Annotated in this window: 50 protein-coding genes (1 of these 50 cut by a window edge); 33 read left to right on the top strand and 17 right to left on the bottom strand. The window is 68.7% G+C overall.

Annotated elements, in window-relative coordinates:
- Positions 1–124: 124 nt before the first annotated feature.
- The gene (gene cobF, locus ACZ5IK_RS38635; RefSeq protein WP_465492193.1) at positions 125–895 is read right to left on the bottom strand and encodes a precorrin-6A synthase (deacetylating); all 771 of its coding nucleotides are present in this window, start codon (positions 893–895) and stop codon (positions 125–127) included.
- A 96-nt stretch (positions 896–991) separates the two neighbouring features.
- On the opposite strand from cobF, the gene ACZ5IK_RS38630 reads away from it, so the two are divergent.
- Genes ACZ5IK_RS38630 through ACZ5IK_RS38620 form a run of 3 tightly spaced genes read left to right on the top strand, consistent with a single transcriptional unit; the run spans position 992 to position 3,575 of the window.
- Positions 992–1,198, top strand: a complete 207-nt coding sequence (locus tag ACZ5IK_RS38630) for a heavy-metal-associated domain-containing protein (RefSeq protein WP_101605859.1) — start codon at positions 992–994, stop codon at positions 1,196–1,198.
- Complete coding sequence (locus ACZ5IK_RS38625) at positions 1,195–1,371, top strand: hypothetical protein (protein ID WP_168214238.1); 177 nt, start codon at positions 1,195–1,197, stop codon at positions 1,369–1,371. Before ACZ5IK_RS38630 ends, ACZ5IK_RS38625 begins: the two co-directional genes overlap by 4 nt.
- Positions 1,372–1,412: 41 nt before the next feature.
- Positions 1,413–3,575, top strand: a complete 2,163-nt coding sequence (locus ACZ5IK_RS38620) for a heavy metal translocating P-type ATPase (protein ID WP_465492203.1) — start codon at positions 1,413–1,415, stop codon at positions 3,573–3,575.
- Here the strand turns inward: ACZ5IK_RS38620 and ACZ5IK_RS38615 are convergent, their stop codons facing one another.
- Complete coding sequence (locus ACZ5IK_RS38615; protein WP_009081418.1) at positions 3,576–3,857, bottom strand: metal-sensitive transcriptional regulator; 282 nt, start codon at positions 3,855–3,857, stop codon at positions 3,576–3,578.
- A gap of 169 nt (positions 3,858–4,026) precedes the next feature.
- Between ACZ5IK_RS38615 and ACZ5IK_RS38610 the strand changes: the two genes are divergently transcribed.
- Positions 4,027–4,389 carry a YciI family protein gene (locus ACZ5IK_RS38610; RefSeq protein WP_410604071.1) on the top strand — a complete coding sequence of 121 codons (363 nt, stop codon included), beginning with the start codon at positions 4,027–4,029 and terminating at the stop codon, positions 4,387–4,389.
- On the opposite strand, the gene ACZ5IK_RS38605 is transcribed toward ACZ5IK_RS38610, so the two are convergent.
- Entirely contained in the window at positions 4,386–5,048 is a 663-nt protein-coding gene (locus tag ACZ5IK_RS38605) for a M protein (RefSeq protein ID WP_465492192.1), read from the bottom strand. The two genes, ACZ5IK_RS38610 and ACZ5IK_RS38605, sit on opposite strands and share 4 nt — an antisense overlap.
- Before the next feature lie 236 nt (positions 5,049–5,284).
- Here ACZ5IK_RS38605 and ACZ5IK_RS38600 point away from each other — a divergent pair, with 236 nt between their 5' ends.
- Positions 5,285–5,989 carry a maleylpyruvate isomerase family mycothiol-dependent enzyme gene (locus ACZ5IK_RS38600; RefSeq protein ID WP_465492191.1) on the top strand — a complete coding sequence of 235 codons (705 nt, stop codon included), beginning with the start codon at positions 5,285–5,287 and terminating at the stop codon, positions 5,987–5,989.
- Here ACZ5IK_RS38600 and ACZ5IK_RS38595 read toward each other — a convergent pair whose 3' ends face one another.
- The 4 genes from ACZ5IK_RS38595 to ACZ5IK_RS38580 form a co-directional block, all read right to left on the bottom strand.
- Positions 5,990–7,324: a copper resistance CopC/CopD family protein gene (locus ACZ5IK_RS38595; RefSeq protein ID WP_465492190.1), complete on the bottom strand. Its 1,335-nt coding sequence runs from the start codon at positions 7,322–7,324 to the stop codon at positions 5,990–5,992.
- Positions 7,321–7,899 (bottom strand): hypothetical protein, encoded by a 579-nt coding sequence (locus ACZ5IK_RS38590; protein WP_101605864.1) that lies wholly within the window; start codon positions 7,897–7,899, stop codon positions 7,321–7,323. The genes ACZ5IK_RS38595 and ACZ5IK_RS38590 overlap by 4 nt, the downstream gene beginning before the upstream one ends.
- A 180-nt stretch (positions 7,900–8,079) precedes the next feature.
- Positions 8,080–8,766 carry a winged helix-turn-helix transcriptional regulator gene (locus ACZ5IK_RS38585; RefSeq protein WP_465492189.1) on the bottom strand — a complete coding sequence of 229 codons (687 nt, stop codon included), beginning with the start codon at positions 8,764–8,766 and terminating at the stop codon, positions 8,080–8,082.
- A gap of 43 nt (positions 8,767–8,809) precedes the next feature.
- Positions 8,810–9,649: an AfsR/SARP family transcriptional regulator gene (locus tag ACZ5IK_RS38580; RefSeq protein ID WP_465492188.1), complete on the bottom strand. Its 840-nt coding sequence runs from the start codon at positions 9,647–9,649 to the stop codon at positions 8,810–8,812.
- A 220-nt stretch (positions 9,650–9,869) separates the two neighbouring features.
- Here ACZ5IK_RS38580 and ACZ5IK_RS38575 point away from each other — a divergent pair, with 220 nt between their 5' ends.
- From ACZ5IK_RS38575 to ACZ5IK_RS38500, 16 genes are all read left to right on the top strand, one after another.
- Complete coding sequence (locus ACZ5IK_RS38575) at positions 9,870–12,146, top strand: TOMM precursor leader peptide-binding protein (protein ID WP_465492187.1); 2,277 nt, start codon at positions 9,870–9,872, stop codon at positions 12,144–12,146.
- Between the two features lie 41 nt (positions 12,147–12,187).
- Positions 12,188–13,633: a SagB family peptide dehydrogenase gene (locus ACZ5IK_RS38570; protein ID WP_465492202.1), complete on the top strand. Its 1,446-nt coding sequence runs from the start codon at positions 12,188–12,190 to the stop codon at positions 13,631–13,633.
- A 122-nt stretch (positions 13,634–13,755) separates the two neighbouring features.
- Complete coding sequence (locus ACZ5IK_RS38565; RefSeq protein WP_465492186.1) at positions 13,756–14,658, top strand: helix-turn-helix domain-containing protein; 903 nt, start codon at positions 13,756–13,758, stop codon at positions 14,656–14,658.
- 165 nt (positions 14,659–14,823) lie between these two features.
- Positions 14,824–15,780, top strand: coding sequence for a DUF1702 family protein (locus ACZ5IK_RS38560; protein ID WP_465492201.1), 957 nt, complete (start codon positions 14,824–14,826; stop codon positions 15,778–15,780).
- On the top strand, positions 15,777–17,744 hold the full coding sequence (locus tag ACZ5IK_RS38555) for a CRTAC1 family protein (RefSeq protein WP_465492185.1): 1,968 nt from the start codon (positions 15,777–15,779) through the stop codon (positions 17,742–17,744). Before ACZ5IK_RS38560 ends, ACZ5IK_RS38555 begins: the two co-directional genes overlap by 4 nt.
- Positions 17,745–17,749: 5 nt before the next feature.
- Positions 17,750–18,739 (top strand): enediyne biosynthesis protein, encoded by a 990-nt coding sequence (locus tag ACZ5IK_RS38550; RefSeq protein WP_465492184.1) that lies wholly within the window; start codon positions 17,750–17,752, stop codon positions 18,737–18,739.
- Positions 18,736–20,088 carry a cytochrome P450 gene (locus ACZ5IK_RS38545; protein ID WP_465492183.1) on the top strand — a complete coding sequence of 451 codons (1,353 nt, stop codon included), beginning with the start codon at positions 18,736–18,738 and terminating at the stop codon, positions 20,086–20,088. The genes ACZ5IK_RS38550 and ACZ5IK_RS38545 overlap by 4 nt, the downstream gene beginning before the upstream one ends.
- Before the next feature lie 5 nt (positions 20,089–20,093).
- Positions 20,094–20,651 carry a DUF5987 family protein gene (locus ACZ5IK_RS38540; RefSeq protein ID WP_465492182.1) on the top strand — a complete coding sequence of 186 codons (558 nt, stop codon included), beginning with the start codon at positions 20,094–20,096 and terminating at the stop codon, positions 20,649–20,651.
- On the top strand, positions 20,648–22,300 hold the full coding sequence (locus tag ACZ5IK_RS38535) for a GMC family oxidoreductase N-terminal domain-containing protein (RefSeq protein ID WP_465492181.1): 1,653 nt from the start codon (positions 20,648–20,650) through the stop codon (positions 22,298–22,300). Before ACZ5IK_RS38540 ends, ACZ5IK_RS38535 begins: the two co-directional genes overlap by 4 nt.
- A gap of 2 nt (positions 22,301–22,302) precedes the next feature.
- Positions 22,303–23,256, top strand: a complete 954-nt coding sequence (locus ACZ5IK_RS38530; RefSeq protein WP_465492180.1) for a carboxymuconolactone decarboxylase family protein — start codon at positions 22,303–22,305, stop codon at positions 23,254–23,256.
- A gap of 383 nt (positions 23,257–23,639) precedes the next feature.
- Positions 23,640–29,477 (top strand): type I polyketide synthase, encoded by a 5,838-nt coding sequence (locus ACZ5IK_RS38525; protein ID WP_465492179.1) that lies wholly within the window; start codon positions 23,640–23,642, stop codon positions 29,475–29,477.
- Position 29,478: 1 nt separating this feature from the next.
- Positions 29,479–29,919 (top strand): acyl-CoA thioesterase, encoded by a 441-nt coding sequence (locus ACZ5IK_RS38520; protein WP_101605876.1) that lies wholly within the window; start codon positions 29,479–29,481, stop codon positions 29,917–29,919.
- A gap of 22 nt (positions 29,920–29,941) precedes the next feature.
- On the top strand, positions 29,942–30,511 hold the full coding sequence (locus tag ACZ5IK_RS38515) for a flavin reductase family protein (RefSeq protein WP_410665823.1): 570 nt from the start codon (positions 29,942–29,944) through the stop codon (positions 30,509–30,511).
- Positions 30,512–30,526: 15 nt separating this feature from the next.
- The gene (locus ACZ5IK_RS38510) at positions 30,527–30,703 is read left to right on the top strand and encodes a DUF6222 family protein (RefSeq protein ID WP_465492178.1); all 177 of its coding nucleotides are present in this window, start codon (positions 30,527–30,529) and stop codon (positions 30,701–30,703) included.
- 158 nt (positions 30,704–30,861) lie between these two features.
- The gene (locus ACZ5IK_RS38505) at positions 30,862–32,403 is read left to right on the top strand and encodes an acyl-CoA carboxylase subunit beta (RefSeq protein WP_410665902.1); all 1,542 of its coding nucleotides are present in this window, start codon (positions 30,862–30,864) and stop codon (positions 32,401–32,403) included.
- Between the two features lie 11 nt (positions 32,404–32,414).
- Positions 32,415–32,606: an acyl-CoA carboxylase subunit epsilon gene (locus tag ACZ5IK_RS38500; protein WP_465492177.1), complete on the top strand. Its 192-nt coding sequence runs from the start codon at positions 32,415–32,417 to the stop codon at positions 32,604–32,606.
- 405 nt (positions 32,607–33,011) lie between these two features.
- Here ACZ5IK_RS38500 and ACZ5IK_RS38495 read toward each other — a convergent pair whose 3' ends face one another.
- Positions 33,012–33,206 carry a hypothetical protein gene (locus tag ACZ5IK_RS38495; protein WP_465492176.1) on the bottom strand — a complete coding sequence of 65 codons (195 nt, stop codon included), beginning with the start codon at positions 33,204–33,206 and terminating at the stop codon, positions 33,012–33,014.
- Positions 33,207–33,497: 291 nt separating this feature from the next.
- Here ACZ5IK_RS38495 and ACZ5IK_RS38490 point away from each other — a divergent pair, with 291 nt between their 5' ends.
- From ACZ5IK_RS38490 to ACZ5IK_RS38455, 8 genes are all read left to right on the top strand, one after another.
- A complete protein-coding gene (locus ACZ5IK_RS38490; protein ID WP_168214240.1) occupies positions 33,498–33,647 on the top strand; it encodes a hypothetical protein in 150 nt (49 codons plus the stop codon).
- Positions 33,648–33,760: 113 nt separating this feature from the next.
- Positions 33,761–34,069: a DUF6235 family protein gene (locus ACZ5IK_RS38485; RefSeq protein ID WP_465492175.1), complete on the top strand. Its 309-nt coding sequence runs from the start codon at positions 33,761–33,763 to the stop codon at positions 34,067–34,069.
- Between the two features lie 274 nt (positions 34,070–34,343).
- Complete coding sequence (locus ACZ5IK_RS38480; RefSeq protein WP_465492200.1) at positions 34,344–34,829, top strand: DUF6423 family protein; 486 nt, start codon at positions 34,344–34,346, stop codon at positions 34,827–34,829.
- Between the two features lie 8 nt (positions 34,830–34,837).
- Complete coding sequence (locus tag ACZ5IK_RS38475; RefSeq protein WP_465492174.1) at positions 34,838–36,157, top strand: FAD-dependent oxidoreductase; 1,320 nt, start codon at positions 34,838–34,840, stop codon at positions 36,155–36,157.
- Complete coding sequence (locus tag ACZ5IK_RS38470; protein WP_465492173.1) at positions 36,150–36,626, top strand: DUF6187 family protein; 477 nt, start codon at positions 36,150–36,152, stop codon at positions 36,624–36,626. Before ACZ5IK_RS38475 ends, ACZ5IK_RS38470 begins: the two co-directional genes overlap by 8 nt.
- A complete protein-coding gene (locus tag ACZ5IK_RS38465; RefSeq protein ID WP_465492172.1) occupies positions 36,598–37,143 on the top strand; it encodes a carboxymuconolactone decarboxylase family protein in 546 nt (181 codons plus the stop codon). Before ACZ5IK_RS38470 ends, ACZ5IK_RS38465 begins: the two co-directional genes overlap by 29 nt.
- Positions 37,144–37,388: 245 nt before the next feature.
- Positions 37,389–37,580 carry a hypothetical protein gene (locus ACZ5IK_RS38460; RefSeq protein ID WP_465492171.1) on the top strand — a complete coding sequence of 64 codons (192 nt, stop codon included), beginning with the start codon at positions 37,389–37,391 and terminating at the stop codon, positions 37,578–37,580.
- A 239-nt stretch (positions 37,581–37,819) separates the two neighbouring features.
- The gene (locus tag ACZ5IK_RS38455; protein WP_410604095.1) at positions 37,820–38,428 is read left to right on the top strand and encodes a response regulator transcription factor; all 609 of its coding nucleotides are present in this window, start codon (positions 37,820–37,822) and stop codon (positions 38,426–38,428) included.
- Here the strand turns inward: ACZ5IK_RS38455 and ACZ5IK_RS38450 are convergent.
- Entirely contained in the window at positions 38,425–40,737 is a 2,313-nt protein-coding gene (locus ACZ5IK_RS38450) for a sensor histidine kinase (RefSeq protein WP_465492170.1), read from the bottom strand. The two genes, ACZ5IK_RS38455 and ACZ5IK_RS38450, sit on opposite strands and share 4 nt — an antisense overlap.
- Positions 40,738–41,022: 285 nt before the next feature.
- On the opposite strand from ACZ5IK_RS38450, the gene ACZ5IK_RS38445 reads away from it, so the two are divergent.
- A complete protein-coding gene (locus ACZ5IK_RS38445) occupies positions 41,023–41,643 on the top strand; it encodes an L-threonylcarbamoyladenylate synthase (RefSeq protein WP_101605888.1) in 621 nt (206 codons plus the stop codon).
- 62 nt (positions 41,644–41,705) lie between these two features.
- Here ACZ5IK_RS38445 and ACZ5IK_RS38440 read toward each other — a convergent pair whose 3' ends face one another.
- The 3 genes from ACZ5IK_RS38440 to ACZ5IK_RS38430 all read right to left on the bottom strand — a co-directional run bounded on the left by ACZ5IK_RS38440 (position 41,706) and on the right by ACZ5IK_RS38430 (position 44,048).
- A complete protein-coding gene (locus tag ACZ5IK_RS38440; protein WP_410604097.1) occupies positions 41,706–42,392 on the bottom strand; it encodes a winged helix-turn-helix transcriptional regulator in 687 nt (228 codons plus the stop codon).
- 63 nt (positions 42,393–42,455) lie between these two features.
- Positions 42,456–43,274, bottom strand: a complete 819-nt coding sequence (locus tag ACZ5IK_RS38435) for an AfsR/SARP family transcriptional regulator (RefSeq protein ID WP_465492169.1) — start codon at positions 43,272–43,274, stop codon at positions 42,456–42,458.
- 168 nt (positions 43,275–43,442) lie between these two features.
- A complete protein-coding gene (locus ACZ5IK_RS38430) occupies positions 43,443–44,048 on the bottom strand; it encodes a response regulator transcription factor (RefSeq protein ID WP_465492168.1) in 606 nt (201 codons plus the stop codon).
- A 447-nt stretch (positions 44,049–44,495) separates the two neighbouring features.
- Between ACZ5IK_RS38430 and ACZ5IK_RS38425 the strand changes: the two genes are divergently transcribed.
- Entirely contained in the window at positions 44,496–45,491 is a 996-nt protein-coding gene (locus ACZ5IK_RS38425) for a DUF1702 family protein (protein ID WP_465492167.1), read from the top strand.
- Between the two features lie 60 nt (positions 45,492–45,551).
- On the opposite strand, the gene ACZ5IK_RS38420 is transcribed toward ACZ5IK_RS38425, so the two are convergent.
- Positions 45,552–46,250: an AraC family transcriptional regulator gene (locus ACZ5IK_RS38420; RefSeq protein WP_465492166.1), complete on the bottom strand. Its 699-nt coding sequence runs from the start codon at positions 46,248–46,250 to the stop codon at positions 45,552–45,554.
- Positions 46,251–46,727: 477 nt separating this feature from the next.
- On the opposite strand from ACZ5IK_RS38420, the gene ACZ5IK_RS38415 reads away from it, so the two are divergent.
- Positions 46,728–47,333, top strand: a complete 606-nt coding sequence (locus ACZ5IK_RS38415; protein WP_465492199.1) for a response regulator transcription factor — start codon at positions 46,728–46,730, stop codon at positions 47,331–47,333.
- 12 nt (positions 47,334–47,345) lie between these two features.
- On the opposite strand, the gene ACZ5IK_RS38410 is transcribed toward ACZ5IK_RS38415, so the two are convergent.
- Positions 47,346–48,443, bottom strand: a complete 1,098-nt coding sequence (locus ACZ5IK_RS38410) for a carboxylate-amine ligase (RefSeq protein WP_465492165.1) — start codon at positions 48,441–48,443, stop codon at positions 47,346–47,348.
- 134 nt (positions 48,444–48,577) lie between these two features.
- Here ACZ5IK_RS38410 and pip point away from each other — a divergent pair, with 134 nt between their 5' ends.
- On the top strand, positions 48,578–49,522 hold the full coding sequence (pip, locus tag ACZ5IK_RS38405) for a prolyl aminopeptidase (protein WP_465492164.1): 945 nt from the start codon (positions 48,578–48,580) through the stop codon (positions 49,520–49,522).
- A gap of 262 nt (positions 49,523–49,784) precedes the next feature.
- Here the strand turns inward: pip and ACZ5IK_RS38400 are convergent, their stop codons facing one another.
- From ACZ5IK_RS38400 to ACZ5IK_RS38390, 3 genes are all read right to left on the bottom strand, one after another.
- Positions 49,785–50,297 (bottom strand): DUF222 domain-containing protein, encoded by a 513-nt coding sequence (locus tag ACZ5IK_RS38400; protein WP_465492198.1) that lies wholly within the window; start codon positions 50,295–50,297, stop codon positions 49,785–49,787.
- A complete protein-coding gene (locus ACZ5IK_RS38395) occupies positions 50,294–50,809 on the bottom strand; it encodes a DUF222 domain-containing protein (protein ID WP_465492163.1) in 516 nt (171 codons plus the stop codon). The genes ACZ5IK_RS38400 and ACZ5IK_RS38395 overlap by 4 nt, the downstream gene beginning before the upstream one ends.
- Positions 50,810–51,075: 266 nt before the next feature.
- Positions 51,076–51,361, bottom strand: partial view of a DUF4097 family beta strand repeat-containing protein gene (locus tag ACZ5IK_RS38390; RefSeq protein ID WP_465492162.1) — the 3' end only. It continues 536 nt past the right edge of the window; 286 of the gene's 822 nt are visible here — the last part of the coding sequence; its start codon lies off the right edge, out of view; the stop codon is at positions 51,076–51,078.

Genomic DNA, 51,361 nt, shown 5'->3' with positions numbered 1-51,361 from the left:
GACTAACATTAAGAAAGAAAAGGGTCCAGGCCCCGGTCGAGAACCACGAGTTCTCCCGGGGCCTGGACCCTTTTCTGCATACCCGATCAGGCCTCGTGAGTGGTAAGGACGGTTCTAACCGCCTTTACCGCTCACGAGGCGCGGGGCGGCGCAGGTGGTAGATGTCCATGATCCAGCCCTTCCGCGAGCGCGCCGAAGTGCGGACGGAGCGGATCTCCGCGGCGAGATCGGCGGTCAAAGGGCCCGAGAGCAGGAGCTCGTCGGGAGTCCCGAGGTACGCGCCCCAGTAGATCTCCAAGCCCGCATCCACGAACTTCGTGAACGTGCACCCCGCGTCCAGCATCACGAACACGTCGTCGACGTCCGCGGGCCAGCCCGGCTCGAGCCGGCGGCCGGTCGTGATCAGCACCGGCCGTCCGATCTGGTTCATCGTGGTCCGGTGCCGGGATGTCAGCGCGGCCACGCTGCTCACGCCGGGGACGACCTCGTACTCGAACTCGACGTTGCCCCGCTCCAGTACGGCGTCCAGCAAGGTCAGCGTCGAGTCGTACAGCGCCGGGTCACCCCAGACGAGGAACGCGCCCCGCTCGTCGGGGCCCAGGGAGCCGATCATGGTCTCGTAGACGTCGGTGCGGAGCCGGTGCCAGTCGGCGACGGCCTTCCGGTAGTCGTCCGGAGTACGGTCGCGTTCGGGGTCCGGTGCCCGCACGACGCGGTACCCGGGCCGCTCGACGAACCGGTCGAGGATCTCCTGGCGCAGCCCCACCAGGTCCTGCTTCTCTGAACCCTTGTCGAGGACAAAGAACACATCGGTCTCGTTCAGCAGCCGGACGGCCTGGACGGTCAGGTGTTCCGGGTCGCCGGCGCCGATGCCGATGGCGGAGATCTTCCTCATCGCCGCAGTGTGCCCGCCCCCTCGATGCACACCCCTACCCCCATGGGGTATAAAGGAAGTGATCGCTTCGTTTGTCCTGTAGAGGAGTTCGTACCGATGGCCGAAACCACCTACACCGTCAAGGGCATGTCCTGCGGGCACTGCGCCTCCTCCGTCACCGAGGAGGTCAGCGGAATCGCGGGCGTCAGCGCCGTGAACGTGGACGTGGCCAGTGGCAAAGTAACCGTCACCAGCGATACCGCGCTCGATGTCCACACTGTGGACGCGGCCGTCACCGAGGCCGGTTACCAGCTCGTCTCGTGAGTACCGCCGTCAAGGTGTCGGCGTTCGCCGCGGCTCTGGTCGCGGTGTTCGTCGTCGCCTGGGCGATCGGTTCGGCCGTCGGGCCGCTGGACGAGGCGCCCGCGCCGGTCCCGCCCGCGCCGACCAGCGTGCACGAGGGGCATCACGAGGGTCACACGGGAGGCACGCCGTGAGCGTCGAGACATCCCAGCGGGTCGAACTGGCCATCGGCGGGATGACCTGCGCTTCCTGTGCCGCCCGGGTCGAACGCAAGCTGAACAAGGTCGACGGCGTCTCCGCCACGGTCAATTACGCCACCGAGAAGGCGCAGGTCGACTTCCCGGCGGCGCTGTCGGTCGACGACCTCGTCGGTGTCGTCGAATCCGCGGGGTACACGGCCGAGCCGCCGAAACCCGAGCCGGGCGAAGACAGCACAGACAACACAGACGGTCTTCGCCGGCGGCTCTGGGTTTCCGCCGCGCTCGCCGTTCCGGTGATCGTGCTGGCGATGGTCCCGGCCTGGCAGTTCACCTACTGGCAGTGGGTCTCACTCGTTCTGGCCGCGCCCGTCGTCACCTGGGGCGCGTGGCCGTTCCACCGCCCCGCCTGGACGAATTTCCGCCACGGCGCCGCCACCATGGACACGCTGATCTCCCTCGGCGTCGTCGCCGCCACGCTCTGGTCGTTGTACGCGCTGCTCTTCGGCACCGCCGGGGTGCCCGGCATGCGCCACGGCTTCGAGCTGACGATGGAACGCGGGTCCGGCTCCGGCAACCTCTACCTCGAGGTCGCCGCCGGGGTCACCACCTTCCTGCTGGCAGGCCGCTACTTCGAGGCCCGGTCCAAGCGCCGCTCCGGCGCTGCCCTCCGCGCGCTGCTCGAACTCGGCGCGAAAGACGTCGCCGTCCTCAGAAGCGGGGTCGAGAGCCGCGTCCCGATCGGTGAGCTGAAGACCGGCGACGAGTTCGTCGTGCGGCCGGGGGAGAAGATCGCCACCGACGGCGTCGTGACCGACGGCGGTTCGGCGGTCGACCTGAGCATGCTGACGGGGGAAGCCGTCCCGGTCGAGGTGACCATCGGCGACGCCGTCGTCGGCGGGACGGTCAACGCGGGCGGCAAGCTCGTCGTCCGCGCGACAAGGATCGGCGCAGACACCCAGCTCGCGCAAATGGCGCGGCTGGTCGAGGACGCGCAGAACGGCAAGGCGCGGGTCCAGCGGCTCGCGGACCGCGTCTCCGCCGTGTTCGTCCCGGTGGTGATCGCGCTCGCGGTCGGCACGCTCGGCTTCTGGCTCGGGGCGGGTAGCGGCGCGGACGCCGCCTTCACCGCCGCCGTCGCGGTGCTGATCATCGCCTGCCCGTGCGCGCTCGGTCTGGCCACGCCGACGGCGCTGCTCGTCGGCACCGGCCGCGGCGCGCAACTGGGCATCCTCATCAAGGGCCCCGAGGTGCTCGAGTCCACTCGCGCTGTCGACACCATCGTCCTGGACAAGACCGGCACGGTGACCGCCGGGAAGATGAGCCTCACCGAACTGCATGGCACCGACGAGGTCCTCCGGCTCGCCGCCGCGGTCGAACACGCTTCCGAACATCCGATCGCCCGTGCGATCGTCGCGGCCGCCGAAGAGCGGCTGGGCGAGCTGCCGCCGGTCGAAGAGTTCCGCAACGTCGAGGGCCTGGGTGTTGTCGGCGAGGTCGGGGGCAAGACGGTCTTGGCAGGCCGCACGGCCCTCCTCGAACAGCACGGCATCACCGTCGGAGACGAGTTCGCGCAGGTCAAAGCCGCCGCTGAGGAGCGTGGAGCGACAGCCATCGTGATCGCCTGGGACGGCGAGGCGCAGGGTGTGCTCGTGGTCGCCGACACGATCAAGCCGACCTCTAAGCAGGCCGTGAAGGAACTCCGGGCGCTCGGGCTCCGGCCGATCCTGCTGACCGGCGACAACACCGGATCCGCGAACGCCGTCGCCGCCGAAGTGGGAATCGACGAAGTCGTCGCCGAGGTACTGCCCGCGGACAAGGTCGACGTCGTCAAGCGGCTCCAGGCCGAGGGCCGGGTGGTCGCCATGGTCGGTGACGGCGTCAACGACGCGGCCGCGCTCGCGCAGGCCGACCTCGGCCTGTCGATGGGCACCGGGACGGACGCCGCGATCGAAGCGGGCGACCTGACACTGGTACGTGGTGACCTGCGCTCGGCCGTGGACGCCATCCGCCTTTCGCGCCGGACGCTCGGCACGATCAAGGGCAACCTGTTCTGGGCGTTCGCCTACAACGTCGCCGCGCTGCCACTGGCCGCGCTCGGCCTGCTCAACCCCATGATCGCCGGGGCCGCGATGGCGTTCTCCTCGGTGTTCGTCGTCAGCAACAGCCTGCGGCTGCGAGGGTTCGCCGGCGTTGTGTGATCAGGAGCGGACCAGCCGGGCGATGGCGTCGGAGGCCTCCCGGACCTTGAGGTCGGCCTCTTCCCCGCCCGCGGCGGCGGCCTGGACCACGCAGGTGGCGAGGTGCTCGTCCAGCAGTTCGAGGGAGAACGACTGCAGCGCCTTGGTGGCCGCGGACACCTGCGTGAGGATGTCGATGCAGTACTTGTCCTCTTCGACCATCCGCTGCAAACCGCGGATCTGTCCCTCGATCCGGCGCAGGCGCTTGAGGTAGGCCTCCCGCTCGCTGCCGTAGCCCGTCATTCCGCACCCGTTCTCTCGTCGTTCCCCAGCCGTCGCCGAGTATACCCTCCCCACGTATCCGCCCCGGGCGGGCGAAATTCGTGGGTGCCAGGATGTCGAGGACGATCCGGCGGCTCCGACTCAAGCGTGAACGGCCGGGCACCCGGCCGGACGACCAGGAGGAACGCCGATGAAGTACATGATCATGATCACGATGAATCCCACCGCGTGGGACGCCCTGCCCGAGGCCGAACGCGACGAGGTGGTGGCCCGCATCGACCCTTTCATGAAGAAGCTGACCGAGAGCGGCGAGCTGCTCGGGACGCAGGCGCTGGGGGAGCCGAAGGAGAGCACGGTGGTCCGGGTGCGTGACGGCGTCCCGGTGGTCACCGACGGCCCGTTCGCGGAGTCGAAGGAGTACCTGGCCGGCTTCTACCTGGTCGAATGCGACAGCAAGGAGCGCGCGATCGAGATCGCGGGCCAGATCCCGGACGCGCACATCAACGCGATGGAGATCCGGCCGGTGGTCTACTCGTCGGGGGACAACGCTTAAGTGGCGGCCGCTTCGGTGCCGGCGCGGGCCTCTGACCTGCTCCGGCGCTGAACGGGCACTTCCGGTTTCGGGTCGACGGTGATCGCCAGGACCATATCGGCCTCGGTGAGCAGTTCGCGGCAGCCGATCAGCTGTTTCAGCACGTCAGCGCGCAGGCCGAGGGCCACATCGGCCTTCTGTCGCGCTTCGGAGACCAGGCGCTCGCCCTCTTCGGCGGCGTCTTCGAGCAGCTTTCGTGCTCTCGCTTGCGCGGCTTCGTCCTGCGCGGCGAGGGCACGCATCGCCTCCGCCCGGCGCAGCGTCATGGCACGTTCGAAGTCTTCGGTGATCCGCTTCCGCTCCGCCTCGGCCTCGGCGGCCTTCTCGGTGGCGCGCGCGGTGATGTCGTCGGCTTCTTCGCGGGTGAGTTCGAGCATCCGGCGCGATCGCTCCTGCAGCGCGTCCGGTGCGATCGGCACGCGGCTGATCCGGTCGACGCTGGCCTTCAGTTCACGGTTTTCCTCTTGCGCGGTGGCGAGTCTGGTGGCGAGAGCCTCCGCACGGCGAATCGCTTCGTCGCGCTCGGCGGCCGCGCGCCGTAGCTCGGTTTCCACCTCGCGAACGAATTCCCGGACCTGGGCGCGATTGAAACCACGCCACGCCAGATCGAAGCCGGGCATTTCCATTGGTCACCTCCACAGTGGGCGATCCGTCACCGGTGCGCGACAGTTGTCAGGACGACAGAGTCCTTGCGGCACGGGGGCTTTCCCCGACCAGTGTGCCTGAAGCCGCGTCGACACGCGTCACTGGTGGGTGATCTTTGCGCCGAGCGGTCCGCGCAAGCGGGAAGAAGGGTGATCCTGGAACCGGTGGGAGAATGGACGATCATCGCTAGACCCCTAGTGGAGGTGGCCGCGTGACGAGTAGCCGAATTCGGGTCCCTGGCTGGAATACGGCGACCGCGGCCGAAGGGTATCGGCAGGTCAGAGAGAACATCGCGATCTTGCTCACCGATCACGCGGGCGCGGGCGGCCGTGCCGTACCGGCCTGTCCACAGTGGACCGTGCGGGACCTGCTCGCGCACTTGACCGAAATCTGCGATCGGGTGATCACCCGGTTCGGGGGAGAACCGTGCCCGGTTCCGGAGCGGGCGTCGGCGGCCGAACTGCTCCGGCTCTGGCTCGAACGCGGACCCGAGGCCGACGCCCTCCTCGCCGCGGACGGTGAAGGGAAGAGCCGCGGCGACATCATGGTGATGGACGCCTTCACCCACGAACTCGATCTCCGGTACGCGCTCGGCGTTCCGCCGCCGGAGGCGCACGCGGCCTGGCTTCGTGGTTTCGAAGTGCTCGTCAGCGGCCTCGCCGGCTCGCTGGGGAGCCACGGGCTGCCCGGGATGCGGATCGAGATCGAGGGCGCGACCTGGATCGCCGGCACCGAACCGGTCGCCGCGGTGCTCTCGGGGCCGCCCGCGGACCTGTACCGGACGCTCGCCGGGCGCCGGAGCCCGGCCCAGATCGCCGCCTTGGACTGGCTGGGCGATCCGGAACCGTGGCTCCGGGCCTTCACCTGGGGGCCGTTCGTCCCGCCGGACGAGGCCGTCGAGCAGGTCGGACGCTGATCAGCCGGTCGGGGACATCGACGACAGCGCCGCGGCCAGCGCGAGCACCACGGCCACGATCAGCACCTCGACGCCGACGCTGACCCGCAGTTTCCGCAGGTCGGCGGTCACGACACCGGCGCCTCCGCGGCCGGCGATCCCGCGGCGCACCGCGTTGCGACTCAGGTTCGCCACCAGCAGCAACGCGGCGAATCCGGTCAGTTTCAGCAGGAAGACGATGCCGTAGGCCGACGTCCAGAGCGCTTCCACCGACGGGACGAGCCGGAAGCCCAGATAGGCGCCGCTGACCACCATGATCACGATCGACCAGGTGGCGATCGGGTGGAACCGCGCCAGCGCCGGTTCGGCCTCGTCCGCCGAGTACTTGCCTCGCAGGAGCACGGCCAGCTGGATCAGCCCGCCCACCCAGACGGCCATCGCGCCGAAGTGCGCGAGGTCGGCGCTGACCGAGAGGAACATGATCTTGTCGGCGACGGCGTGCCCGGTCGCGGAGAAACTCAGCATCACGATGAACCCGGCCGCCATGCCGAGGTTCTCGTAGCGCGATCGGAGACGTTCCGGCTGGTCGGCGGCCAGCAGCTTCCGCGCGATCACGGCGAGCGCGACGATCGCGGCCAGGCGCAGGAGCAGCAGCTTCCCGTACGCCACCCGCAGGGTCGCCTCGATCAGCGCGGGGTCGAAGACCGCACCGACGCCCCGGCCCGCGACGTACGGGCCCTGCAGCAGGAACCCGGCCACGGCCGTCACGGCGGAAAGCCACACGCCCGTGGTGATCAGCTTCCGCGCCGCCGGGTCGGCCCGGCCCGCCGGACGGCAGACCAGCACGAACACCAGGCCGCCGAGCAGGGCGACACCGCCGAACGAGCCCCAGCGGAAGGTGGTGAACAGCGCGTCGGTCACCGGATCGGTCCCGGTGGAGGCGGACACCGCGCCCGCCGAGGTGATGAGCGGCCCGGTGCCGATCACGAAGGCGATCGTGCCGCGCACCGGATGGGAGTCCGTCGAGACGAAGGCGTACTCGACGAGGTAACTGCCGTCGGGGAGATCGGGCTCGAGTTTGACGGCGACCTGCTCGGCGACGTCACCGGGCTGGAACACCGGTCCGCTGACGACGTTCGTGCCCTGCTGGTCGACGACCTTGATCGAGTTCGGCTGGATGCCGATGTTCTCCGACAGGGTGATCGAGACCAGAGCGGGCGCCGAGGTGAGCCGTGCGCCGTCGGCGGGGTTCGAGGCGAGGAGTTCGACGTGGGCCGAGGCTGGGGCCGCGGCGAGCACCGCGACCCCGAACCACGCGGCCACCAGGGCCAGGAGCGCGAAGAGTCTCCTGGTCACGAGGCCGTAGATGCCAGCTCACGCCGGCTTTCGGGCGCGCACATACAGCCTGTCAGCTGCCGTTCGACGGCGGAGGCCTTCCGGTGCACGAGCATCGCGATGATCATCGGGATGGTGACGATCGTGTTGTAGAACAGGTGCAGCTCCACGCGCGGGATGAACAGCTGGATGATGCTGCTCGGCGCGGTGCCGCCGCCGAGGCGCCAGCCGGTCTGCGCCTGGATCAGCAGGAGCAGGTGCTCGATGTGGTGCCAGAACTGCAGGCCGAGCGCCAGGTTCCACCACTGCCGCGAGCGGCCGGCGAAGCCCTTGCGCAGGGCGAACAGCGCGATCAGCATGACGATGGCGTAGCCGTAGTGCAGCCATTCGGAGCTGATCAGCTTGGGGAACGGGATGCCGAGCACGCCGCGGGCGTCCGGGGTCTTCCAGCCCAGGACGTAGATCTGGAACGCCTGGACGAGGTGCTCCGCCCAGTGCGCCAGTACGACGAGCGCGAAGACGTTGAGCGCCGCGCGGTGGTATTTCCCATTGAGCGAGGCGAGTAGGCCTGGACGTGGCGAATCGAGTGAGGCCATGAAGAGGCTCCTTGGGCGAAAAGACCGGCCGGTGACGGATATCGACGATATCTCGCGAACCGGCCGTTTCCGTTACTCCGGATTGCTGATCTGACCTGAGGTGTTACGCCGTTCGGTCGCCGGTAACCACGAATGGCTCAGCGAAAAGCACCGTGGGTCACGGAATGGCTTCCCGGTTGGTCAGCGAACGACGATTCCGGGGGACACCTGAGGCGCGGCGGGAATGTGGAACAGCCGGGTGAACAGCTCCAGGTATTCGAAGGCGCCGTCGATCCGGATCTTGCCGGTCCGGACCGCGTCGGCGGCGCTGAGTTCCCCGCTGAGCAGATCCTTGATGAACGGTCCGAGCGGCTCGATCGTCGCGTCGGCGCCGGGGTGCGCGCCGTCCGCCACCTTGAGCGCGCCGTCCTCGATGATCGCGTGCAGGACCATCTCGCCCGGATAGCGCAGTTCGTAGGTGGCGTGGGTGCCCTTGGCCTGCTCGCTCTGGAAGGTCGTGTACAGCGAGAGGATCGCCGCGTCCAGGGTGAAGACGTCCTCGGGAGCGGGCTGCCCGAGCGACCGCGCGCCCCACAGGCCGAGGTCCAGCACGATCTGCTCGAGTTCGCTGCCGTACTCGGTGAGTTCGTAGACCACCGCGGCGTCGAGCTGGGGGAGCAGGCGGCGGCGCAGCACCCCGGACTGCTCGAGCTCGTTGAGCCGCCCGGACAGTGTGCTCGCCGGGATCTTGGGCAGGCCCGCCTGCAGTTCGGTGAACCGCTTCGGGCCGAGGACGAGGTCACGGACGATCAGCAGCGACCAGCGTTCGCCGATGATCTCCAGTGCCCTGGCGAGACCACAGAACTGTCCATAGGTGCGAGTGCTCATCCGTCGATCCTCACTTTGCGTTTCTCGTGGCAGGAGCCGGTCTTCACGCGGGTTCACCCTCGGAGAGCAGGTCATGGTGCAGGATCTGCAGCTCGTCGCAGGGTTCCACGCCCAGTTCATTGTTGAGCCGCGCGCGCACCTGGCGGTAGGTCGCGAGCGCGTCGGACCGCCGCCCGCTGCGGCCGAGGACGCGGATCAGCTGGCCGTGCAGGGCTTCGTCCAGTGGGTTCGCGGTGACCAGGGACCGCAGTTCGCCGATCAGCTCGTGCCGCATCCCGGCCGCGATGTCCGCCTCGATCCGCAGGTGCAGGGTGCTGCGCCGCTGCTCGACGAGGTCGACGGCGTAGGCCGACAACACCGGTCCACAATGGACGTTCGCGAGGGGCGGGCCCGCCCACAGGTCGAGCGCCTCCCGGAAGGACTTCGCCGCTTCGGCGTGCTCGCCGCGTAGCTGCAGCTCCCGGCCCTTCTTCTGCAGCGCCTGGAATTCGAAGACGTCCACCTGCTCGCGGTCGATCCGGAACACGTAACCCGGCGGCTTCGTCGCCAGCATGGTCTCGCCGAACGGGGCGAGGTCGTTCTCGTCGATGCACTTGCGCAGCTGGTAGACGTAGGTGTGCATGGTGGTGCGCACACTGCGCGGCGGGTCGTTGGCCCACAGTTCCTGGACGATCGTGTCGATGTGCACGATCTTGCCCGGGCTCATCACCAGCATGGCGAGCACCTGGAGCAGCTTCGGTGTCGTCGGCGCGTAGTCGATCCCGTCCCGCAGGAGTTCGAGCGGGCCGAGGAGCGTGAAGCGGAGTGGACTTGCGGACAACGCCTGAATCGGGTTAGGTGCCGAGCCGTGGTGCGTGTCCGATACTCGTGATCCGGGGTACATCGCAAGCGCCCTCCAGCTCGATACGCGTCGTTTCGTTTTCCCAGTGCGTCGACAGTGACAGAGCGCCCTGTCACCGGGCCAGTGAGCCGTCCACCAGGTCCCGCGTGCGTGTCTCCCGGGAAAACATGGGTTTTTCACATCCGAACCGTGAATCGCGCACTGGCCGGTATGTGCTCTCTGGCAGCAGGATTCGGTGACCGCACCGACCTAGGGGGTTCCCATGCACGAGAGCGTGTTGAACGGGTCCGGCTCCACCACCGGCGGTCTGGGATTCAAACGGCATCTGCGTGCCGAGATCAGCGAGGGCAAGGGCGCCTACCTGTTCTCGGAGCAGGGGGTGATCGCGATGCGCGGCGCGCAGGTCGCTTCGGTGGCGGCCCTGCTCGACGGCACCCGTGACCTCGACGCGGTCCTCTCCGCCTGCCCGGCGGGGATGAGCGCCGAGCAGGTCACCGGGGTGCTGGCGCGGCTGGTGGAAGCGGGTCTGGTCACCGTCCGGGTCCCCGACGAGCTCAGCGGGGACGAGCGCGCGCTCGCGTACTGGGACGCGTGCGGTCTCGACGCGTCCGCGGTGGCCTCTCGGCAGAAGCCCGCGACGGCGAGCCTGACCGCGATCGGCCGCGGTGTGGACACCTCCCAGGTGGAGAACGCGCTGATCACGAGCGGTATCGAGGTGGTCGGCACCGCCTCCGAACTGGCCATCGTGCTGTGCGACGACTACCTCGACCCGAGGCTGGCCGAGATCGACGCCGAGCACCGGCGCACCGGCAGGCCGTGGTTGCTGGCCCGGCCGTCGGGGTCGCAGGTGTGGATCGGCCCGATCATGCAGCCCGGCCGGTCCGGCTGCTGGCACTGCCTGACCAACCGGCTGTGGGGGCACCGGCACGCGGAGGCGTGTGTGCAGGAGGTGCTCGGGCACGACGGCCCCGCCGCGTTCCCGATGCCCGCCGTGCCGCCGCTGACCGCGGCCGCGTCGCATCTGATCTCCCTCGAAGCGTCCAAATGGCTGGCGGGACACCGGTATCCGGGTCAGCAGGCCGTGTGGATCCTCGACACTCTCGACCTGCAGGGGCGGCTGCACGAACTGCGGCGGCGTCCGCAGTGCCCGGAATGCGGTGACGACGGGATCGTCGCCGAGCGGACGGCCGAACCGGTCGTGCTGCGGGAAGCGAAGAAGGCGACGTCGGGCGGTGGCGGGCACCGGACGCTCACCCCGGTCGAGGTGCTCGACCGTTACGGCCACCTGGTCAGCCCGGTCACCGGCATCATCAAGGAGATCGCCCGCGACCCGAGGGCGCCGGCGTTCGTGAACGCGTACCGCTCCGGGCTCAACGTCGCGCGGCGGGTGCGCGGTGAGGCCGGGTTGCAGGCCGGGCTGCGCGGGGACAACGGCGGCAAGGGCGCGAGCCCGCTCGACGCCGAGGTCGGCGCGCTGTGCGAGGCGATCGAGCGGTTCTCGGCGAACTACCAGGGCGACGAACTGCGGATCCGTGACACCTTCAGCGCGCTCGGCGAGGAAGCCGTCCACCCGAACTCGTGCATGCTCTTCGACGAGCGCCAATACGCCGCTCGCGACGAATGGAACGCCAAGCACGCGATCTTCCAGCACATCCCCGAACGGTTCGACGACGAGGCCGCCGTCGACTGGACTCCGCTGTGGTCGCTTTCGCAGCAGCGCCGGAAGCTGATGCCGACGGCGTACCTCTACTACGGCGTGCCGCCGGAGTGCGGGATCACCGGGATGCGCGCGGACTCCAACGGCTGCGCGGCCGGCAGCAGCATCGAAGACGCGATCCTGCAAGGACTTCTCGAGCTCGTCGAACGCGACGCCGTCGCGATGTGGTGGTACAACCGGCTTCCGATGCCCGGCGTCGACATCGCCTCGTTCGACGACCCGTGGGCCGAGGAGATGGTCGGCCAGTACGCGCGGGCGGGCCGGGAACTGTGGGTCCTCGACCTGACCGCGGACCTCGGTGTCCCGGTGATGGTCGCGCTGTCCAGGAGTATCGCCGGGCCGCGCGAGAACGTCATGATGGGATTCGGCGCCCACCTGGACCCCAGGACGGCGCTGCGGAGGGCGGTCAGCGAGCTCAACCAGATGATCCCGGCGGTGCTCGCGAACGACGTCGAACTCGACGATCCCGACGCGGCGCAGTGGCTCCGGCACGCTACGGTCGCCAACCAGCCGTATCTGCTGCCGGCGCCTGGACGGTCGGCGAGACGGGCCGCGGACTTCAAGTTCGTCCGGCGGCCCGACGTACGGGACGACGTGGAATCACTGGTACGCAAGCTGTCCGCGCTGGGGATGGAGACGCTGGTGCTCGATCAGACCCGACCCGACATCGACCTTCCGGTGGTCAGAGTGGTCGTTCCGGGGCTGCGGCCCTTCTGGAGCCGCTTCGCCCCCGGGCGGCTGTTCGACGTGCCGGTGCGGCTCGGCAGGCTCGCCGAGCCCACCTCGTACGACCGGCTGAACCCCTTCCCCATGTTCTTGTAGATCCGCTGGAGCAACTGGTGTCGACTGATCCCCCCACCGGCGTGGCCGAGACGATCCCCTTGTGGTCGCTCACCGACGACAGCCTTGTCGAGATCGGTGAGGACGGCTCACTGGTGGTCGTCACACGGTGGGGGGAGTACGACTTCGACCGTGCGGAGCCACTGGTCCGGGAATCGTTGCGGCGGATGGCCTTGGGGCCGGTCTCCCTGGCGAACGTGACTTCGTCGTGGGAGCCGGTCGAGCGTGAGCCCGATCTCGAAGGCGAGCTGAGCTGGACGGCCGAGGGTGCCGACGCGCTGCGCCAAGCGCTCAAGGAACTCGGCGGTTCGGTGGTGCACTCGCTCGGTCTCGCCGACGGGAAAGGCCCGCTGCTGTCGGTGATCCCGGTGGCGCTCACGCCCGTGTTCGAACCGGTGGAGATCCCGGCCGCGCGCCCGATCCGGTTGTCCCGCTTCTGTTCCCTGCGATCCGACGCCGAGGGGATGGGGCTGGAGTCACCGTCCGCGCGGTACCGCGTCGTGCTGTACCAGCCTTGGGCGGTGCACATCGCCGCGACACTGGCGACGACGAAGTCGACGGGGGAGATCGCCACCACGACGGGGATCGAACCCGGGTTGGTCGGCGCGATCGTGTCCTATCTGGTCGCTGCGGGCGTCGTCCAGCTCGCCGGTGAGCAGGGCCGGTTCGCCGAGGACGAGGACCCCGAGCTGGGCCTGTGGTCCCCGGACGAACTGCTGTTCCACACCACGAGCCGGACCTGGCGGCCCGGTGGCCCGGCCGATCTGCCGGGGCTCGGCAACCCGCCGGTGGTCAAGGCCGCCACCGGAGAGGGACCGGTGTACTCGCTCTACCGGCCGGATCTGGCCGACCGCGCGGAAACCGATCCGACGCTGACGGCGTTGCTGGAGAACGACCACACCTGCCCCGAATTCACCGAGGGCGTGCTGTCCGCGGAGCAGATCGGCGAGTTCTTGTTCCGCGGCGCGCGGATCCGGTCGATCGGGCCGGCCCACATGCCCAACGGGCCCAGCCACAGCGCTTCGCAACGGCCGTACTTCAGTGTCGCCTGCCTGTACGAGCTCGAGCTGTACGTCTCGGTGAACCGTTGTTCGGGGCTGGAGCGCGGGATCTACCACTACGATCCGCTCGACCACCGGCTCAGCCTGGTCAACGACGACGAAGCCGATCTCGACGCGATGCTCGACATGGCGATGATCGGCGGCGGCAACCACCGGCGTCCCTCGGCGCTGATCACGGTGACCGCGCGGATGCCGAGGATGGCGTCGGTACTCGGCGGTGGCGCGTACGCCACGACCCTCGCGCACGTCGGCGCGTTGCAGCAGACGCTCTACCTCGTCGCCCGCGCCATGGGGCTGGCCGCGCACGCCGTCCCGGTGGACGCCGGTGACCGCGTCGACCGCGCCCTCAAACTCGAATGGCCCGCCGAGGTGGGCGTCGGAGAATGCGCGCTCGACCTCCCGGCTTGATCGCGCGGGCCCGGATAACGCCTGCGCAGACCCCATCTCGATCGCCTGTCGAGTGCTTCGAAATCGGTGACGCGTTTGCTGACCAGCAGAGGAAAAGCGACGGCGAATCCGAGGTTGGTCTGATGCAGCTACGAACAGTCGCCACGGCGGCGAACGAGAAAGGCGTCATCGAATCCGGTCGGCTCGTCGAGCCGGCGTCCCCCTTGCAACCCGCGGTGCTGCAGGCCATCTCAGCGATGCACGCGAGGTATTTCGACCCGATCACCTTGGGCGACTTGGCATCCGAAGTGTTCGTCAGCCCGTTCCACTTCTCGCGGATCTTCACCAAGGCGACCGGTGTCACTCCCGGCCGGTACCTCACCGCGATCCGGCTCTTCGAAGCCAAACGACTGCTGCTGACGACCTCTCTGACGGTGTCGGACATCGTGTGCAGCGTCGGCTACAGCAGTGTCGGCACGTTCACCAGCCGCTTCACCCGTGCGGTCGGGATGACCCCGACCCAGTACCGCGACCCCGAGGTCGGCAAGCTGCTCGTGGCGCTGGCGCCGCATTTCCAGCGGCTGCCCACCCTGGAGGCGTTGCACAGCGCCGGAATGGGCTGCGCCACGATGCGCAGCGGCACCGGCACGATCAGCGTGCGCGTCGAGACCCCGCGCGGGGCGGGCCCGGCGAGTGTCCTCATCGGACTGTTCGCCGAGTCGATCCCGCAGTGCGGCCCGGTCGCGTTCGGCGGGAGGGCCAACGTCCTGTCCGCGGACATCGAGATCCAGAACGTCCCTGAGGGCCGGTGGACCGTCATCGCGGTCGCCGAGCACGCCGCGGGGACGGCGGCCTCTTCGTTCTCCGTGGGCACCCTGCCCGCTCGCGTCGACATCACCCGGTTCGGCCGGGTCCACCTGCGGATGCCGATGCGCACCCCGCTGCCGACCGACGCCCCGATGGCGATCACCCTGGCGGGCGGGCCCGCCTCGTCCGGCAACCGGATGACCATGCCCGCTCCCGGCTACCTCCGTGCGGTGGCCTGAGAAAGCGTCTTGTTCCCGGGTTCTCCCGGTCACGCAAGCCGGGAGAACGCGGGCGCAACCGTGGAGTAGCTGCTCCATCGCCGCACATGTGAGCCTTTAACCAGTCCTTTTGAATCCGAATCCACCCGTTAGGGGGAGAGTGCGTTGGGCAATGGTTGGCGCACGATCAGACGTCGCATGATCACGCCGGATGTCTCCGAGACGTCGCTGGAAAAGCGGGGCTTCCACAAGAAAAGCCCAGCCGCTCAAGAATTGCTGGAGACCGTCGGTGAGAAATTCCTGCTCGGCTACGCGCACGCTGTCGAAGCGCGCACCGTCGAGCAGGCGGAAGAATGGCTCGAAAGTATTCCGGTGAAATACCGCGGCTTCGCCTACGAAGGCGCGGGAATGGGGTACGGAATGCTGGACGGGCTGCCGGGAGGCGGCCGCGGCCACATCGCGGACTTCCTCGCCGGTCCCGGCGAGAAGCACGACTACATCATCTACGTCGGTGTCGGCTGGGCGATGGCGCGGCTGCCGCGTTTCCGCTGGCCGTCCGCCGAGGACTTCGACCCGTTGCTGCGCTGGCTGGTGCTCGACGGGTACGGCTTCCACCAGGCCTACTTCAAGACCGCCAAGTACATCGACGGTCAGTTCCAGGACCCGGACTTCAACTGGCCCGCAGGCAACAACGGCTACTCGTTGCGGGCGATCGACCAGGGCATCGGCCGGGCGCTGTGGTTCATCTGCGGTACCGACGTCGATCTGGTCACCGAGGCGATCGCGAGGTTCCCCGAGCGGCGCCACGGGGATCTCTACGCCGGTGTCGGGCTCGCCTCGACCTACGCGTGCGGTGTCACCTCCGACGAGCTGCTGAAGCTGGCCGAGTTCGCCGGTGAACACCGGGGAAACCTGGCACAGGGCAGCGCTTTCGCCGCCGAGGCCCGCGTCCGGGCCGGGCTGCTGATCCCCGAGACCGAGGTCGCCACGCAGGCGATCTGCGGGCTGCCGGCCGAGCGCGCCGCGGCCATCACCCAGGAGGTTCGCCCCGCCGTGGTGCGCGACGGTGAGCTCCCGCATTTCGAAACCTGGCGACAGCACATCGCCGCCGAGGTACTCACTTCTGGAGGTGCAGGCAAATGAGGTCGACCCTGGGCTGGCTCCGCAAGCAGCTTGCGGGCGTCGTGGCGCTGCTGCTGATGGCGGGACTCTTCGTGGTGGCGCAGCTGCCGGCGGTCTCCACCGCCGACGCGGACACCATGGCCTCCAAGTACGCGTTCGAACCCTTGACGATCGCCCTGCCGGAAGCGGCGAAGAGCCAGTCGATCCGCACGGTGAACAAGGAATACGAACACATCCGCGCCTGGATCTCGTCGGTCGGCGCCGCGATCGCGGTCAACGACCTCGACGGGGACAAGCTCGCCAACGACCTGTGCTTCGTGGACCCGCGCAGCGACCAGGTCGTCGTCACGCCGACGCCGGGCAAGGGCGGTGACCGGTACGCGCCGTTCGCGCTCGACGCGGCGCCGTTGCCGATGGGCAAGTACATCGCCCCGATGGGTTGTGTGCCGGGTGACTTCAACGAGGACGGCCGGGTCGACCTGCTGGCCTACTACTGGGGCCGCACGCCGATCGTGTTCCTCGCCAAGCCTTCCGCGACCACGCTCGCCGCGAAGTCCTACGTGCCGGTGGAACTGGTGCCGGGCAACAACGTCAAGAACGGCGAGTACTCCGGTCCACTGTGGAACACCAACGCCGCGACCGTCGGTGACTTCGACGGCGACGGCCACCAGGACATCTTCATCGGCAACTACTTCCCCGACAGCGCGGTGCTCGACGACCGGGTCGAGGGCGGGGTCGAGATGAACAAGTCGATGTCGCACGCCGACAACGCCGGTGGCAAGTACATCTTCCGCTTCACCGGTGCCTCCACCCAGGGCGACAAACCCTCGGTCACCTTCGAATGCGACGACCAGGCCATCCCGGCCGATGCCCGCGGCGGCTGGTCGCTCGCGGCCAGTGCCACCGACGTCGACGGCGACAACCTGCCGGAGCTCTACATCGGCAACGACTTCGGCCACGACCGCCTGCTGTACAACAAGTCCACGGCGGGCAAGACCTCCTTCGCCGAGGTGAAGGGGATCCGCGGGCCCAACGAGCCGAAGTCGAAGGTGCTCGGCAACGACTCCTTCAAGGGCATGGGCGTCGACTTCGGCGACCTCGACCACGACGGTCTCTACGACCTGTACGTCAGCAACATCACGACGTCCTGGGGTATCGAGGAAAGCCACTTCCAGTTCATGAACACCGCCAAGGACACCGCGGATCTGCGTGGCCGTCTGCAGGGCGGCGAGGCGCCGTGGGTCGACCGCAGCGCACAGGCGGGCACCGCGTGGTCCGGCTGGGGCTGGGACGTCAAGATCGCCGACTACAACAACAGCGGCGAATCGGTGATCACCCAGGCGACCGGCTTCGTCAAGGGCGACGTCAACCGCTGGCCGCAGCTGCAGGAACTGGCGACGTCGAACGACGAACTGCTGAAGCACCCCTACTTCTGGCCGAACATGGTCGCCGGTGACGACGTCGGTGGCGACCACACCCTGCACTTCTGGGCCAAGGGTGCCGACGGTCGCTACACCGACCTGGCCCCGCGCCTCGGTCTCGCGGTCCCGGTGCCCACCCGCGGTATCGCCACCGGCGACGCCGACGGTGACGGCAAGCTCGACTTCGCCGTGGCACGCCAGTGGGAGCAGCCGATCTTCTACCACAACGTCAGCCCCGACTCCGGGTCGTACCTGAACCTGAAGCTGGTGCACGACAAGGCTTCGGCGGAGGGTCCGCTCAAGGCGGCCGGCACCGCGGCGATCGGCGCGCAGGTCACCGTCATCACCCCCGACGGCAAGAAGTACATGGACCGCGTCGACGGCGGCAGCGGCCACTCCGGCAAGCGCAGCCACGAGGTCCAGATCGGACTCGGCAAGGTCACCGGGCCGGTGAAGGTGTGCCTGCAGTGGCGCGACCTGACCGGGCAGATCCGCATGCAGGAAGTCCAGCTGACCCCGGGCAACCACACGTTCCAGCTCGGCGCTCAGGCTAAGGAGAAGTGACCGTCATGGCTGAGCAGACACTCACCGCACCGAAGAGCAACAAGACGATCACGGCCCTTCGCCGGTTCGCGATCTCGATCACCATCTTCAACATCATCGGCTACACCGTGCTCGGTTTCGAGCAGCCGTACACCTATCCGTTCATCGCGCTGGCGACGGCGTACACCACGGAAATCCTGCTGGAGATCATCGGCGCCCGGGCGCAGGGCCGTCCCGTTCGCTTCCGCGGCAACGGTTTCAAGGGACTGGCGGAGTTCCTGCTTCCGGCGCACATCACCGGTCTCGCGCTCAACATGCTGACCTACGTCAACGACCAGGTGCTGGTCATGATGTTCGGCGTCGTGGTCGCCGTCGGCGCCAAGTGGGTCCTTCAGGCCCCGGTGCGCGGACGTCTCCGCCACTACATGAACCCGTCGAACTTCGGCATCACGATCATCCTGCTGGTGTTCCCCTGGGCGAGCATCGCGCCGCCGTATCACTTCACCGAGCAGGTCGACTCGTGGGTCGGCTGGCTGATCGTCGGCATCATCATGATCTCCGGCACCGTGCTCAACGCGATGCTGACCCAGCGGATGTGGCTGATCGGCGCCTGGCTGATCACGTTCGCGCTGCAGGCGATCATCCGTGGTCTGGTGTTCGACACCGCGATCCCCGGCGCGCTCGGGATGATGACCGGGGTGGCGTTCGTGCTCTACACGAACTACATGGTCACCGACCCGGGCACGACCCCGTCGAAGCCCGCGTCGCAGATCCTGTTCGGTTCGGGGGTGGCGATCGCCTACGGGTTCTTCATGGTGGTCCACGTGGCGTACGGCCTCTTCCTGGCCACCGCCCTGGTCTGCCTGATCCGCGGCATGTTCCTGTGGGGCCTGCACTTCTCCAAGAAGGCCACCGAGAAGTGGGAGGCCGATCAGGCGAAGTCGGCCGAGGTCACGAGCCTGCCCAAGCCGGCCGAGAAGCCGGAGACGGAAGAAACCGGGGCCGTGGCGGCATGACCACCGGTGCGGAAACCACCCGGGGGGCGCGTCTCGCGCCCCCCGGGCCGCCGCGCCGAGCGACCTTCGGTCTGCTGAAGAAGCTTTTCACCGACCGGCTGGCGCTCATGTCGGACTCAGCGGAGGCACACGGGGACGTCGTCCGGATCGCGATCGGTCCGAAGACGATGTACCTGGTGAACCACCCCGAGCTGGCGAAACACGTGCTCGCGGACAACGCGGCCAACTACCACAAGGGAATCGGCCTCCAGGAGGCCCGGCGGGCGCTCGGCGACGGGCTGCTCACCAGCGACGGCGAGGTCTGGAAGAAGCAGCGCCGGACCATCCAGCCGGTGTTCCAGCCCAAGCGGATCGCGCGGCAGGCCTCGGTCGTCGCGAACGAGGTCGAAGGCCTCGTGAAACACCTGCGGGACACCAAGGGACCGGTGGAGATCCTGCACGAGATGACCGGGCTGACGCTCGGGGTGCTCGGCAAGACGCTGCTCGACGCGGACCTGGGCGGGTTCACCTCGCTGGGGCATTCGTTCGAAGCCGTGCAGGACCAGGCGATGTTCGAAGCGGTGACGCTGAGCATGGTCCCGCAGTGGGCCCCGCTGAAGAAGCAACTGCGGTTCAAGGAATCGCGGAACGATCTCCGCCGGATCGCCGAGGAACTCGTCGAGCAGCGGCTGGCGAACCCGATCGAGGGCGGCGAGGACGTGCTCTCGCGGCTCATCGCCACCGACGGGACCCGCGAGCAGATGCGCGACGAGCTGATCACCCTGCTGCTGGCCGGGCACGAGACGACGGCGAGCACGCTGGGCTGGGCGTTCCACCTGCTCGACGAACATCCCGAGGTCGCGGCGAAACTGCGCGCCGAGGCGGACGAGGTGCTCGGCGACCAGTTGCCGACGCATGACGACCTGCACCGGTTGCCCTACACGGCACGGGTGGTCGAGGAGGTCATGCGGCTGTACCCGCCGGTGTGGCTGCTGCCGCGGGTGGCGCAGGCCGACGACGAGATCGGCGGCTATCACATCCCCGCCGGCTCCGACGTCGTCGTCGTGCCCTACACGCTGCACCGCCACCCGGACTTCTGGCCGGATCCGGAGAAGTTCGATCCGGACCGCTTCGATCCTGACCGGCCGAGCGGGCGGCCCCGGTACGCCTACATCCCGTTCGGCGCCGGGCCGCGGTTCTGCATCGGCAACAGCCTCGGCGTGATGGAGGCCGTTTTCGTACTGACGATGGTCTTGCGGGACCTCGAGCTCAAGAAGCTGCCGGGTTACGAAGTCGTTCCCGAGGCGATGCTGTCGTTGCGGGTGCGCGGCGGCCTGCCGATGACCGTGCACACCAGGAACAGGAGGTAGGTTCCGTGGATTCGGACGAACAGGTCAAGGTGTCCACTTTGGAGGCCTACGCGGACACGATCGTGCCGGGGGAGAAGCGGTTCCCCGATGACCACGCGATCGCCGGCGCTTCGGTGGGGGCGGGCGCGGTCGTCGCGGGCGCGCTCGAACTGCTGCACACCGAGGCGACCGGGGTGACCGTCGGACTGCCCTACCTGGCGCAGGCCCTCAACGATCACGCGAAGGTCTACGCCAAGGAACACGACCTCACCCTGGACGAGACGCTGCCGTCGTTCGTCGCACTGTCCTTCGTGGACAGGACGGCGCTGGTGCGGTCGCTGACCGCGCCGGGCCATCCGGAGAAGGACGGTTGGGTCAGCCTCGCGCTGTTCTGCAACATGTCCTTCGACAGCGCGGCGCACAAGCACACCGCCGAAGCCATCGCCGAAGGCCACCCCGGCCTGCTGGCGATGGGGTACACCGCCCCCGACGAGGACGGTCTGTGGCGGTTTCCGAAGTTCTCCTACCGCCGTGAACTCGCGCAACTCCACCCCGACACCACGCCCTCCGGGAGCCCCGCATGAACGCGTACGACAAGACCGACGTCGTCATCGTCGGCAGCGGGTTCGGTGGCTCCATCCCCGCCTACCACTTGGCCGCGGGCGGGGCCAAGGTCACCGTGCTGGAACGTGGTCCGTGGCTGGAGACGAAGGACTTCGAGCACGACTACCTGCTCGGTTCGTCCTACACCCGCGCGTTCGACTTCGTCGTCGGCGACGGGATGAGCGTGCTGGGCGGGAACTGCGTCGGCGGTGGCAGCGTGGTGTACTTCGCCGCGATGCCGCGGGCGCCGAAGTTCGTCTTCGAGCGGCACGGCAGCATCGGCAGGCGCATGTGGCCGTCGGCGCTGACGAGGGACTCGCTGGAACCTTGGTACGATCGGGTTTCGGATTCGCTTCCGGTGTCCAAACAGGACTGGAACGACGTCTCGTACGCCGGTGGCCTGTGGGCCGCGTTCTGCGACCACTCGGGGCGGACCGCCAACCCGGCGCCGGTCGCGGTGGACAACGACCGCTGTGTGAACTGCAACTTCATGATGGCGGGCTGCCGGTTCGACGCGAAACGCTCGCTGCTGACCAACTACCTGCCCGCCGCGCTCGCGCACGGCGCGAAGATCCGGCCGCTGCACGAGGTCCAGCGGATCGAGCGGATCGACGACGGCGACTACCGCGTGCACTTCAACATCGTCGACGACACGGACTACCGGGCGCAGACCGGCAGCGGGACGATCGACGCGAAGGTCGTCATCATCGCGGCGGGCGCCGGGGCGACCCCGGTGATCCTGCAGCGTTCCGAGTCGGCGCTGGGCACCATGCCGCACGCGGTCGGCCGGTACTTCTCGGGTAACGGTGAGCGGCTCAACACCGCGATCATCAACGAGGAGCGGGTCCGCGAGGTGCTCGGACTGTCCCGTGAGGACGGGAAGGTCTACGAGGCCAACCACATCGGCAAGGGCCCGACCGTGGCGAACTGGGACAAGCTCGACGGTTCGCTGCCGGAGTACGAGCGGTACTCGCTGGAGCAGCTGTACTTCCCGCCCGGGCTCGGCACGATCCTCGCGCAGGTGCCGGACGGCGACGAGCCCCGCTGGTTCGGTACGCAGAAGAAGGAGATCCTCAAGCAGTGGGCCTCCTGGCTGACCATCTTCCTGATGACCGAGGACGACAACGAGGGCGTCTTCGGCGCGCCGCCGCCCACCGGCAACGCCTACCGCATCTCACAGCAGATGCTCGGCCGCGGCCCGCTGAAGTACGACCCGACGCCGAACACCCTGCACGGCTGGGCACTGGCCGACGCGGAGTGCAAGGAGATCCTCGAGAAGGACGGCCTGGCGAAGGTGTCGCCGTGGACCAACGACGTCGTCGGCGCGTACACCGTGCACCCGCTGGCGTCCTGCCGGATCGGTGACGACCCGGAGACCTCGGCGCTGCATCCGAACCACGAACTCCGCAATCACCCCGGGATCTTCGTGACCGACAGCGCTTCCGTGCCGGGCGCGCTGACGGTGAACCCGGCGATGACGATCGCGGCGCTGGCCGAACGGTCCGTGCCGGGCATCGTGCGGGCGCTGCAGGCTCGCGGCGTCGACGTCACCTACGGTGCCCCGGCCCCGGACGGTTCCATCACCGGACGGCGAGCGGTCAGCAAGCTGTCGCTGGTCGCCGGGAGCTGATCATGACACCGAAAGTGGTGCAACTCGCCTTGCGGCGATCCCTGCGCGAGGTCCGGCACGTCCGGCCGGTTCCGGCCGGCCGGGCGACCGGGCTCGTGCGCGACGTCTACCACCAGGTGGAACGAGACTTCGGCATGCTGGCGCCGCCGGTCGCGCTGCATTCGCCGTCCCCTCCCGTGCTCGCGGCCGTCTGGTCGATGCTGAGGGAATCACTGGTTGCGGACGGGGCGACGAGCCGGGCGGACCGGGAGATCGTCGCGACCCTGGTGTCGCAGGGGAATTCGTGCCCCTATTGCGTCGAGGTCCACGGGATGGCGCTGGACTCGCTCGGGCACTCTTCGGTGACCGAGTCCATCGCCGCGGGACGGGCGGTGGCGGATCCGCGGGCTTCGGCTTCCTCCGCCGCGGCCCGGGCCGAGCTGACCGCGGTCGCGTTCTCGTTCCACTACCTGAACCGGGTGGTGAGCGTGTTCCTCGGGCTTTCGCCGCTGCCTCCGTCCGTGCCGGATTCCGCGCGTTCGAGGGCCAAGTCCGTGCTGGGGCGGTTTCTGAAGCCGGTCTCGGGCGCTTCTCCGGGACTCTCGTTGGACTTCCTGCCCGCCGGGTCGCAGGATTTCGCTTGGGCTGCGGGAAATCCGGTCGTAGAGGATGCGTTCTCGCGTGCCTCGTCGGCTTTCGCGTCGTTGACGATCTCTCCTGCCGTGCGGGATGTCGTCCTCCGGGAGCTGTCCACTTGGGACGGATCGGCACCGGGGCTGAGCCGGTCTTGGGTCGATTCCATCGAGGATCCGGTCGCTCGGCTGGCTCTGGTGGTCGCGAAGGCGGCCTATCAGGTGGACGACGCTTTGGTCGCCGCCGCGGGCCTGGCCGATCGAGAGCTGGTCGAGCTCGTGGGGTGGTCGGCTTTCGTCGCCGCGCAACGATGCGTCGCCGTCTCCGCGCAAGTAGCCGACTAGTTGCCCGAGTTCAGCGGCCGCAAGTAGTCGACTGATTGCGTGGGTTCAGGAGAAGACCGCGTGCACCACCGCGCGCGATCCTGAGTGGACGGATCGAGCACCGAAGGAAGCGAGCCGGGAGCACCTGCGTCGCCCGCGAGCCGGCTTCCAGGCGCACGAACGGTCCGGACTGTCACGGCGGCCGTCACGGGAGCAGATTCCCGTGGCGGCCGCCGAATTCGTTGGCCCGGCTTCAACAACATGAGAGAAGACTGCCGGCCCCGCTCAGGGTCATGCTTGACGGGACTGCAGATGCGGGCGGCACCCGCGTTTCTGGGGACAGAGCGGGCGCCGAGACCGGATTCCGTGACTTGAGTGTTTGAGAGCTAGGGGAGTGCGGTGGCATGAGCGTTGAGCGGATTTCGATTGTCGGTATCGGTCTTCGATACCCGGACGCCGGGTCCCCGGATGAACTGTGGGAGAACGTCCTCGCCGGCCGCCGGGCGTTCCGGAGACTGCCCGACGAGCGGATGAACCGCGAGGACTACTACTCGCCGGACCCTGAGGCTTCGGACCGTTTCTACGCCCAGAAGGCCGCGGTCCTCCGCGACTACGAGTTCGACCGGATCAAGTACAAGGTCGCGGGCAGCACGTTCCGTTCGACCGACACCACGCACTGGCTCGCCCTCGACGTCGCCGCGCAGGCCTTGGCGGACGCGGGTTTCCCCGAGGGTGACGGGCTGCCGAGGCCCGCGACCGGCGTGGTCATCGGCAACAGTCTCACCGGTGAGTTCTCGCGTGCCAACATCATGCGGCTGCGCTGGCCGTACGTGCGCCGCACGATCGCGGCGGCGCTCGCCGAGCGTGGCTGGGCCGAGGGTGACACCGCCGAGTTCCTCCACGACCTCGAGGCGCAGTACAAGGCGCCGTTCCCCGAGATCGACGAGGATTCGCTCGCGGGCGGGCTGGCGAACACGATCGCCGGCCGCGTCTGCAACTTCTTCGACTTCGGCGGCGGCGGGTTCACCGTGGACGGCGCCTGCTCGTCCTCGCTGCTTTCCGTGGTCACCGCGGCGAACGCGCTCTCGGAAGGCGACCTCGACGTCGCCATCGCGGGTGGAGTCGACTTGTCGATCGACCCGTTCGAGGTGATCGGTTTCGCCAAGACCGGCGCGCTCGCCAAACGCGAGATGAAGGTCTACGACGCCGACTCCAACGGTTTCTGGCCCGGTGAGGGCTCCGGCATGCTCGTCCTGATGCGCGAGGACGACGCGATCGCGCAGGGCAAGCGGATCTACGCCTCGATCGGCGGCTGGGGTGTCTCCTCCGACGGCAAGGGCGGCATCACCCGCCCCGAGGCGTCGGGTCACCGCCTGGCGTTGAAGCGGGCCTACGACAAGGCCGGCTACGGCGTCGAGACCGTCTCCTACTTCGAGGGCCACGGCACCGGCACCGCTTTGGGCGACGCCACCGAGATCGAGGCGCTCTCCACCGCCCGCCGCGACGCCGACCCGCTCGCCGACCGTGCCGCGCTGAGCACGATCAAGGGCAACATCGGCCACACCAAGGCCGCGGCCGGGGTCGCCGGGCTGATCAAGGCCACCCTGGCGGTCTACCACCAGGTCATCCCGCCCGCCACCGGCCACTTCGAGCCGCACGAGTCGCTCGTCGGCGACTCCGCGCGGATGTACGTCCCGGCCGAGGCCGGGTTGTGGCCCTCGGACCACCCGGTCCGCGCGGGTGTCTCCGCGATGGGCTTCGGCGGGATCAACTCGCACGTCACCGTCACCGAGGCCCCCGGCGCCGCGCGCCGCAAGGAACTCGACGAGAAGACCCGGTCGCTGGTCGCCGGACGGCAGGACAGCGAACTGCTGCTGCTCGACGCCGACGACGCGGCCTCGCTGCGCGGTCGGGTGACCGGGCTGCTGGAGGTCGTGCCCAAGCTTTCACTCGCCGAGCTGGCGGACCTCGCCGGCACGCTTTCCGCGGAACTGTCCGGAAAGCCCGTGCGAGCCGCGATCGTCGCGACCAACCCGGAGGACGCCGAGCGCAAGCTCTCGAAACTCCTCGACCTCCTCGGCGAGGGTGAGCCGGAAGTCTTTTCCTCTAGTGAGGGCATCTTCGCGAGCTCGCGCTCCAAGGGGCCGAAGATCGGATTCCTGTTCCCCGGTCAGGGTTCCGGGCAGGGCACGGTCGGCGCGGTGCGCAAACGCTTCGCCCACGCCGACGACATCTACCGCGCCGCGGGCCTGTCCACCGGCGCCGACCAGGTCGCCACCGACGTCGCCCAGCCCCGCATCGTCACCGGTTCTCTCGCCGGGCTCCGGGTCCTGAAGAGCCTCGGCATCGAGGCACAGACCGTCGCGGGCCACAGCCTCGGAGAGCTCACCTCGCTGCACTGGGGCGGCGCGCTCACCGAACGCGAAGTCCTCGCGCTGGCGAAGATCCGCGGCAGGGTGATGGCCACCGCGAGCGACGGAAACGGCGCCATGGCGGCGATCTCCGCCACGCCGGGGGTCGCCGAGCGGCTCGCGGAGGGCGAAGAGGTCGTCATCGCGGGCTACAACGCGCCCGAGCAGACCGTCCTTTCCGGACCGGCGGAGGCGATCGACCGGGTGGTCGCCCGCGCTCGCACCGAGGGTGTCACCGCCGCTCGCATCAACGTCTCGCACGCGTTCCACTCACCCGCGGTCGTCCCGGCCGCCGAGGCGATGACCGAGGAACTCGCCGCGTTCGACTTCACCAGGCTCGACCGGCCGGTCGTCTCCACGGTGACCGGTGACGTCCTGCACGCCGCCGAAGACCTGCGCGATCTCCTGCGCGACCAGGTGGTCCTGCCGGTCCGCTTCCGTGAGGCGGCCGCGAAGGTCGCCGAGCGCAGCGACCTGGTGATCGAGGTCGGTCCCGGCCGGGTGCTCACCGGCCTGTTCCGCCAGATCGCGCCCGGCACCCCGGTACTCCCGCTCGACACCGACAGCCCGACGCTGGCCGCGGTGCTCAAGGTCGCCGGTGCCGCGTTCGCTTTCGGCGCCCCGTTGGAGACCTCCGCGCTCTTCGCCGGTCGCGTCGTCCGGTCACTGCCCGCCGACGGTGTCTTCAACTTCCTGGCCAGCCCGTGCGAGGCGGCGCCGTCCATCGGCGCGGTACTGACTCGCGACCGCGTCGCCGCACCGGAAGAAGCGGCACCGGCGGGGGAGGCCTCCGAAAGCGGCGGCAGCAGCACGCTCGACCTGTTGCGCAAGCTCGCTTCCGAACGCGTCGAACTGCCGCTCGAAGCGGTCACCGCCGACACGCATCCGCTCGACGACCTGCACCTTTCGTCGATCACCGTCGGCCAGCTCGTCAACGACGTGACCCGCGCGCTGGGCCGCCCGGCGCTCGAGGGAATGCCGAACTTCGCCACCGTCTGTCTCGGCGAACTCGCCGAGATGATCGACGAACTGGCGCAGACCGCCAAACCCGCAGACAGCAATCAGGCCGAGGTCGCCGGGGTCGGCCCGTGGGTCCGGCCGTTCGCGGTCGAGTACGTCGTCGCGCCGAAGCCGTCGCCCGACTTCACCCCGGGTATCTCCACCGCCGGTCTCTCCCGGGCGGAGTGGACGGCGTTCGCCCCGGACGGCCATCCGCTGGCGGAGCCGCTGCGCGCGGCGCTGTCCACCGCGGGTGTCGGCGACGGTGTCCTCCTCTGCTTGAACGAGGACAGCGACGCGGATGACGTCGGGTTGTTCCTGGACGCGGGCCGCGCGGTGCTGGCCGCGCCCAACGGCACGCGGTTCGTCGTGGTGCAGCACGGACTCGGCGCTTCGGGCCTGGCGAAGACGCTTCGCCTGGAGGACCCGTCCGCGCGGACCACGATCGTCGATCTCGCCGACGTCAACCCGGTCGACCCCGAGGCCCTCGGCATCGCGGTGTCCACCGTGGTCACCGAAGTCGCGGCGACCAACGACTTCAGTGAAGTCCGCTACGACTCGGCCGGCGTCCGCACGGTGCCGAAACTGGGTGCCCTCAAGCCGTCCGAGGCCGAAGGGACCCCGCTGGGCACCGAAGACGTCCTGCTCGTCACCGGTGGCGGCAAGGGCATCACCGCGGAGAGCGCTTTGGCGCTGGCCAAGGATTCCGGTGCGAAACTGGCGCTGCTGGGCCGGAGCGATCCGGCCGACGACGCCGAGCTTTCGGAGAACCTCGGGCGGATGGCGGCGGCGGGTATCGACTACCGCTACGAGCGCGCCGACGTCACCGCGGCCCAGCAGGTGGCGGACGCCATCGGCCGGATCCAGGCCGAGTTCGGCCCGGTCACCGCGGTCCTGCACGGCGCGGGCCGCAACGAGCCCGCCGCGCTGTTCTCCTTGACCGAGGAGACCTTCCGCAAGACGCTGGCGCCGAAGATCGGCGGCCTCAACGCCGTCCTCGACGCGGTCGACCAGGACAAGATCAAGCTGCTGGTCACCTTCGGCAGCATCATCGGACGGGCGGGCCTGCGCGGTGAGGCGCACTACGCCACGGCCAACGACTGGATGACCGAACTGACCGTGCGGTTCGGCCGCGAGCACCCCCGAGCGCGGGCGATCGCACTCGAATGGTCGGTCTGGTCCGGGACCGGGATGGGCGAAAAGCTCGGTGTGGTCAGCGCTTTGATGCGCGACGGCATCACCCCGATCCCGACCGAGGAGGGCATCGAGATCCTCCGCCAGGTCGTCGGCGATCCGGCCGCCCCGTCGGTACTGGTCGTCTGCGGCCGTACCGCGGGGCTGGCCACCCTGCCGGTGGAGAAGCGCGAACTGCCGCTGACCCGCTTCGTCGACCGCGCCGTCGTGCACTATCCGGGGGTCGAGCTGATCACCGAGGCCGACCTCTCGGCGGGCAGCGACCCGTATCTGGCCGACCACCTGCTCGACGGCCAGCTGCTGTTCCCGGCGGTGATCGGCATGGAGGCGATGACCCAGGTCGCCAAGGCCGCGCTGGCCGTGGAAAGCCTGCCGGCACCGGTGTTCTCCGACGTCGAGTTCCTGCGGCCGATCATCGTCTCGCCGGGCGGGTCGACCACGATCCGGCTCGCCGCGCTGGCCAGGGACGCCGAAACGGTGGACGTGGTGCTGCGCAGCGGGGAGACCGGGTTCAGCGCCGACCACTTCCGCGCCAGGCTGCGGTTCTCCCGGCCGGATCCGCTCGGCGAGACGGTGCTCCGCGACGTCGCGCTGCCGCCGGTCCCGGTCGACCCGACGACCGAGCTGTACGGCACGGTTCTCTTCCAGGGCAAGCGATTCCAGCGCGTCACCGGATACCGGCGGGCCAGCGCGCGGCACGCGGTCGCGGAGATCGCGACCGGCGCCGAGGTCGACTGGTTCGCGCCGTTCCTCCCGCAGGAACAGCTCCTGGCCGACCCGGGCACCCGCGACGCGATGATGCACGCCATCCAGTGCTGTGTTCCGGACGCGACCCTGCTGCCGCAAGGGATCGAGCGGCTGTACCTGGCCGAGCCCGGCGAGCAGGACCCGGAGTACGTGCTCCTCGACGCCCGCGAGCGTTCGCAGGACGGCGACAGCTACGTCTACGACCTCGACGTCCGCAACCCGGACGGGACGCTCGTCGAGCGGTGGGAAGGGCTGAAGCTGCGCGCGGTGCGCAAGCGTGACGGTGAAGGGCCTTGGGTCCCGTCGATGCTCGGGTCCTATTTGGAGCGTTCCGTCGAACGGCTGCTCGGCTCGTCCCGCGCGATCGTCGTCGAACCGGATCCGGTGGGCGTTTCCGTGGAGACCACGCCCGAACGGCGGGCGCAGACGGCCTTGGCCGCCGGCCGCGCCGTCGACGCCCCGCTCGAGATCCGCTACCGCCCGGACGGGAAACCGGAGGCCGACGGGGTCGAGGTGAGCGCGTCGCACAGCGCCGACCTCACCCTGGCGATCGCGGGCTCCGGCCAGATCGCGTGCGACGTCGAGACGGCGATCGAACGGACGCCCGAGGACTGGGCCGGTCTGCTCGGCGAGGATCTGCTCGCGGTGGGCGAACTGCTCGCCGCGGACGCCCGCGAGCCGCTTTCGGTCGCGCACACCCGGGTCTGGAGCGCGCTGGAATGCGTGCGCAAGACCGGGGACATGACACAGGCGCTCACCGTGCACCGGGTCGACCCGGACGGCTGGGCGGTGCTTTCCCACGGCAGTGCCCGCATCGCCACCTGGGTGACGACCGTCAACGACCGGACCGATCCCGTCGTCTTCGCGGTGCTCCAGGGAGAGGAAAACTGACATGGCCGACTACTACGAGATCCTCCATACGGTCGGGTTCGAAGAGACCAATCTGGTGGGCAACGTCTACTACGTGAACTACGTGCGCTGGCAGGGCCGGTGCCGCGAGATGTTCCTGAAGGACAAGGCCCCCGCGGTACTCGAAGAGGTCCGCCACGACCTCAAGCTGTTCACGCTCAAGGTGGATTGCGAGTTCTACGCGGAGATCACCGCGTTCGACGAGCTGTCCATCCGGCTGCGGCTGGAAGAGCTGACCCAGACCCAGATCCAGTTCACCTTCGACTACGTCCACCTCACCGACGAGGGGGAACGGCTGGTCGCGCGGGGACGCCAGCGGATCGCGTGCATGCGCGGGCCCAACACGGCGACGGTGCCCAGCCGGGTCCCGGAGCAGCTGCGTGAGGCGCTGGCCCCGTACACGGTCAACGGCAAGGGGGAGTGACGTGGGCGCTGTGGACCCTGCGGTGGGATCTCAGGAACCCGCGCGGCCGGTGCTGAAACGCCTGCCGACGCCCGCGACACGACGCCGGTTGTCCGCGCAGGCCGGACTGCGGGAGGTGATGGGCCAGTTCGCCACCGGGGTCACCGTGCTGACCGCCGGCGGCGAACGGGCCCACGGGATGACCGCCAACGCGGTCACCTCGGTGTCCCTCGAACCGCCGATGGTGCTGTGCTGCGTTTCCCGCGCGGCCCGGATGCACGAGGCGATCGTGACCGCGGGCTCGTACGCGGTCACGGTGCTGGCGTCGGACCAGAAGGACCTGGCGAAGTACTTCGCGGATTGGCGACGGCCCGCCGGGCTCGCGCAATTCGACTCGGTGGACTGGACGGCGGGTCCGCAGACCGGCGCCCCGCTGCTCAACGGCGCGCTGGCGTGGCTGGAATGCGAGCTCGCCGAGGTCTACGAAGGCGGTGACCACTCGATCTTCCTCGGCAAGGTGGTCGCCTCGAGCCGCGGCACCGGCCAGGACTCGCTGGTCTTCTACGGCGGCGGCTACCACCAGATCGACGGCAGGGTCCGTGCATCCGCCTGAGAGAAAGGAATCGTCATGACCATCAACGAATCCGCCACCGTCCGGCCGGACGGGACGCCCGCACCGGCGCCCCGTCCGCCGGTGGTGACCACGATGCCTCGGCTCGGACGGGGGGTGTGCTGGCGCGACATCGCGCGCGAGATCGAACTCGACGAGCTCGAGCGCGAAGCCCGCATGAAGGAGGCGGCGTGACCCTGCAAGGTGATCCGGGCGCTCAGCGCACGGAGGACTCCGAGGTGGTGCCGCTGCCGGAAGACCGGCTGCGGCGCCCGCGGATCCCGAGGGGGAAAGACGGGCAGGTGATCCCGCTCGCCCGCGGCGCCGAACCGGTGCACCCCCCGGAACCGACGATGCCGTTGCTGCGCACCCAGCGCGACGAACTGCGCGAGCACATCGTCGACGGACGGCTCGACGGCGTCCGGCGGCAGCACTCGCTCGGCAAGCACACCGCGCGCGAGCGGCTGGATCTGTTGCTGGATCCCGATTCCTTCACCGAGGTCGAGCTGTACCGGCGGCATCAGGCGAGCGGGCTCGGGCTGGCGGAGAACCGGCCGTACACCGACGGCGTCATCGCGGGTTCGGGCACCATCGACGGCAGGCGCGTGTTCGTCTACGCGCAGGACTTCACCGTCTTCGGCGGTTCGCTCGGCGAGGCGCACGCGGCGAAGATCCACAAGGTGATGGATCTGGCGATCGCCACCGGCTCACCGCTGATCGGGCTCAACGACAGCGGCGGAGCGCGGATCCAGGAAGGCGTCATGGCGCTCAACGGCTACGGCGGCATCTTCCGCCGCCAGGTCGAAGCGTCCGGCGTAATCCCACAGATCAGTGTGGTGCTGGGACCGTGCGCCGGCGGGGCGGCGTATTCGCCCGCGCTGGCGGACTTCGTCTTCATGGTGCGCGATACCGCCCGCATGTACCTGACCGGGCCGGACGTCGTCGAGACCGTGACCGGGGAACGCGTCAGCCACGACGAACTCGGTGGCGCGGACGTGCACGGCGCGTCGTCCGGGGTGGCGACGGTGGTGCACGACGACGAGGAGAGCTGTCTCGCCGACGTCCGCTACCTGGTGTCGCTGCTGCCGTCGAACTACCTGGAACCCGCGCCCGGCGAGCCGTCGCGGGACGCGGGCAAGGACCGGCGGCCCCGGTTCGCCGAACTCGTCCCCGTGGAGCCGAACAAGCCCTACGACATGCGGGACGTGTTCGCCGAACTCACCGACGACGGCGAGTTCTTCGAGCTGCACGAGCGGTGGGCGCAGAACGTGCTGTGCGCGCTCGCGCGGATCGACGGGCGCGTGGTCGGCCTGGTCGGCAACCAGCCGGTGGTGTTCGCCGGCGTCCTCGACGGCCCGGCCTCGCAGAAGGCGGCGCGGTTCGTGCGGTTCTGCGACGCGTTCAGCATCCCGCTGGTGACGCTCGTGGACGTTCCCGGCTTCCTGCCGGGGGTCGAACAGGAGCACTCCGGGATCATCCGGCACGGGGCGCAGTTGCTGCACGCCTACTGTGAGGCGACCGTGCCGCGGATCCAGGTCATCCTGCGCAAGGCCTACGGCGGCGCGTACATCGTGATGGACTCGCGGTCCATCGGGACCGACCTGTCGCTGGCTTGGCCGACCAACCAGATCGCCGTGATGGGCGCCGAGGGCGCGGTCAACGTGCTGTTCCGCAAGGATCTCGCCGCCGCTCCCGACCCGGACGCGTTGCGCGCCCACCTGGTCGCCGAGTACACCGAGGAGTTCATGAACCCGCAGTACGCCGCCGAACGGGGACTCGTCGACGACATCATCGACCCGGCCGACACCCGCTCCGCCGTCGCCAGGGCGCTGGCCATGCTGCAGGACAAGCGGAAGGCGGCGCCCCAGCGCAAGCACGGCAACCACCCGATCTGAACGGGGGAACCATGTCACCGTCCGAAAAGGACAGTGCGCCGGTCTTCCGGGTCCTGCGGGGGGATCCGGAAGACGCCGAACTGGCGGCGCTCGTCGCCGTCTTCACCGCGCTCGCGTCGGCGGCGCCCCCACCCGCCGCTCCTACGCGGTCGGCCTGGTCGCCCCGGACCCCGTCGACCTGGCGCACGTCGATCCTGCGCTGAACCCCGCGGTTCCCTGTCGGCTTGGGCCCGTGAGTGTTCGTGGGCAGGTCAGTGTTGGAGTGAAGGCTCCTTTCGCCGAGTCCGATGCGGTGAAGGGAGCCTTCCGTTGCGCGAACCCGGACTGCCGACGAGAGTCATCAGAGACGGATCACGCGAGTCACGCCCTCGCTCACCTTGGGTTCAGCCACAACGACACCTTTGCCCGGGGCGTCCCGAAAGCCACTTTCGGGACATCAGACGTCCCGAAAGTGGCTTTCGCGACACGGCCGCTCGGCGTCGGACGCGGCGAAGGACGCCTCCATCCCGTCAACCGGCCCCGCTCACGAACACGCCGCCTTTGCCTTAGCCCTCATCGCCACTCACGACCACCTGTACCGACGCGATTCCCCGTCGGCTTGTGAGCGTTCACGCGGCAGCGGCCGTAGCGTCCGTGGACCGGTGCACCTCGGTGTCCCGCCGCGGGGGATAGGTGCTGTGGCGCGTGTGCACGGCGACGTAGAGGACCTCGCCGTCGATCACGGTCTCCAGTCCCGTCCGCTCGTCCGGCGCGAACGGGCCCCCGCAGGCCGCGCAGGTCCGCTGACGATCCGCGGCGCTCATGGCCGGTCCCACTGCTCCGGGACGGCCGGCTCGGACCACGACAGGCCAAGCAGGTCGACGTCCAGCTCGTCGTCGGCGTAGATCTCGTACGGGTCGAGGCGTTCGGTCATGGCGCGCTCCTTGGTTTTCCGGGTACCACAAGAGCACTACCGGTACCCCCTCACCGGCGACTCGTTATTTGCTCATCGGGAGCTCCAGTCACCTTCGAGCGCACCACGATCGGCTTCCGACCGAAGGGGTCCATCCTGGGTTTGTCAAGTGAGCTCTTCATCCCGGCCCAGGAGGAACGTCATGACGGCACAGGTGCGAATTTGGGTCGCGACCGATGATTCCGACCCGCGCGGGAGCGTCGAGAACGAGGACACGGTGTTCGTTCCGGAGCAGAGACGGGCCGTCGAAAACGATTTCGCGGCCGAGCACATCATCCTCGGTTACAACTGAAGAACATGAGCCGCGACCAGCGTGGACAGCACGGACAGAGAAGACCACCGGGTAACCCGCGCGGGAGAATGAAGATCGTCCGCGACCCGGCAAGACCTCGAGGAGGCCTTCGGATGGCTATGCGCCTCCAGCTCACGTCGGGTTTGCAGGTGCTCGAGGAATGGGCGGTGAACGCACCGCAGGCCGATCGCAATGTTATCTACGAAGCCCTCTTCGCGGTAGCCGACGGATCCGCTTTTCTCATCTACGACATTTTCGGAGATGGCCGGGATCCGCATCAGTTCATTATTTTGGTGAAACACGACCTGGTCATCAAAATAGGGCTCCGGCGTACCGATTCCTCGTTCGAGATCGTTTATATCGGCGCACTGGAGCAGGGTACGCCCGCCGCGGCCTGGGCCGAGGACTCCGACAGCTCCTGACCTGGCAAGCGCGTGGGCGAGGGTCCGAAGTCCAGACTTCATACCGCCGAACGGACCAGTGCCGAGACCGGCGATGGCGGCCTTTCGCACCAGTGGATCATGCTTTCCTCATCTTGACATCGTCCACTTGGGCATGAAATTCTTCGGGTGTTTGCGGATTAAGAATTTCTGGCGGGCGAATTGCGGTTATCAAGGTCTGGAGGCGGGAAAGATGTCATCACCCGAATTTCCGGGATTGGACGTTTCCACGCGGGTACGCGCGCGTGACATTCAGATGGCCGGGGTGGCCGACGTCCGGCGCCGGGTGCTGATGATCTCCGGTGCGATCGACACCACCGACCACGACGTTTCGGTCAGTGTCAACCTGCCGGAGCCGGGCCGCTGGCAGGTGATCAAGTCCGAGACCAACCTGACCGACAAGACCTGGGTCGCGATGCAGGTCGTCACCGACGAGGATTCGACCTTCGTCGACGACGCCGAGACCCTCGTGCTCTCCCGTCAGTTCTCGAAGTCCTTCATGACGCCGGACCTGCGCCGCCTCACCTTCTACGACGGTGAAGTCCGGCCCGGCGAGGCCGTGCTGAAGGTGTACTCGCTGGACGCGGGCGGGCGGAAGCCGACCTACTCGTACTCCCGGTACAGCCCGATCGCGACCGACACCGCCGAGAAGTCCCGGCAGACGTTGGACGAGCTGATCAGCAACGGGATGCGGCAGCGCCCCGTGATCGAGCTGATCGTCCCGGTGACCGTGATCGGCTGAGCACGCCGGTGATCACCTTCGTTCCCGCACCCCAGCTGCTCGAATCGCCGCGCGGGCGGGAGTGGCCGGTCCTGCCCGCCACCCGCTCGGCCGCCGCCCCCGAACCGCCGTCCGGCGCCGACGTGGTCATCGTCGGTGCCGGCCCCGCCGGGCTCGCGGTCGCCTCCGCGTTGTGGCATCACGGTGTCCGGGACCTCGTCATCGTCGATCGCGACGGCCGCCCCTGCGGGCGGTTCTTCGACCGCGTCGACCTCCTCGGCCAGCGCGTGCTGCGTTCGCCGTACGAACACCACCCCGGCGTCGAGGGGTACCGCGACTGCGAACTGCTGGACTTCGCCCGGCTGCACTGGTCGGTGCTGACCCCGGTGGAGCGCCGCGAGATCCGCATGGCGCAGGCGGGGCACCGCTCTGTCGTCCCCGTCGACGTCTTCGAGGCATACTGCCGTCATCTGGCCGCGAGCCATCACGTCACCGAACGGACCTGGCGCGGTTCGGTCCGTGAGGTGCTGCCGACGTCGGACGCGGTCACCGTGCGCGCCGACCGGTTCTCCGTCACCGCGCGCCACGCGGTGCTGTGCCTCGGCGAGGAACGCCGGTCCGCCCCGGACGCCTGGTGGGGCGGGGGCTATCCGCCGCGAGACGTGAGCTACTGGGACGAACCCGTTCCCGCCGGTGGAAAACGGCTCGCCGTCGTCGGCGCGGGCCTCACCGCCGCCCATCTGATCTCCAACGGGCTCGCCCAGGGCCGCGAGGTGCACTGGGTGGTCCGCGAAGCGGGCGAGCGCTACCAATGCGCCGACGTCAACTCGTCGTTCTTCCGTCCCGAGGGCCGTGCCCGCTTCGACGGCGTGAGCTGGTCGGACAGGCTCGAACTGATGGGCCGGTTCCGGCGCGCGTCGATCATGTTCGAGTTCCGGCCGATGCTCGAGGCGGCCGAAGCCGAAGGGCGCCTGATCGTGCATCGCGGCAAGGCGATCACGAAGGTGACGCCGGGGGTCGGCCTCCACCTCGAAGACGGTTCGCGCGTCTCCGTGGACCACGTCGTCCTGGCGCTCGGCACGACACCCTCGATCGGCGACGGCCTGATGCCGGACGACGCCGTGCTCGACCAGGGCGGCTGGCCTCGACTGGACGAGCGCACCTTCGCCTACGCCGGCGCGCCCCGGGTCTTCGCCGTCGGCGCGGCCGCGGGGATGGCGCTGGGCCCGGCCGCCCGCAACATCGACGGCCACCGTGTCGCCACCGCGCGGGTCGCGGCCGCCGTCGCCGAGAACCTGCGCCGGGACGCCCCGCTGCGGACAGCCGTGAAGGACGCCGCCCGTGTCTGAGCCCTACGACTCACGGTTCACCCTGCCCTCGATCGACGACGCCCCGGCGACCGAAGCGGGGGTGATCCTGATGGGACTCGACGCCGGACGGCTGCTCGCCGGTGTCGGGCTCGCGCGGATCGCCGACGAGCCCGCGCTGGTCGCCCTCGCCGTGGACCAGGCCCGGCACGACGCGCTCGACCTGGACACCGACGCGCTGATCGAAGCCGGTATCGCCCGCTGGCGCGCGGTCCGCCCGCTGATCGAAGCCGGTCAGGAGATGACGGCGGCCGGTTCCCTGCGGAAAGAATGGGAACACACCACCAAGCGGGTCACCGCCACTGTGACCGGGCTCGGACCGGCGTCGGTGGCCTGCCTCGCGGCGTGCTGGCTGCGCCGCGAAGACATCGACGAGTTCGCCGAACACGGGCGGACGCCGGAAAAGGGGAGTGGCACGCACGATGTCCTATCTCGGGTCTTTGCCGACTGACGCCACCTTGCTGCAGGTCTTCCAGAAGTTCCCCGCCCCGGCGTCGAAGCTGCTGGACTTCCACGAACTCGTCATGCGGGCGCCGTCGGCGTTCGGCCCCGGTGAGCGGGAACTGATCGCGGCCTACGTCTCCGGCGTCAACGATTGCCAGTACTGCCACGGCGTCCACACCATCACCGCGGAGGCTTTCGGCGTGCCGGAGGGGCTTCTGGCGGCCGCGCTGGCCGATCTGGACTCCTCACCCGTGGACGACCGGATGAAGCCCGTGCTGGCCTACGTGGGCAAGCTGACGCGGACGCCGTCCCGGGTGACCGAGGAGGACGCCGCGGCCGTCTTCGCGGCGGGCTGGGACGAGGCGGCGCTGCACGACGCCGTGCTCGTGTGCGCCCTGTTCAACTTCATGAACCGGATGGTCGAGGGACTCGGGATCCGGGCGGACGCCGGTTACGCGAAGACCTCGGGCGTGCGGCTCAAGGAGGGCGGCTACGCCGGTCTGGCGCGGCTGCTCGAGTCCTGACGCGACGGCCGTCCACTCCGGACACTGTCTCCGATGGTGACCGGACTGTCGCGCTCCGCGCCCGGAACCACCTCGCTTGCTCCATCCGGTAGCCGCGCTCGCCGGAGTGGAGCAGTCGAGGAGAACCTTCCGGCGTAGGCGAAAAGCACATCCGTGCGATGATGCCTGGCACTGGTTGCGCACCCACCCCTGGCAGCAGGATTTCCTCATCGAAGGAAACCACTGAAACGCCTGGGAGACATGCGATGCAGAACGCTGTGCTCGACAACGTCCGTTCGCTCTTCGCCGTCAAGGGAATCGACACCGGCGCCGCCGGGGATCAGGTCGACCTGGTGATCGACCGGTTCGACAACTGGACCAACCGGCCGGGTGGTCAGGTTTTCGACTGTTTCACCGGCGCCTGTTGTACGGCTCCGCCCATGGCCGAGGCGAGTTGAGTGCATTCTTGACGGCCGCCTCTCGCATCCGGACGCGAGAGGCGGCCGGTTCGCGTGCCGGATTCCCGGCGGTGACGGCGGAAAGTCACCGACCGGCTACAGGATTTGTGGCCTCATAACGCTTTTGTCGGCGGGCCACCGCGGTGGCCCCGCCGGACTCACCACTCGAACGGTGGAACGCGTTCTGCCCGGGCGTGTTTATCTTGTGGGCACGGGGGCGGTGCGTGGGGGGCGGTGCGATGGTGATCAGGGTTCTGGTGGCCGAAGACATGCACATCGTCAGAGGTGCGCTCGTGGCGCTGCTGCGATTGGAGCCGGACATCGAAGTGGTGTCGGAAGTGGCGTCCGGCGATGAGATCCTCCCCGCCGCGCGGACTTCTCGCGCCCAGGTCGCCATCATCGACATCGATCTCCCCGGCAAGGACGGACTCACCGCGGCGACCGAACTGCACGAGCAGCTTCCCGAGGTCAGGACGCTCATCTTGACCAGCCTCGGCAGACCGGGCACGCTCCGCCGGGCCTTGGCGGCCAAAGTGAACGGCTTCATGCTGAAGGACGCCCCGGCGGAGAAACTCGCCAACGCCGTCCGCGGCGTGGCGGCCGGACGGCGGATGGTCGACGGCGATCTGGCGCTCGCCGCCTGGGACACCGCGGACTGCCCGCTGACCCCGCGCCAGATCGACGTCCTGCGGCTGACCGCGGAAGGCCGCGACACCCTGGAGGTCGCGGCGAAGGCCTTTCTCTCCACCGGAACCGTCCGGAACTACCTGACCACCATCGTTTCGAAGCTCAACGCGCGCAACCGGGTCGACGCGATCCGCATCGCCAAAGAAGCGGGCTGGATCTAAACCGGGACCACGGCGCGCAGCCGGAACCGCCCGTCGGGTTCGACACCGGCGGTCAGTTCGCCGCCGAGCCCGGCGACGCGGTCGGACATGTTCGTGATGCCACTGCCCGGGGCCTCGACCCGCACCGGTTCGTCCGCCCTCGGCGGCCGCCCGTTCTGGACGCCGTCGTTGACGATGTCCAGCGCGACACCGTCGCCGATCCGCCGCACGGCGATCTCACAGCGTTCGACCTTGCTGTGCCGCAACACATTCGTCACGCCCTCGCGCAGCACCACGGCCAGCACCGTGCGCACCGTCGCCGGCACGCCCTCGTGCTCGATCTCCAGCCGCACCTGGACGTCGGCGGCCACCAGTACCGCCTGCGCCGACCGGGACTCCTGATCCAGCGACAGTTCCCGGTAGCCGCTCGCGACCGACCGGACGTCGGCCAGCGCCTGCCGGGTCAGACCGAGGATCTCCAGCAGTTCGTCGGAGGCCCTGTTCGTGTCGATGTCCATGATCCGGCTGGTCAGCTCGCTCTTCAGCGCGATCGCGGACAGGCTCATGCCGAGCAGGTCGTGCAGGTCGCGGGCGAACCGCAGCCGCTCCTCCGCGACCGCGACCTCGGCGAGGCGTTTCCTGGTCTCGCCGAGTTCGGTCACCAGCCGGAGCAGCCAGATGAGGCCGAACACCATCAGCCCGGTGTTCAGGATGGACGCGAAGCTGTAGAAGCCGCCGATGAAGTCGGTGCCGTACCCGATCCGGATCAGCACCACGCCGACGGCGGTCGCGGCGAACGCCGTCCACCCCGCCAGCGGCGGCAGCACCAGCAAGGCGGTGCCGGCGAACAGGCTGGGCAGGCTCACCCAGGCGTGCCCGAGCGGGATCAGCGGCAGGAAGATCAGGCAGGCCTGGACGAACAGCAGCGCGAGACTCTGCCGCGAGCGCAGCCGGACGTTCGGGCGGGCGAAATAGGACAGTTGCAGCGTGATCAGCGCGGTGAGGTAGCCGGCGATGAGCGCGATGTACCAGCCGTCGTCGGTCAGCATGAAGGCCCGGGTCATCGCGGAGAGGCCGAAGAGGATGAAGACCACCGTCAGCGTCCATTGGACGTTCCTGGCGTCGATCACGGACCAGTGGCCCGGCCCCTGATCCAGCGCCGTGTCGGCGGGTTCGACCTGGTCGGGTACCGGGAGTTCGGCGTGCAGCCGCCACTTGCCCGCCGCTTCGGGGCCCGCGCTCAGCGTGCCGCCGTGCCTGGAGACCTCCGCGGTGACCTCACGCAGGCTCTCGGCCGTTTCCTCCGGGACGTCCTCGTGCGCCGTTCCGTCGTGGACGATCTCCAGCGCGACCCGGCCTTCGTTCTCGCGCACGGTGATCGAGCAGTGCTCGACGCCGGTGTAGCGGAGCACGTTCGTCACACCCTCCCGCAGCACCTTCGCCAGCAGGGTGCGCAGCTTCACCGGCAGCTCGACCTGCTCGAGATCGACCCGCACCGCGACGTTCGACGCCGAGAGCAGCGAGACCGCGGTCCGTGATTCCTTGTCGAGCGACAGCTCCCGGTAGCCCCTGGCCACCGATCGCACGTCGGACAGCGTCCGCTGGGCGATCCCGGTGATCTCGGCGAGTTCTTCGCGTGCCCGGTCCAGCGACTTGCGCAGCAGCCGGTGCACCAGTTCGCCCTTGAGCGCGATCGCGGAAAGGCTGAGCCCGAGCAGGTCGTGCAGGTCCCTCGCGAAGGCCAGCCGCTGCTCGGCCACGGCACGCCGAGCCAGTTCGGTCCTGGCCTGGTGCAGTTCGGTCACCAGCCGCGCGAGCCACGTCAGCAAGTACACGACCAGCGCGTAGAAGATCGCGGTGATGCTGTCGAACAGCGCTCCGAGCCAGGTGTCGTCGTAGGCCCACAGGATCCACGTCGTGGCCGCCATGAAGACGGTGAACACCGTCCAGCCCGTCCGCGGCCGGAAAAGCAGCAGCGCGCTACCCGCCGCGAGGGTGGTCAGCGAGGTCAGCGCGGCGTCGAAGTGCAGGGTCGGCAGGTAGGCGAGGCAGGCCTGGACGACCAGCACGCCCTTGGCCAGGCGGGTGTCCAGGCGGACCGCCGGACGGGAGAAGTACAGCAGCTGGATCGCCAGTACGGGCCCGACGTACAGCACCGCCAGCACGCCCTGCCAGAAGTCCACGCCAGGCTGGAGCAGGACCGCGAGGAGACCGAAGAGGCACGAGTTGACGAAGACGACCGTGATGATCAGTCCGGCGAGGAACAGCGCTCGCCGGGGCCGCCGGTCGAGCCCCGCTGGTTCGGCGGTCACCGCGAGCTGGTCCGGCACAGGCACCCCAGTGGTAACAGAAGACGACTCTTTCGGTTGTGCTTCGCCCTCGCGACGGTTGGGTCCGGGCGTCGCACCACCCTCCATTGCGGTATATTCGGATCCTATCCCATGCGTGTTACCCGCATTGGTCGTCGAGGATAAGGGATACCTGTCCGGCAGGTGACGTTTTCCCGCCCGGAGACAGGAAAACCCCGCCACTCACCCTCGCGGGTGTCGGTCGTTCGCACCACGCCGGGACGGGCTCTCGCGGCGCGGCGGCACCGGTGGCCCTAAGCTCTGCGCATGGCCAGGTATTTCGACGTACATCCGGAAAATCCGCAACGGCGCGCGATCGGACAGGTCGTCGACATCCTGCGCGAAGACGGTCTCATCGCGTATCCGACGGACTCCTGCTTCGCCCTCGGCTGCCAGCTGGGGAACAAACAGGGCATCGACCGCATCCGGAGCATCCGCAAGCTGGACGACCGCCACCATTTCACCCTGGTCTGCCAGGATTTCGCCCAACTGGGCCAGTTCGTGCACGTGGACAACGCGGTCTTCCGCGCGGTCAAAGCGTCCACTCCGGGCAGTTACACGTTCATCCTCCCGGCCACGAAGGAGGTTCCGCGCCGTCTGCTGCACGCCAAGAAGAAGACGGTCGGCGTGCGCATCCCGGACCACGTGGTCACACAGGCACTGCTGGGCGAGCTCGGCGAACCGCTGCTGTCGAGCACGCTGCTGCTGCCGGACCAGGAGGAGCCGATGACCCAGGGCTGGGACATCAAGGAGCGGCTCGAGCACGTGGTGGACGCGGTGATCGACTCCGGCGAGTGCGGGGTCGAGCCCACCACGGTCATCGACTTCTCGTCGGGGGAGCCGGAGATCGTCCGGCGTGGCGCCGGCGACACCACCCGCTTCGAATGACGCGATTCGGCACCTGCTCCTGCTAGAGGATCGCAAGCAGATGCCGAATCGCGAGGCCGTCTTCAGTGCGTGACGAGCCCTTCGGCCTTCGAGGGGGCCGAGGGGATGTGGAACAGCCGCGTGAACAGCTCCAGCCGCGCCGGATCGCCCTTGACGGCCACCGCGCCGCAGGTGAGCGCGTTCGCCGCGGCCAGCTCGCCGTTCAGCAGCTTGAGCATGACCGGGCCGCGCGGCTCGATGACGATGTCCGGATCCGGATGCGGGCCCTCGCCCGCCGTCATCGCGCCGTCCTCGACCACCGCGTGGACGATCATCTGGTCGCCGTAATGCAGCTCGAACGAGCACTGGACGCCGCGGGCCGCGTCCGGCTGGAACGTCGTGTACAGCGACAGGATGGCCGCGTCCAGGGTGAACAGGTCGTCCGCCGCCGGGTCGGTGAGCGAACGGGCGCCCCACAGGCCCAGCTGCAGCAGGATCTGGTCGAGGTCGTTGCCGTACTCGGTCAGCTCGTAGACCACCCCGGCGTCGAGCTGCGAGAGCACCCGGCGCTGGACGACGCCGTGCCGTTCGAGTTCGTTGAGCCGGGTCGAAAGGATGCTCGTCGGGATCTTCGGCAGGCCCTGCTGAAGCTCGTCGTAGCGCTTCGGGCCGAGCACGAGGTCGCGGATCACGAGCATGGACCAGCGTTCCCCGATGATCTCGAGCGCGCGGGCGAGGCCGCAGAACTGGCCGTAGGTGCGAGCGGTCATGCTTGACTCCTCAACTTCCTGGATCTCTGGTGACGGGGTGGTTCTCGTTCGCCGGAACGGCGATCAGCGGATCGGGTGTCTCTCGGAGAGCAGTTCGCGGTGCAGCTCTCGCAGTTCGGCGCAGGGTTCCACCCCCAGTTCCTCGTCGAGCCGCGTCCGCAGCCGCTGGTAGGCCGCCAGCGCGTCGCTGCGGCGGCCGCTCAGCCCCAGCGCGCGGATCAACTGGCCGTGGAGGGTCTCGTCGAGCGGGTCCGCGGTGGTCAGCGACCGCAGCACGCCGAGCATCTCCCGGTGCTGACCGGCGAGGATCTCGGCTTCGATCCACAGGTCACGGGCGTTGCGGCGGTGCTCCAGCAGATAGACGGTGTAGGCCGCCAGAGTCGGTCCACAGTGGATGTTGGCCAGCGGGGGACCGGACCACAGGTCCAGCGCGGTACGGAACGCGCGGGCGGCCGCCGCGTGGTCGCCTCCGGTCAGCAGGTCGCGGCCGAGGCGGTGCAGCCGGGCGAACTCCGACACGTCGACCACGGCCGGATCGATCTCCAGCCGGTAGCCGGGCGCGCTGGTGACCAGCAGACCTTCCCCGCGGTCACCGTCGGGGTCGAGGTGACGGCGGAGGTGGTGGACATAGGTGTGCAGGGTCCGGCGGACGCTGCGCGGGGGCGCGTCGTTCCAGAGCTCGTGGACCAGCGAGTCGACGCGGACCGTCTTGCCGGGACGGATGAGCAGCATCGCCAGCAGTTGCAGGAGCTTCGGTGTGGTGGGTGCCCGATCGACCCCGCCGGCGTGCAGTTCGACCGGGCCGAGGAGTCGCGCGCGCACCGCGTCCGGCACCCGGTGCCCGGCGGTCGTGTCTCCCGGTTCGATGGTCATCGCGTGCATCCCCTGCCTCTTCGGCGGACTCCCCCTCTGCGACAGTGACAGAGGCGGAACCCACGGAACAGTGCCGGAGACACCCAGCGGACCTAGATTTCTTCGTTGCCCCACATGCGATCGTCACGACCTGGAGCGCGGAACCGGTTATGGCAGAACAGAAGACGCGCGAGCGGGTCAGAGCCAGTCGGAATCGGTGGCGATCCGGATGGCGTCGACCCGGTTGCGGGCGTTGAGTTTCGTGACCACCGTGGCGAGATAGTTCCGTACGGTTCCCGGTGACAGGAACAGTTCCGCCGCGATGTCGGCGACCGTGCGCCCGTTCGCGGCCAGCCGGAGGATCTCGACCTCGCGCGGCGTCAGCGGGCAATCTTCCGTTTCCCAGGCCGACAACGCGAGTTCGCTGTCGATGACACGGCGGCCGATGGCGACCGAGCGGACGGCGTTGGCGAGTTTGTCGGCGGGCGCGTCCTTGAGCAGGAAGCCGTTGACCTTCGCGTCGAGCGCGCGGCGCACGGTACCCGGGCGGCCGAGCGAGGTGAGGATCAGCGTGCGGACGCTCGGCAGTTGGTGGTAGAGCTCGGAAGCGGCGGCGAGGCCGTCCTTGGCGGGCAGGTCGATGTCGATGATCGCGACGTCCGGGAGGTACTCCTCGGCCGCCGGGAGGATCTTGTCGCCGGAGCAGACCTCCGCGACGACCTCGATGTCCTGTTCGAGGTTCAGCAGTGCGACCAAGGCGCCGCGGACCATGTGCATATCCTCGGCCAACAGGACTCGGATCACTCCGACCTCCTCTATCCCCCAAAGGTGATAACTCTCAGTGTACATAGCAAGCCCGGAAGAGTGAATCTAAATCGCACGATCTGAGTTCCACCGTTTTCCGGCCGCCTCCCGGAGCGATCAGGACCCTGATGAGCTGCGACGATGCCGAAGGTTCGCAGATGCTGAAAATGCTACCGATCGATTACCGAGTGTCAGGATAATAGGCGGCAAAATGCCGTCAAAAGTGCCTTGCATTACCCGCTGAGTACGTTCCAAACCGGTGAATTCGCTCGGCGAACGGGTGAATTCGCCATTGTCAATGACGTCGGCTGGACTGTTCGGCGGTATCGGCCGTCACGTCGTGCGAACCCCTCGACCGGCCGTCGAGCGGGCGGCGATCGGGGCGTGGTCTCCTCGGCAAGAGCCGAGTTCGCGCGCGAAGCCGACACTATCCACAAAGGACGTATGATGAGCTCATTGCTGGGTGCCCTACGCAAGGTCTTGTTCGCGCCCTCGCTGGCTTCGGTCGGCTTCGAGGGACGAGGCTTCGGGATCCCGCCGACTCCGGCGACCGCCCGGCTGGAGTCGATCCCGCAGGCGGTGGTGTGCGGGTTCGAGTGGGGGATCGAAGCTCCGGCGCTGTGGGAGGCCGAGCGGCGGCTGGACATGGTCGAGCCGGAGATGCGAGGGTTCGCCTACGAGGGCGCGGCGATGGCGTTCACCATCCTCGACGTCATGCCCGGCGGGCGGAAGGACCGTACGGCCGAGCTGATGAGCGGCCCCGGTCTCCCGCATGTCTTCTTGACCTACATCGGCATCGGTTTCGCGATGGCCCGGCTGCCCCGGCCGCTGTGGAACAAGGTGCTGCCGGATCTCGACGGCGTCCCGTTCCACCCGACGATGAGCTGGCTGGCCGTCGACGGCTACGCCTTCGACCGCGCCTACTTCGACACGCGCAAGTGGGTCGACGAGCAGTTCGTCCCCAAGCCGTACCCCTGGGCAGGCGCGCCCGCGTACTTCCCGCGCGCCTGCGACCAGGGCATCGGGCGGGCACTGTGGTTCATCAACGGCGCCGACCCGGTGAAGGTCGCCGCGGCGGTCGACCGATTCCCGGCCGAACGCCGGCCGGACCTGTGGAGCGGGGTCGGGCTGGCGGCGACCTTCGCGGGTGGCTGCGATCAGCCGGGGCTGATCAGGCTGCGCGAGGCGGCGGGGGAGCACCAGGACCATCTCGGCCTCGGTGTCGTGTTCGCGGTGAAGGCGAGGACGTTCTCCTCGTTCGTCCCGCCGCACACGCGCCGCGCCGCGCGGGCACTCGCCGGGCTGAGCATCGAGGAGGCCGTCGACCTGGCCGACTCGACCGAGGTCGTCGAGAACGCCTCGGACGGGACGCCCGCTTACGAACTCTGGCGGCGGAACATCCGCGAGGGTTTCGCCCCGTCGGCGGGCCGCCTGTCCGCGTAGACAGCGAGAAAGGGGCCTTCGAGACGGATCGCGTCTCGAAGGCCCCTTTCGGCGACCGGGTCAGGCCGCGTGCTTGAACGGTTCGGGCCGGTATCGCAGATCGGGCAGCGCGAGCAGGACCGGCGGGTCGAACAGGCGCTTGGGCCGCACCCGCAGGTCGGCCAGCCGCGCGGTGACGCCCGGTTCGACGGTGATCGGGCCGTGATAGCCGGTGTACCCGGTGCCCCGGCGGGTGAGCGGCCCGGTCACGCAGTGCGCGATGAGGTGCCAGGTGCCTTCCGGGACATCGGTCAGCTGGTAGGGGCCGGGGACGTCGATGACCGTGTAGCACACGGGCGCGCCCTCGGGGATGCGCGTCGGGAAGAGGCCGGCGAAGACGAGGCCGGGCGAGATCTCCGGCGGCGCCGAAACGAAACCGCGGACGGTCGCCTGCTTCGCGCCGGGAAGGGGGGCGCCTGCCAGCCGGTGCTGGAAACCGCGCTGCTGGCGGTACGCGGAGGGGGAGAGGCCGACGCGGCTGCTGAACCGCGTGCTGAAGGTGCCGACGCTGTTGTAGCCCACTCGGTGGCTGATGTCGGCGACCGTGATCGAGGTCGCCAGCAGCAGGCGTTTGGCTTCGTCGAGCCGCAGCGCGGACAGGAACCGGCCGGGCGAGACGCCGGTGGCCTGCTGGAACACCCTGGTGAAATGGAATTTGCTGAACGTGGCGGCGCGGGCGATGTCGTCGATAGTGAGCTCTTCGCCCAGTTTCTCGTTCATGGCCCCAATGGCTCGCTCCACGGCTCGCCGGACAGTCTCATCCATTGTACCGTCCTTTCGCTCGGGAAATTCTGGCGTGCTTTGCTGTTTCGACAGTAGTGTTCGCCGCCACTTCTCCTGAAGTGCTTGATTCACCGCCGGATATGGATTCATGTGTGCGGCGACGTGAAAATTTCACGGTGACCGCGGACAGCCGGGAGCACGGCCGGGCATGCGAAAACCACATGTCGCCGATGGTGCCGACACTGGATCTCCACGGCCGATGGCCGCAAAATTCCTGGTAGCGCATTCACGCCGGAACCACCCCGGCCGTGTTGGCGCGGTCCGAAGAACCTATTCCCGCGGCAACACAGAACCGGCCCTTGACCGCGTCCCCCCGCGGCGGTCAAGGGTCGGTTTCCATTTCGCGGGACGGGTGTGTGAGGATAGTATTGTCGGCTCGTGGGGCGAGACGCAGGCGAAAGGCAGATGGGGTCGATGATCAAGGTCCTGGTCGCGGAGGACATGCACATTGTCCGTGGGGCCCTGGTCGCGCTGCTCGGACTGGAAGCCGACATCGAGGTCGTCGCCGAATGCGCCAGCGGTGACGAGATCCTCCCGCTCGCCAAGTCCTCGCGCCCCGACATCGCGCTCATCGACATCGACCTGCCTGGCAAGGACGGGCTCACCGCGGCCGCCGAACTGCACGAACAACTGCCCGGGGTGCGCACGCTGATCCTCACCTCGCTCGGCAGCCCCGGCACCCTCCGGCGGGCGCTGGCCGCGAAGGTCAACGGCTTCCTGCGCAAGGACGCGCCCGCCGACAGGCTGGCCAACGCGGTCCGCGGGGTCGCCGCCGGACGGCGCGTCGTCGACGGCGATCTGGCGCTCGCCGCGTGGGACAGCGAGGAGTGCCCGCTCACCGCGCGGGAGATCGAGGTGCTCCGGATGGCGTCGGTCGGCTCCGAGCCGACCGAGATCGCGTCCGAGCTGTTCCTGTCCGCCGGGACCGTGCGGAACTACCTGACGACGATCGTGTCGAAGCTCAGCGCCCGCAACCGGGTCGACGCGGTGCGGATCGCGCGGGAGTCCGGCTGGCTGTGACGCCCGCCCGGTTCACCGGGTCGGGACGCTCATCGTGGCGAGGGCGAGATCCGCGGCGAACTCGCCCGGGGACGCCGCCTCCGCGAGCAAGCGGCGTTGCCGGGCCGCACCGGTCCCGTGCTCGAACAGCGAGTTCAACCCCCGTTCGACGTCGTCGAGGTCACCGGCGTCCCTGAGCGCCGGCCGGACGAAGTCGACGAGCTCGCCGAGAAGGTCGCGCTGATCGGCCTCCCTGCCGGTGAAGACGTCGATGCCCGGCCCGTCGAGGCCCCGGCGCGCGGCGGCCGTCAGCGCCGAGCCGATGCGGGCGCTGCGGGCTCGCGGAACCTCGGTCGTCCCGGCGCAGGTCACGACCAGCCCCCGCACCAGCGCCGCGAGGAGCACGGCGTCGTCGACGGCCAGGCAGACGTCGGCGATCCGCACCTCGACCGTGGGGTAACTGGGGGAAAGCCGGGCGTAGAAGTACACGCCCGCCAGATCGAGCGCGGCGCCGCGCCTCAGGGCCTCCCCGATGCTCTGGTCGTATGCGGCCGCACCGGGCCATTCATCGGGCGGTCTCGCCGTCGGCCACCGGTCCCAGAGCGGGAAGCGCCTGCTCGACCAGCCCGAATCGGTGCCGTTCTCGACCGGGGAGTTGACACTGAGCGCCAGCAACGGGCCGAGCCACGGCCGCAGTCCGGCGAGGACCCGCGCGCCGAGATCCCGCGACGGCAAGCCGACGTGCACGTGGCAGGCGCACGTCCCCGCGTCGTCGATCAGCTCGGGGAACGCCTCGGCCATCCGCCGGTAGCGGGGTTCGGGCGTGATCGCGTCTTCCCGCAGGCCACAGGGCGGGATCCCCGCCGCCACCATCAGGCAGCCGTCGGCCTCCGCCGCCTTCGCGACGATCTGCCGCAGCCGGCTCAGTTCGGAGCGCACCTCGTCGAGGCTCCGGCAGATCCCGGTCGCGGTCTCGATCTGGAACCGCATCAGCTCACCGGTGACGTCCGGCTCGGGGGCGAGGTGCTCGAGAAGATCCGGCGCGCGCAACGCGACCGAACCGTCCAGCGGGTCGAGCAGGACGAATTCTTCTTCCACGCCAAGGGTGAAGTTCGTGCCGTCAACCGCCATGACGCTCCGTCTCTGGTGATTTTCGCCGACACCAATGAATCTCCCCCTTCCGGCGCGGCGAGGAAAGGGCCGGTGTGCTGAACTTCGTTGCGGCGAAGGTGATTCGTGCCTCACGGACGGTCTAGGCTGATTTCATGATCGAGTTGTATCCACCCGTCGAGCCCTATGACAAAGGACTGCTCGATGTAGGTGACGGCCACGCCGTCTACTGGGAGACCTGCGGGAACCCGGCCGGGAAGCCGGCGGTCGTGCTCCACGGCGGACCCGGACAGGGGTGCACGCCGGGGATGCGGCGGATGTTCGACCCGGCCCGCTACCGCGCGGTGCTGTTCGACCAGCGCGGCTGCGGCCGCAGCACCCCGCACGCGAGCGACCCGGCGACCGACCTGCGGTACAACACGACGGACCATCTCGTCGCCGACATGGAACGGTTACGGGAACACCTGGGCGTCGAACGCTGGCTCGTCACCGGCGGCTCGTGGGGCACGACGCTCGCGCTCGCCTACGCCGAACGGTTTCCGGAGCGGGTCACGGAGATCGTCGTCAGCGCCATCAGCACGACACGGCCCACCGAGATCGACTGGTTGTATCGCGGCGTCGGCCGGTTCTTCCCCGAAGAATGGGCCCGCTTCCGCGGCGATCTCTCCGGAGATCTGGTCGCCGCCTACGCGCGGCTCATGGAAGATCCCGATCCGGCCGTACGGACCGAGGCCGCCCGTTCATGGTGTATCTGGGAGGACACCGTGCTGTCCCTGGAACCCGGCGCGACCGTCCACAATGGTCCGATCGGCGAATGGGAGCTCGCGTTCGCTCGCCTCGTCACGCACTACTACTCCCATGCGGCCTGGCTGGAACCCGGCGCGCTGATCCGCGACGCCGGTCTGTTGCGGGAGATCCCCGGCGTGCTGATCCACGGGCGCCGGGACCTGAGCTGCCCGGTGGACACGGCCTGGGAACTCGCCCGAGCCTGGCCCGGAGCGGAGCTGCTGATCGACGACGGTTCGGGGCACCGGTCGAGCGACGTGAAACGGGCCTGGAAGCTGGAGGCGCTGGACCGCTTCTGCTCACGCGAGTCGTGAGTGGCGCCGGAGCGATCGGGCAGGGTGAGGCGGGACTGTGTGGATTTCGGGACATCTGACGTCCCAAAATCCACACAGTCACCAGGCCCGCCCCCGTGCACGACACCTTCGCTGTATCCCTCAACGAATACCGTGCGTTCGGTCTATGTCCTGAGGTGCATGGTGTTGCGCCTCGGTTGGCCGGCGGGGTCGAGGTAGGCGGGTGCGGTGAATTCCGGCAGGCCGTCCTGTGCGATGGCGACTTTCCATTGGCTGTGATGGATCAACCGATCTTCGTCTCGCCGTGGTGCCGCCAGAAAACAATATGGTGAGCCGTGCAACGGGGCACCGGCATGTCACAACCGGGGAAGGCACAGCCGCCATTGCGGATGGTGAGTGCGTACTTCTGGGCGAGTGACACGGTGCGTTTGGAGCGGCCGTTGTCGAGGGGTTCGCCTGCGGTGCCGAGGACTCCGGGCCGGACGCGGGCATCACAGGCGAGGATGCGGGCGTCGGTGGCGCTGATCGGTCCGACCAGGTCCAGGTGTGCTTCACCCAAGTCGCTGATCAAGTCTTCATACGACATGGTGACCAAAATGTGGGTGGCCTCGCCTGCCTGGCTGGGAAGGTTTCGGCTGGTGGTCTTCAACCGGACGTAGTCGGTGAAGGCGTCCCCGTAGCGTTCGTCCTGGGTGCGGGAGTCGCGGACTCCGTCGATGGCCTTGTGGGGTTTGGCCATCGGGTCGAGGTCGGATTTCAACCGTGCGTAGGTCTCCAGATCGAGCGTGCCTTTCAGGCCGAGGGTGCCGTTGCGGTGTTTGACGAACCGCAGCTCTGGCCGGGTGTCTTTGGGGTTCTCGTCGCGGGGTGCTTTCCGTCGGGATCGAGCTTGTCCAGGAGTCTTCGTCCGGCTTGGGCGATCGTGCGAGGCCCGGCGTGCCGGGCCAGATCCACAAGGATCTTCTCCCCGCCTCGAACGTCTTCTTCCGGGACAGTGGACGGGATGCGGGCGAGTGTGCGGATGATCGCGTCGATCTGCGAGCCGCCGATCGCGCCCTCCGCAGCAGCGTCAGCCGTCAGGGGTGCGAGAGGCGGCACCCGATCAGCACGAGCATCGGCTTCCTTGCCCGTGACGTGGAAGTCCTCGAAAATCATTGCCGCCAACGTCGCATGACCAGAACACCCCCGAACCCCGCGGATATTGATTTCCGCGAGGATCGCGTTCTGCTCCGCATCCAATCGACGCTTAAGGACTTCCAGTTCCTGTTTGCGGGCATGCAGCACAGCGGTATCGACACGCCACCACACGTTTATGTGACACTCCAACCAGGAGTCTCGCAATTAGTCGACTAATTGCGATTTCCGTGCGGTGAAAACGACCCTTGTTTCGGAACAACCTTCCGTGCCCCATGCGGAAGACCTTCCCTCGGCGCCCGGCCGTCGAAGCGTCTCCTGAACCCTTCGAGCGCACCGTCGAGCACTTGCCGCGCAGTACGTCGCAAGCGGCGAGAAAGTGTTCTGTTTCAAAGGATCTAGGCCGCGGTGGCACCCGAGGGCGCCACCGCGGCCGGAACTCAGGCGGCCGCGCGGTGGATGACGATGTCGTCGAGCCGTGTGCGGGCGTAGACCTTGACCCCGCCCTCGCCGCCGTCGGTCGCGAAGGCGCTGCGCACCGAGCCCTTCGTGCTTTTGGCGTCCACCGACGCGGTGTCCCCGTCGATGCCGACGTCGATGCCCCCGGACGCGTTCACCAGCTCGGCCTGGCCGCGAGACAGGCGTCCGACCCTGATCGGGCAGTTGGCCGCCTTCGCGGAAACGGCGCCGTCAGCGCGGTCGATGTCGAAGCTCCCGCTCGCGCCG

Source organism: Amycolatopsis sp. NPDC031561, from assembly GCF_055580625.1.
Note: the sequence above shows the minus strand (reverse complement) of the source record. Positions and strands in the feature narration are given on the sequence as shown.

Coding starts and splice junctions, on each gene's coding strand:
- cobF (WP_465492193.1), bottom strand. CDS start 895: ATGAGGAAGATCTCCGCCATCGGCATCGGCGCCGGCGACCCGGAACAC.
- ACZ5IK_RS38630 (WP_101605859.1), top strand. CDS start 992: ATGGCCGAAACCACCTACACCGTCAAGGGCATGTCCTGCGGGCACTGC.
- ACZ5IK_RS38620 (WP_465492203.1), top strand. CDS start 1,413: ATGACCTGCGCTTCCTGTGCCGCCCGGGTCGAACGCAAGCTGAACAAG.
- ACZ5IK_RS38615 (WP_009081418.1), bottom strand. CDS start 3,857: ATGACGGGCTACGGCAGCGAGCGGGAGGCCTACCTCAAGCGCCTGCGC.
- ACZ5IK_RS38610 (WP_410604071.1), top strand. CDS start 4,027: ATGAAGTACATGATCATGATCACGATGAATCCCACCGCGTGGGACGCC.
- ACZ5IK_RS38605 (WP_465492192.1), bottom strand. CDS start 5,048: ATGCCCGGCTTCGATCTGGCGTGGCGTGGTTTCAATCGCGCCCAGGTC.
- ACZ5IK_RS38590 (WP_101605864.1), bottom strand. CDS start 7,899: ATGGCCTCACTCGATTCGCCACGTCCAGGCCTACTCGCCTCGCTCAAT.
- ACZ5IK_RS38585 (WP_465492189.1), bottom strand. CDS start 8,766: ATGAGCACTCGCACCTATGGACAGTTCTGTGGTCTCGCCAGGGCACTG.
- ACZ5IK_RS38580 (WP_465492188.1), bottom strand. CDS start 9,649: ATGTACCCCGGATCACGAGTATCGGACACGCACCACGGCTCGGCACCT.
- ACZ5IK_RS38575 (WP_465492187.1), top strand. CDS start 9,870: ATGCACGAGAGCGTGTTGAACGGGTCCGGCTCCACCACCGGCGGTCTG.
- ACZ5IK_RS38565 (WP_465492186.1), top strand. CDS start 13,756: ATGCAGCTACGAACAGTCGCCACGGCGGCGAACGAGAAAGGCGTCATC.
- ACZ5IK_RS38555 (WP_465492185.1), top strand. CDS start 15,777: ATGAGGTCGACCCTGGGCTGGCTCCGCAAGCAGCTTGCGGGCGTCGTG.
- ACZ5IK_RS38550 (WP_465492184.1), top strand. CDS start 17,750: ATGGCTGAGCAGACACTCACCGCACCGAAGAGCAACAAGACGATCACG.
- ACZ5IK_RS38545 (WP_465492183.1), top strand. CDS start 18,736: ATGACCACCGGTGCGGAAACCACCCGGGGGGCGCGTCTCGCGCCCCCC.
- ACZ5IK_RS38535 (WP_465492181.1), top strand. CDS start 20,648: ATGAACGCGTACGACAAGACCGACGTCGTCATCGTCGGCAGCGGGTTC.
- ACZ5IK_RS38530 (WP_465492180.1), top strand. CDS start 22,303: ATGACACCGAAAGTGGTGCAACTCGCCTTGCGGCGATCCCTGCGCGAG.
- ACZ5IK_RS38525 (WP_465492179.1), top strand. CDS start 23,640: ATGAGCGTTGAGCGGATTTCGATTGTCGGTATCGGTCTTCGATACCCG.
- ACZ5IK_RS38520 (WP_101605876.1), top strand. CDS start 29,479: ATGGCCGACTACTACGAGATCCTCCATACGGTCGGGTTCGAAGAGACC.
- ACZ5IK_RS38510 (WP_465492178.1), top strand. CDS start 30,527: ATGACCATCAACGAATCCGCCACCGTCCGGCCGGACGGGACGCCCGCA.
- ACZ5IK_RS38505 (WP_410665902.1), top strand. CDS start 30,862: ATGCCGTTGCTGCGCACCCAGCGCGACGAACTGCGCGAGCACATCGTC.
- ACZ5IK_RS38500 (WP_465492177.1), top strand. CDS start 32,415: ATGTCACCGTCCGAAAAGGACAGTGCGCCGGTCTTCCGGGTCCTGCGG.
- ACZ5IK_RS38495 (WP_465492176.1), bottom strand. CDS start 33,206: ATGAGCGCCGCGGATCGTCAGCGGACCTGCGCGGCCTGCGGGGGCCCG.
- ACZ5IK_RS38490 (WP_168214240.1), top strand. CDS start 33,498: ATGACGGCACAGGTGCGAATTTGGGTCGCGACCGATGATTCCGACCCG.
- ACZ5IK_RS38485 (WP_465492175.1), top strand. CDS start 33,761: ATGGCTATGCGCCTCCAGCTCACGTCGGGTTTGCAGGTGCTCGAGGAA.
- ACZ5IK_RS38480 (WP_465492200.1), top strand. CDS start 34,344: ATGGCCGGGGTGGCCGACGTCCGGCGCCGGGTGCTGATGATCTCCGGT.
- ACZ5IK_RS38465 (WP_465492172.1), top strand. CDS start 36,598: ATGTCCTATCTCGGGTCTTTGCCGACTGACGCCACCTTGCTGCAGGTC.
- ACZ5IK_RS38460 (WP_465492171.1), top strand. CDS start 37,389: ATGCAGAACGCTGTGCTCGACAACGTCCGTTCGCTCTTCGCCGTCAAG.
- ACZ5IK_RS38455 (WP_410604095.1), top strand. CDS start 37,820: ATGGTGATCAGGGTTCTGGTGGCCGAAGACATGCACATCGTCAGAGGT.
- ACZ5IK_RS38445 (WP_101605888.1), top strand. CDS start 41,023: ATGGCCAGGTATTTCGACGTACATCCGGAAAATCCGCAACGGCGCGCG.
- ACZ5IK_RS38440 (WP_410604097.1), bottom strand. CDS start 42,392: ATGACCGCTCGCACCTACGGCCAGTTCTGCGGCCTCGCCCGCGCGCTC.
- ACZ5IK_RS38435 (WP_465492169.1), bottom strand. CDS start 43,274: ATGCACGCGATGACCATCGAACCGGGAGACACGACCGCCGGGCACCGG.
- ACZ5IK_RS38425 (WP_465492167.1), top strand. CDS start 44,496: ATGAGCTCATTGCTGGGTGCCCTACGCAAGGTCTTGTTCGCGCCCTCG.
- ACZ5IK_RS38420 (WP_465492166.1), bottom strand. CDS start 46,250: ATGAACGAGAAACTGGGCGAAGAGCTCACTATCGACGACATCGCCCGC.
- ACZ5IK_RS38415 (WP_465492199.1), top strand. CDS start 46,728: ATGATCAAGGTCCTGGTCGCGGAGGACATGCACATTGTCCGTGGGGCC.
- ACZ5IK_RS38410 (WP_465492165.1), bottom strand. CDS start 48,443: ATGGCGGTTGACGGCACGAACTTCACCCTTGGCGTGGAAGAAGAATTC.
- pip (WP_465492164.1), top strand. CDS start 48,578: ATGATCGAGTTGTATCCACCCGTCGAGCCCTATGACAAAGGACTGCTC.